Below are 57671 nucleotides of genomic sequence, written 5' to 3' on the forward strand. Positions count from 1 at the left end.
GTCATCAGGGACAAGATCATCGGACACTCCGCAGACCCTGCCGATGAAGATCATTGACTGCCAGCCGACACGCCGATCTCATTCTGAAACGATCAGTAACAGGCTGTCTTGGCGCGCCAACCCTACGGCTCGCTGACGCCGAAGCCTTCGAATATCGCGTGCCTGCAATGACGTTCCCGGCCGGTCGGTGCCTCACTGTGGAGCGCGGCGCAGCGCCAGGCCTACGCCAACGACCTTGGACGAGCCCCGGGCACTGGTTGGCGGTGACCGCGCGCAGCAACCGGTCCAAGTCGGCCGAGTGGCTGCCACCGTACGCGGCCGCGCGCTGCCGATATCTGGTCGACTGGGTGACCGTGAAGACGCGCTGGCACCTGGCGGTCGACGAGATCGAACGCGAAGCGCTGGTACGCGAAGCCTCAGCGTGCCCGGACGTACCGATCGTCAGCACAATCGCGGACACCCCGCTGTCGAACTGACCCTCACAGCGCAGGGCTGGCTCATCTTCCGGCCCAACGCCCGGTCGGGCTCTTGCAGCGCGGCGGCGCCCGCTACTGATGCCCGACATGGGCCGAGCACAGCAGGCCGGTCCAGTGGGCGTTCACGATGCCGGCCGATCGGGCGCGATGACGACGCTGCGATCCTCAGGGTAGGGGTAGTAGACGGTGGTCTCGGCGGCTTCCGGGTGCTCGCGGGACAGCAGGATCTCCAGGGCGCTGCGCGCCTCGTCCAGCGCCCGCAGGGCGGCACCCACCTTCTTGTGGGGTACACCCTCCGGCCCACTACTCGGGTACACCGCATCGAGCTGGACTGCCCGGTGAGCGAGCTCATCACGGACGCCGGCAAGAACACGGCCCATCTCAAGGTGCTCATCCAAGGTGAGACGGGGCTTCCTTGGCACGCGGGCTCCGCTCGGCCGATAGCTGCGACGCCATGCTCAACGACTGACGAGCGCGCGGGTCCCCGCAGACCGCCCCCCTCCGGGGTCATGAATGGGGCACGCGCGGGCTGGTAGCCGACCGTTACTTGGGCGGACCAGTATCCTGGCGGCGGGGCGGGATCCACGCTGCAGCCCTGCCGGCTCCCGCGCATCGTCCAAAGCATCGTGCGTCGGCGGAACAAGGCAGTTGGCAGTCCTGCCCTCTCAGGCTGTTGCCGTTCGTACGGCTTAGAGGTCGTCTCATTTGGTGAGTCTGCGATAGCAGATGAGGGTGCAGGCGATGCTGGTGAAGGCCAGGAAGTGGTCGGCTGAGCGTTCGTAGCGGCGGTGGAGCCGGCGGCATCCGGCGAGCCAGGCCATGGTCCGTTCGATCTTCCAGCGATGCTGTCCCAGGCGTGCGGATGACTCGATGCCCCTGCGGGCGATGCGGTGGGCGATGCCTCGTTGCCGTAACCATCGTCGCAGGTGAGCGTAGTCGTAGGCTTTGTCCGCGTAGAGTTTTGCGGGCTTGCGCCGACGCGGTCCGCGGCGGGAGCGGATCGGCGGTATGCCGCGGATCAGGGGAATCAGGGCCTGGCTGTTATGCGTGTTCGCTCCTGAGATCCCGATGGCGATGGGCAGACCGGAGCCTTCGGTGATCAAGTGGATCTTCGACCCGTTCTTGCCCCGGTCGACAGGATTCGGGCCTGTCAGGTCCCCCCTTTCAGGGCCCGCATGTTCACCGAGTCGATCGCGCATCGGCTCCAGTCCAGCTCGCCGCGTGAGCCGAGCTCGTCGAGCACCAGGCGGTGCAGCTTCGCCCACACCCGGGCCTTCGTCCACTCTGTGAACCGGCGATGCGCAGTCGCTCCTGACGGCCCGAACGACGGAGCCGGCAACTGCTGCCACGTGCACCCCGACGTCGCCACGAACACGATGGCCGCCAGCACTTCCCGATCCCCGTGCCGTCGCCGGCCACCGCCTTGCGGCCTGGTCGGTGCAGGCGGTACCACCCGCTGGAACAGGGCCCACAACTCATCCGGCACCAGCCGCTCAACGATCCCCACGCCCGCAGACTACCGAACCAGCCAATTGAGATGACTTCTTAAGCTGCCGCCAGTCGTCCGCGGGCGTGGTGGACGTGGACGCGGACGTATGGGGCTGATGCCCAGCCGTTTGCCAATGGCTGGGCATGCTCCCCCGTGAGCAGCAGCGCCGTCAGGTCGGCCCAGACCTCGTTCATGCGGGATGTGTTCGACGGCCAGGGAACGCGGCTACGTTTCGGTTGCGCGGGTGACGTGGTCCCGGACGGGACCTACCTGAACGTCCGAGCCGCCAGATGCGGCGACATAGTGATCAGCGAAGCCCACTTCCGCACAGAGAACTGGGAAGATCACGGCTGACTCCCAGCGGCCGAACCACCTTGCGCCGGTGGCACGACTTCCGGAACCTCGACCACGCGCTCCAGGCGTAGTCAGGGTGTGATGGCGGGCCGGGGTTCCTCGCCGGCCGATAGGGAACCCCGGCCGCCATCTTCCGGGAGGGTCGGGTCAGCCCTCCCAGCTCGCGGTGAAGGGGCGCGAGTCGAAGAAGTACTCCCGCGACCAGCGGATCCTTCCGTCCTCGATGCCGAACATCGCCATCATGTCGATGGAGAGCAGGACGTCACCCTCCCTGTCCATGATGCTGTCGGTCCTGTGAACCATGACGACGTCGGTGTCCGCTTCGATGTGATGCACATCCACACGGAAGCGTTCCGCTCCCATCACCTCGCGACCGCGCTGCAGGTTCTTCAGCAGTGCGTCCAGGCTCTCGACCGGGTGGTTGATGCTGCTGACGGACTGCCAACTGATGTCGGGGTGTGCCAGTCGCTTGAACATGGCGACGGCGTCGTCGTAGGTCGGTCCGAAATTGGTGCAGAAATCTCGAACGACTTCCAGAGGTGTTGCGTTATTCATGTATCACCTTCACGTGTAATTATTATCCGGCAGCGACAACTTGACGAGTCAAGAATATTCCTGAATCGGTCGACCACACCGGATACTGCATGCGGAACTTCTGTTTTTCCGGATCCTAGTTCCGGCCGCTTCTCCGCAATTCAGCCGCGACTAGCGCAGGAGCCCCCGGATCACGGTATCCGCGAGGGAATTGGTCAACCGTTCCCATTCGACGGTCGACGGGTCTTCCGATTTACGGATGTGACGTTGCAACTGCTGTTGGCTCAGGATCACCGCTGGCCCCGTCAGAGCGCTGAGGAAAACGTCCATCGTAATTTTCGGCATCCGTCCTGCGGCCATGAGCCGGTTCGCCAACGGCTCGACTCCGGCCAGGAACCTGGAAGTATAGGCGCTATACAGATAGTCCAGACGATCCGAGTCGAAAACCGACTCGTCTGAGATGATTCGGTTCAGGTGGGGTCTGTTCGCCGCGATGACATAGAACTCCCGCACGAAGGCCTGAAATTTCTCGGCGTCGTCCATGTCGCGTTCCAGAATTGCCTCGAGTCTTTCAAAGGGTTCTGCGAGTGCGTTGTCCATCACGGCGCGCCAGAAGTTGTCCTTCGAGCCGAATCGGTCATGGATGAAATTATGGCTGACCGCCAATCGCTTGGCTAGTTCGCGCACTGAAGCCCCTGAGTAGCCGAGCTCGGCGAATGCCTCTAGTCCTTGCCAGAGGATTTCGGCGTCGGTGAGTTCGATCTGGGGTGGCCTTGTCCGCGGGGCTCGCTCCTGCATGCGGCGACTGCCGTCGCTCTCTACCATCGAAACCTCACCTAATTGCGGAGCCCTGCCGTTCTGGTGCCGACGCCGTCCGGGACTGGCTGGAACCTGGGCAAGCCTGCGTCGGGTATGAAAACGACCTTGGCTCTAAAGGTTAGCTTCGGACTTCGCACGGCGGCCCCTTCGGCCGCCCGCGGTCGCGGTCAGAGCTGGAGCAGCTTCTGCAGCCAGCGAAGGCGTGCCGCGCGGGCGGCCATGCCCAGAGCGGACTGGGGCGCGAATTCGTCGAAACCGTGGAACGCGCCGGGCCAGACGTGGAGTTCCGCGGTGCCGCCGGCCTGCCAGATGCGGGAGGCGTACGTGACGACTTCATCGCGAAGGGTCTCGGCGGAACCGACGTCGAGGAACGCCGGGGGCAGTCCGGAGAGGTCCTCCGCACGGGCCGGTGCGGCATACCCGGGTACGTCCGGGCCTCCGCGCTTGTCCCCGAGCAGGGCGGTCCAGCCGGTCTCGTTGGATGTGCGGTCCCACACGCCCAGGCCGGCCATCTGGTGGGCGGACGGAGTGTCGTTGCGGTCGTCGAGCATGGGGCACACGAGGAGCTGCCCTATGGGCTGTGGGCCCTTGCGGTCCCGCAGGAGCAGTGCGAGCGCTGCCGTCAGGCCGCCGCCCGCGCTCGGGCCTGTGATGACGATGCGCTCGGCGTCGCCGCCGATTTCCTGGGCGTGCTGGGCCGTCCACAGCAGACCGGCGTACACGTCTTCGATCGGTGCGGGGTGCGGGTGCTCGGGCGCCAGCCGGTACTCCACCGAGACCACGATGGCATCCAGCTCGAGCGCCAAGTCCAGGGCGTTGGCGAAGCCTCCTCTGTTGTCGCCCATGATCATGCCGCCGCCGTGGGTGAAGTACAGCACAGGAGAGGGGCGGGTGCGTCCAGTGCTGGCGGGTCGGCCGATCAGCAGGGATATATCGGGCGCGCCTTGCGGGCCACGCACTTGGCGCTCTTCGATCTCGAAGAGTCCGTTGCGGCTCAGTTCCTCGTCGGTGGGCCGGGGGAATACCCCGTCACGGCGCATTTCGGCGAGGACGTCGCGCGTGATGGAAGCGGGAACGGTCTTGCTCACGACAGCCAGGGTGGCGGCGAGCTCGGGATCGAAGGGCGGTGGAGGTGCAATGGACATGGGTCCTCTTCAGGTAGCGGGCGCTTCGGCGGGGCACCCTGGTTTTTAGGCGTCCGGCGGATTACCTGCCGACTCAGATGTCGGTCGGGAAGTCACCGGGCAGCACTTCCGTGCCGAAACGCACCATGAGTTCCGGGGTGTGCGGCACGGTGCTTGCCGCCGGGTCCGGAGGGGTGACGCCGGGGACGGCCTTCTCGGTGTTCTCGAAGAGAAGTTCCTCGATTCCTCCCGGAAGGAACATGAAGATCATCTTCGTGGAATGCACACCCTTGTTGACGAAGCGATGCCGCGTGCTGCGCGGGACGTAGTAGAAACTGCCGGGGCCTGCGGTGATCGTCTGGTCCCCGTTCAGGAACTCGAGTTCACCCGAGATGATGTAGAAGGCTTCGTCGTGCTGGTGGTGCAGGTGCGGATATGCACCTGCCCCCGGGGGAACGGTGGCTTCCACAAAGGTGAGCGCGCCGTTGGTCTCCTGCGCGCCGGCCTTGAGCGTGTACGTGTCCCCGCTTACCCACCGGGTGTCCCCTTCACCCGGCGGCACAAAGATGCCGTTTCTGCGCGTGTAACGGGGATCGTCGTCGCCCGGGACGAATATGCTCATTGACGCTTCCTCTATCAGTCCATGCTTTTCCGACGCCCGAAAGGGTGATCCCCAAGAAAGGGTGATCACCACTCGCGAAGCGCGATCTGACAGCCGTCAGACTAGCATCTGACAGCCGTCAGGCAAGCGGGGCCCCTCGACCTTCGCCTCGGAACTGGGGGCCCGGGTGCAGGCTGTCCCGCTACCGCAGGTGCACTTGCGAATGCCACAGACCATGATCTTTCTGCTCCGACGAACCATGCGGCGCCTCCTCTTCCATCACGTGCCTCCTCGCAGATCGGGGTCCATGGAGGGGGGACCCGATCTGCGAGGTCGGTAGCCGAATGCGCGCTACCGGGCGCGCCGGCGCGGGGGCGGCGGTGTCACACGGCAGTCGGCAACGTTCGGCCGCGATGGTGGGTCGTCACGGTCTGCGGTGACGCCAGCGCCTGCGACCGGCACCGCCCTGTTGGGCGCTGCTCGACCGCACGGCCAGCAGGTGACGTGATCGATGTCCCGGGGAGCGGTGCGAAATTGTGCGTCTCTCGCCTCTGAGCTGCAGGAGAAGTGACTTGACCCGTTTCGACAAACCTCCGCGATCGCAGGAGCCCTGACTCTGGGCCATCGCTGGGCAGCGCTGTAGAGCTTCGCGGGGTTCGATTGCCGTCCCCCGTCCCTCGATCCCGTCGAGGGGTAGCCACTGACTCTCCTGACAGCTGTCAGCTGGTAGCCTGACAGCTGTCAGAGCGCGGGCCCCTGAAGCCATCCGACGGCGCTTGAGCCGTCCCTCGATAGCCGACCGGTCGCCTACGGCGGCTCGCGCCAACCCTCATGAGATCGACGTAATCGGAGAAGACGTGTTCAGTAAGCCGAAGATGTTCAAGCTGGCACCCCCGGCCCTGCTGGCGGCAGCTGCAGCCGTTGTCGCCGTGGCGGGCCCGGCATTCGCTGACCTTCCTGGCGCAGGTGACGGATGGCATCCGACGACCTTCTCGGGCGGGCAGGTCCAGAGCAGGTCCACCGAAGGCGAGGCGCGCGACAGTCTGAGCAACATCCTCCATGCGTGGCGCGGCGCGGACAACGACACCATCTGGGTCTCACTGAACAACGGGCCCGCATACGCGCTGCCGGCGACGGCTGGGTCGCCCGACCACGCGCAGACCCAGGCCGCCCCGACGGTGATCTGGACCGCCGACGGGGGTCGCGGCAATTTCCGGATCTTCCATACCGGCACAGACGGCCACGTCTACCAGCACCGCATACAGCTCAACGCGAGCTACCAGCTGCCGGCCACTCTGCCGTACGCGACGCAGGTCCCCAACGACGCCCGCACGAACACCAATCAGCCGGTGGCGGCCGCGGCGCTTCCGGGCAACTCCTACATGCTTGCCTGGAACAGCCAGACCTCGGACGACATCTACACGATGTACTACGACGCCGCCAAGACGACGTTCTACCCTGCCCAGGCGGTTCCGAACGCCCGGAGTCAGGACGCGCCGTCACTCGCCGCCCAGGTGGATGACGGTAACGATCCCGCCCCGTGGAACCAGGTCGTGCTCGCCTTCGAGGGGACCGACTACAACATGTACATGGCGCGCCAGCAGTACGGGACCTCCACCTGGACGAACCCGAAGAAGGTCGGGCCCTACACGACTTTCACCCCGTCTGTTGCGCTCACCGACAACGGCTACGGCGCGATTACCTACCGCGATTATGACGGCACCATCGGCAACTACCAGATCAACCGGCACGGTGATGTCACGGGCAGCTCCAAGGACTCGAGCTACGGCTTCACGAACAGCTCCCCGCTGGCCGTGAGCAGCGGTCCCCTGGTCTACAACATCATCACCGGCGCCGGCGGTGGCACCAACGGAGTGGTGTGGAAGCAGGCCGCCGACTTCCGCGGCCAGCCCACGCCCCCGGCTCCTCAGTGGTGACACCGGACACAGCTCCGGGCCCGGAACGTCGGCACCGCCCGACGACAAGCACTCTGGCTCTGGCCACCCGCCCATGCAGGGACGGCACCTGAGACTGCAGCCTCCACCGCGGGCCACCGGCGAGCCGTCCTGATTTTTACGGCCGCCGTGTCCGGCTGACGCAAGGTCCCTGGCTGCCGCGCGCTCCCTCCGGTCCTGACACCGAGACCTCTCGGTGTCAGGACCGGTCTCGTACTCAGGTGAGGCGCGGGCTGCCGACAGCGCACGAGGGGCTCTTGGTTCCGGCAACGGACCAACGATGCGGGCCTGCCCTCCTCCAGCCATTGCCGCCATTCACACCACACGATGACGCAGAAACGAGCTCACATGAGACATTTTCGACCATTGGCCGCTTTGTTGTCCGGCCTACTCCTGTCCGGCGCACTGCCGGCGCTTGCCGCAAGCACGGCGGCGGCCGCCCCTGCGAAGGCCGCCACGGCGACGGCCGGCCCCGGAGCCGACGGACCGGACCTCTCCGGCGCCAACCGTTCCACCGCGCCTCCAGGCATGCCGGACTGGTCACGTGTGGGATACCGGGGCGGCGCGCCGTTGCCCGGCGACGGAGAGGTGACAGGCGATGCCTCGTGCCGTATCACTCCGGGACAGATGTCCTCCAAATACGGAGTGACCGCGGACGATGGGGCCGATGACACCAGCGGCCTGCAGAAGGCGATCGACGACATCAAGAGCGTGTGTTCACCGTCGGCCAGCTACGACCGGCTCTCGCTGATCGAGCTGCCGTCCGGGCGCCTCGACCTGACCCGCCAGGTCTACGTTGACGCCAGCTTCCTGGTCGTGCGCGGGCAGGGGTCCGGTGACGGCGGTACCAAGCTGGTGTTCCGGCCCGACGTCAACACCCGCTACGACACTCTGGTCAACGGCCGCTGGGACCAGGACAGCATGAAGGCCGGCAGCGGCAGCGACGTCGGCACCGGCGGCTGGATGTGGCCCGGGCGCGGCATGTTCCGGGTGCAGACCCGGGACGTCGCCGACCGGTACAAGGACGACTGGGCGGCGGCCCCGGCCAACCGCAAGGACATCTTCGAAGGCTCGGTCAACCAGCACTGGGCTTCCGGCATCAAGGTGGCCGCGACGGCCGACGACCCGGGATACTCCGCCCGACAGGGAAGCACGACCGTCCAACTGGTTTCGACCGCTGCCATGTCGAAGTTCACACCCGGCGGCTACGTCTGGGTGGGCGCGGCCAACAGCGTCAAGTTCTACGCGCAGCAGGACGTCTCCGACCGGAGCATGATGGAAGACCTCCACATGCGCCAGCAGATGTTCCGGGTCCTCGACGTCGACGCCGATGCGAAGACGATCCGGCTCGACCGTCCGCTGGAGTGGGACCTGCCCGTGGATTCCACCTCGGACGGCTCAGAGGCGCTGGGTGACAAGCCGTACGCCAGCAAGGTCACCCCCCTGAAAATTGTCGAAGGTGTGGGGTTCGAGAACTTCGCGTTCACCCAGGACATGGACGGCCTGCCCAAACTGGGCGGCGGCACCTACCAGCTGACCCCTGACCAGGCCGTCCACAACTACGGAAACATGGCACCCGAGTATGCGATGCACGGCATCGTGTACAAGTGGGCCGCCAACAGCTGGGCGCGCGGGCTCAAGGCGACGATGACCGGTTCGCACCCGATTGTCACGGAGAACGCCCTCAACCTGCAGATCGAGCGCAACAGCTTCGACGGCGCGTGGAACAAGGGCAAGGGCGGCAACGGCTACCTGCGCGGCAGCCGCGTGTGGAATTCGCTGTGGGCCTACAACCTCAGCCGTAATCTTCGCCACTTCACCTTCCAGTGGTCGGCCAGTGGCAATGTCGCCTTCCGTAACGACCTCGACTCCGACCTGAACCTGCACGGTGGCTGGGAACACAACAACCTGTTCGAGCAGAACACCGTCCGAGTCCCGTACGAGCACCGCTCCGCCAGCTGCGAAGCCAACTGCGGCGGTGAAGGCGGCGAGATCGACGAGGGCACCTGGTACCCCATCTGGTGGGCGGCCGGCCCCAAGGCGGTCAAGTGGTCCGGCTCCTCGGGCCCGCAGAACGTCTTCTACAACAACACACTCATCAAGCAAGCCACTCCCGGTGGGCCGTTCGAACCGTACACGCCGTACTCGAACGGCAGCACCGGCAATCAGGCTGGCACCGCCTACCAGTTCGGCTCCAACGACAACGCTCCGCAGCAATTCGAGGCACTTGCCCAGGGCGGTCAGGCAATCCCCGACTGGACCGGTCGCGAGACTTTGGACTACACGGGCCAGGGAGTCGCAACGGTCGACGTAGGCAAGCGGTCGTCTCTGTTCCTGAGCAACACCGGCGGTGAACTCGACCCCCGCACCGGAATCGACCGTGCCATCGTCAACTGGAACATGCAGGGCGCACAGACGTCCACGGAGTATGGGCAGTACAATAAATACAGAGATCTGGATGCGCTAATGACGGATGAGTCACCTCGAGACGCTCGCGTAATACTCATTCAAGAAGCCGGGGCCGTTCCAGAAAACAGGAGGATCGAACACATACGAGACCTCCCTCAGCGCGTCTGGCGACACCCGAGCGGCACGTATCCCCCCATCCGGGAGTACCGTTTTAGAGGCAGTGAATCTCGGACGGACGGATATATTTACTGGCTGCAAACGAACTCCAACTCCGACATAGGCAACATCGGTCGGGTCAACCTCGCCATCGCCAGCCGAACGGAGGTCGCTCCGGAGGATATTCATGTCATTGATGCAGCGGACAGGTATTCCCGGCCTGCGCTCGGTGTCACCGTCGGCGGCGTCGCCTACTTCACAATTCATGCGCGTGCGTCCAACGGCGGCCAAGACGCTCCCCAATTGCTGAGCAACATCAGATACGCGATGGAACATACGGGCCCCGGTGGCGATGAGTCACGCCCTTGGATCGCCGCCGGCGACTACAACCGCGACCCGGACAATCTGATGGTCGATCTCCCTTCGAACACGTACCGCATGGGTGTCACAGCGGCTCCGACACATCCCACCAGTGGTCCAACCACACCCCACGTTCTCGATTACGCGGTCACTCCCGTAACCGACGGTGTCCAAATCGCCGGATCTGCACGGCTTGACGACTACACCTTCTCGGACCACTATCCCGTCTGGCACTACCTCACAGACCTGCCGGAAGATGCCCCGCCGCCGTCGACCGTGCCACCGCTTCCCCACAACAACATCGTTGTGATGAGCGCCCACACCGTGAACGTGGCAGGATTCGCCAGCGCCGACAGCAACGTGATCGGTGACGTGCCGTTCGACTACAAGAACCCCGGCTCGAACTTGAAGTTCGAACTAAAGGAGTCCTCCGAACATCCCGGCTACCTCAACCTGCTCTCCAAGGACCCGAAGTACTACAACCACTATCTGGGACAAGAAGGCGGCAAACCTGACGGGAAGATAGTGCTCTGGAAAACCCCGGCGCTCGATCAGCTCTGGAAGCCGCACTACCAAGGTGACGGCACCTGGAACCTGGAGAACTACCAGACCAAGCAGTACCTCACGGCGGACAACAAGGGTGGCGCGCTCCTCGCCCACGACGCCGTAGATCAGGCCGCCAATCAGCGCTGGTTCCTTCGGGACGCCGACGAGGCAAGCACTCGCAACGAGGTGCTGCTGAGGTCGAAGGACGGGCAACCTTGGATCCTCAACGCCTGGAGCGACGCCATCAACGGGGTCCCGGTGGTTCTGGACGAGGACGACGATGCGCCCGAGGAGCGGTTCACCACGATCCCTGCGGGGCGGTCCGGGTCGGACGAATGCTTCTACCTGGCCAACGCAGGGCGCTACATGACATCGTCGAGCAGCGCAGAAGTTCCTGTAAATGGCAGTCAGGTATCGATGAGTGAATTCGTCCCCAACGCCGACAGCTACCTATGGTGCTTGCAGCCCGGCCAGTACGGGTTCGCGGTGCGTAACCACACAGGCCACGATGAAAGCGACCACCCCTTGTACCTCACGGGTGCCGCCTTGCATGGACAGGTGACGGTCAGGGACCGTCCGGATTACGCTGCGGACGTATGGGACTTCAGTCCCGTCACCGAATGATCAACACTGCCCGACGAGCTCCGCACCCGGTCCGATAAGCACCAGGCCAAAATTGGGCACGACCGCCGCGCGCAGCAACCGCGGCGGCCGGGTTTCATCGGGCGCCGCGGTTCAGGCGGCAACCCTCGTTCGGCCTCGACCTTCAGTGACGGCCCGTCGATACCCCTCGGCGGGCCGTTCGCCGTGTCCGCGACTCCCGCGCCCCGGCCCCCGCGCGGCCGACCGCCTGGCCCGCGGACGAGCCCGTCCTCGCCCTCACCAGGAGGCTCGGCCTGCGCGGCGCCCCCGCCGCCACACCCGTGTGGCTGACCCCGCCGCGGCCCGCGTCCTGGCCGCCCTCAGCAACGCGCTGGCGGCCGAACACCGCCGCCGCTCCCCCCGCCAGGTCGGCCAACGCCGCCGCCTAGAACGTCCGGCGCGGTTACTAGTGCTCTGACCGCGTAGGTTCGCCGGGATGGGTCAGGCTGCGATTGCCCGTGCTCGTCCGCCCCAGCGGATGCCTTTCTCGCTGCGGATGCGGGCTCGTTCTCGGCGTTGGGCGGCGAGGACGTCGGGGTGGCGGGCGTTGGTGTTGCGCCAGCGCAGGTAGGCGTGCGGGGCCCTGGTCTGGACCGTGTGGTTGGGGTGGTTCGAGTTGGCCAGGGTGAACTGCCGAAGCGGTCCGAAGTGGGCCTCGATGGGGTTGGCCCACGAGGCGTAGGTCGGGGTGAAGCACAGCTCGACCTTGTGCTTGCTCGCCCAACGGCGGATCTTCGTGCCGGTGTGGGCGGACAGGTTGTCCAAGATGATGTAAATCGGGGCGCCGTCGGGCCGGGCCGCGTGGATCGACTTCAGCGCGGCGAGGGTGTTGGCGGCGCCCTTCTTGCGCCGGTTGACGCCCCACAAAGTGTCGTCGCCGACGGAGTAGCAGCCGCGGAAGTAGGTGACGCCGTGGGTGCGGTGGTAGGTCGCCGGCAACCGGTCGGGTTTGCCTTGTTGGGCCCAGCAGGAGCCGGCGGTGGGCCGGATTCCGAGGGGGCCGAACTCGTCGAAAGCGAAGACCCGATCGGGGAAGCGGCCTGTGACGTGCTCGATCCGGTCGAGTTTGGCCTCACGGTCGGGGTCGGGTGATTCCTTCCAGGTCTTGGTGCGCTGGAAGGTGATGCCACGACGCCGGAGAAGGCACCGTAAAGCTTCGCGGCCGATCGGTATGACGCGGCCATGGACGCGGTGCAGGTAGGCGGCGAGTTTGCGGATGGACCAGCGGGTGAAGGGCTGGCCGAGTGTGGTGGGGCGGGTGGTGGCCGTCTGGATGACGAAGTCCTCATCGTCAGCGTTGAGCAGGCGGGGACGGCCTCCCGCCCAGCGAGGGTCCAGGCAGGCCAAGCCGATCTCGTTGAACCGGTGGATCACCTCTCGCACCGTGTCCTCGTCGGCCTGGACCAGCTGGGCGATCACCGGGACCCGGTTCCCACCGGCCGAGGCCAGCAGCATCATCGCCCGTCGGTAACGCACCGAGCTGGTGCTGCCCCGGCGGACGATCTGCTGCAGCTTCTGCCCTTCTTGGTCGGTCAGTCTGCGCACCCGCACAGGCTCGGCCACCACACCTCCCGGCAGTCGAAAACACGTCGCCGCCCATCCAACCGCCCCGAGCCCCGACACCGCGAACCTATGCGGTCACAGCACTAGACATCAGCGGGACGGCTGCGCTCACACCGGGTCGTCGATCGCGCTCACTGGGTACGGGTGCCGGCCCGGCGGCTCGTCGATGGCTGTTGACGACGTAGAGTCGGCAGTTGTAGCGCGCCAGCGTCGCGGGCAATTCGAGAGGCTCACCGGTGACGCGGTGCGTCACCGTGCCCGTACGCAAGCCGGTGTCGCACTCGGCAATGCCGCCGCGTTCTACCGGTGTGCAGGCCCAGCGTGCTCGGCCAGTGGCGTCGGGGCTTGAACCGCAGCCTGGCCGAACGCGCCGACGTCCTGCTCGACCTGGTGCCGCGCGACGGCCACCTGCCCGACTTCCTGCTCCGGCCCGCCGCGGGAGACCTCGCCACCGCTGTCGATCTGGTCGGGGGCGCCCCCCTGCCGACCGTCTCGCCGCCGACCTGCGCGTCCTGCCGGGCCTCGGCCGGAAGGGCGGGCCCAGCCGCTGGACGGAGGATGATCATGCGGTTTGCCGTCCCCAGCCCGTGCTAATGGGCCCCGGCGCGTGCTGGTGTGCACGGACGATGGTGGAGTCGACCGAGACGACCCAATCCAGATCTTCCGCCGCGCTAACGTGGGCGAGTAGGGCACAAAAACGCGTTTCCGCGTGTCATCGGTCGCCCACATCGGCACCCGACCGTAAGCGGCTCGAACTGCACCGCCAGCTCGCGCTCCCGTGGGTCGGTCCCGCCGTCTTCAGGAGACCGCGACGACGCCCACCGCCGCCGAGCCGGTCTCGGCGCGCAGGAGGACGTCGTAGAGGTACCGGTCGCCGGCCCGCGGTGACAGAACCGCCCGGGCCCCGGTCGGCAAGGCGCGGGACACGGTCTTGTGTCGCTCCCCCGGCGCCGACCCGCTGACCGCCACGAGCCGCACCGAGGTCCTGCCGATGTTCTCGAACGTCACGGAACGGGTCCTGGGGCAGGGCCCGTCGTGCTCAGCCGTGCAGTGGAAGCGGACGTCGCCTAGGCCCACTAGTCCGCAGGAGACGTCGGTGGCGAAGGTGAAGTGGGAGGAGCAGACGGCCCCCACCCGCAGTACCTGCGCGGGCGCCTCGACAGTCGTGTCACCAGTGCGTGGCGTACCCGCGCAGGAGACGGCAGAGACACCGAGGGCGGCGGTAACGAGTACTGCGGGCAGGAGTGCTTTGCGCACCTGTGGCTCCAGAAATGGTGCAATCGGTGAGTCGGCCTCACCGGGTTGCCGGGACCGTTCGCCGGCGGGGGTCGGGTGGGGGCAGGACCGCGGTCCCACACGCGGGTGGGGCCCGGGCCGTGGCTCACGGGCCCCACCCTCAGCTCCCCGTACGGGCGCTGACGACCGGCTCAGTGGCCGTGGTGGTTGTGCGCGGGGCGCTGCTTGGCGATGACGTCGTTCGCGTAGACCAGCGCGGTGCGGTGGTTGTACTGGATCGTGTACATCTTCTTGGCGCCGAAGACGACCTTGCCGTCGGCCTTGAAGTAGTCGTCGGTCAGGGCCGGGGCCGCGGTGGCGACGTAGGCCTGGCCGGACGGGATGGAGTACATGCTCAGCGGGGCCTGGGTGGAGGCGCCGTAGCCGGCCGGGTACTCCGCGGCGTCCGGGTAGCTGGAGCCGTAGACCTTCACCGGCGGGGTGTCGGTGGTCTTGCCGCTCTTGACGATGGTCACGCCGTGGGCGGGGACGGTGTTCTGGCCCTTCGGGTTGTGGAACCACACCTTGCTGCCGCTGAACCAGATTGCGGTCCAGGGGCCCTTGTTGTCGGCGACCACGAACTGCTGGCCGGCCTGGATGGTGTTGCCCCAGTCGTTGATCCGGTCGGTGCCGTTGCCACCGGGGTGGATCGCCGGGTCCCCGAAGAGGGGCGCGGTGGCGCTGGGGGCGGTGCGCACGAACAGGGAGTTCGACGGCTGCGTCACCTTGGTGCACTCGGGGGTGGCGCCGGTCGGGTCGTCGGACGGGCAGATCTCGACGGTCTGCTTGTTGTGCTTGAACCCGGGGGCGATGGTGACCACCGAGCCGACGTCGCCGACCTTGTGCGTGCCCTCGGTGGGCGCGCCGAGGAGGGCCATGAAGTGCTCCCAGTTCCAGGACGGGCCCGGGTCCCAGTGCATGCCGGACACGGTCGCCGACGACGGGCCGACAACGTTGTCGTGGCCCACGATGTGCTGCCGGTCCAGCGGGATGCCGAAGCGCTCGGCCAGGTACTTCACCAGCTCCGCGGTCGCCTCGTACTGCGCCTCGGTGTACCAGTCGGCGCCGTGCGCGGCGAAGCCCTCGTGCTCGATGCCGATGGAGTGCATGTTGGTGGAGTAGTTGCCCGCGTGGAAGGCGATGTCCTTGGTGGGCATCATCTGCGTCACGGCGCCGTCCGAGGACCGCATCACGTAGTGCGAGGCGGCCGAGCTGCCCGGGGTCTGGAAGGTCGCGATCGCGGACTCGTACGAGCCCTCGATGTCGTGGATGACGATCGAGTCGATCCGGATCCCGTTGCCGGGACGGCTGGAGACCTGACCGTTGCTCGACGCCGCCGGCACGAAGGTGCAGTCCACGGTCGCCGGGCACTCGGTGTCCGCGGTCGCCGCGACCTTCAGACGCAGCTTGGCCAACTGGCTCGTGGCGGGCTTGACCTGGGGTATGGCGGCGAGGGTGACCCGCTGTCCGTCCGCGGTGGTGCGGTGGGCGCCCTGGGTCAGGGTGGCAAAGACGCGGTTGGCGAAGGCCTTGGCGCCCTGCTGCTGCGTGGACTGGCTGTAGCGGGCGACCGCCCCGTACCAGTCGCCGGGCTCGCCGGAGGGCAAACCGCCGGTGGCCTTCTGGTACGACGCGAGGAGCGCCGCGCCGCCGCGGATGTTGGCGGCCGGGTTGCTGCGCAGTTCCTGCGTGGACAGGCCGGTGAGCTTCGCCGCGGCCTGCAGGGTGTGCTGCGCCGGGTCGGCGACGAAGGACGCGATGTCGCTGCGGCCGGACGCTCCGGCGGCGCCGCCGGCCACCATCTCGGTGGTGACGTCGGTGAGGTGCATCGGGCCGTAGCCGCCCGCGGCGCTGTGTCCGCCGGCGTGCCCGTCCCAGGCGGACTCCTGGTACGCCACGGCCAGCAGTACCTGCTCGGGTACGTGGTACTCCTCGGCCGCCGCGGCGAAGTCGCGCTGCCGGGCGGTGTCCGCCGGCGCGGAGCCGGTGGCCTGTGCCGTCAGCGGCACGGCCACCGAACCCGCGACCACCAGCGCGCCGGCCGCGGCCAGCAGGCCGGGCCGGCGCCGTTTGGCATGCCGGCGGGTGGGTGTCTCTGAAGTCATGAACGATCCCAAATCTTGAACGAACGAGGCCAGTTCTTCTGGCAGTCGGCAGATGTGACGTGCCATCGGCCCATGGAAGGCCCACATATTCCACCCACAAGGGGAACCGGGAGGAATGGGAGGACACAGTCCGCATCTGCGGGTGTCGCCCGGTGCATCGCAGTCGCACGACGCGCCGGTGCGGTACCGCTCCTACGGTGGAGGCTCACGAAGATCCCTCTGCTTGTCCGGATGCACATGTGGACGCGGAGGCTCTTCACCTCCGCGATCTGACAGCCGTCAGACTAGCATCTGACAGCTGTCAGGGAAGCGGGGGGCCTCGCTCGCACTACATCCGGGAGATCGCCCTACGGCGCGAGGTGAACACTCCGTGGACGCGAGAACGCCGGAAGGAAGTCGAGGGTCCCCGGCCATCCTGACAGGTGTCAGATGATAGTCTGACGGCTGTCAGGGCACGCGGGCTGTGGTGCCTCGCCATGCCCGGATCATGGGCGATTAACCCCTTGGCGCCTTCTTCTGAACGCGAGAGGCGCATCTCCTGACTCGCGCCGCAGCCACCTCAATGGCGAGGGGTTGAGTGCGTCACACAGTGCAGCGCTGCATTCACTGACGGTCGGCTGCCGTGCGACGGGTCGTACCACTTACAAGAACGAACGGAAGCTTCATGTCATCAGAACTGAGCAGGCGGAACATCCTGGGTATGGCCGGCGCCGGAGCGGCTGCGGTCGCCGTGGCGAGCACCGGCATCCTCAGGGGCGGCGTCTTCCAGGATGAGGCTCAGGCAGCCGAAGGACTCGGAGGTGTCCAAGAGCCCACGTTCACCACGCTGGCACCTTTCCGGGACCCGCTGCGCGTCCCGCCGACGCTACGCCCCAAGAGCCACGGGATCACGGAGATCGACATGGTCGAGTCCCAGGTCCGGCTGCACTCCCAGATGCCTGCCACCCGGCTGTGGACATACGCCGGCCACTTCCCCGGCCCGACCCTGGAGGTCCGCAGCGGGGAGCGCGTCCGCATCGCCTGGAACAACAAGCTCAAGGGCCGCATACCTATCAAAGCCGTGTGGGTAAGCCCTGAGGGCCCCGGCCCCGGAACGCTGCCCTACAACCGTCCCGGCTCCGAGGGCGCGCCCCCGCGCCCCGAGATCGAGCGGCTCACCGCCTGGACCACCGTCCACGTGCACGGCGGCCACCAGAACGCGCTGAGCGACGGCGCCGCGGAGTTCGGAGTCACGGCCGGGAACGGCCAGTTGGGCGAGTACGCCAATGACCAGGCGGCGACCCACCTCTTCTACCACGACCACGCCATGTCGGTGACCTCGCTCAACGTACAGTCGGGCCTGGTCGGCAACTACTTGGTGCGCGACGCGGAGGAGGACCGGCTGGGCCTGCCGCGCGGCGAGTACGAGATCCCGCTGACCATCCAGGAGGTGAACTTCGACACCGACGCCCAGGGCCGGCTCACCGGCCAGGTCCTCGCCAAGCGGATCGTGGGCGGCGGCGCGATGCCGATGCCGGGCACCATCCCGCCCGCCCTGGGGAGCCTGGCCCCGTTCACCATGGTCAACGGCGTGGTGTGGCCGTACCTGGACGTCCAGGCCCGCGCCTACCGCTTCCGCCTGGTCAACATCTCCGGTGCCCGCGTCTACCGCCTGGTCGTCGTCGACGCGGAGACCGGCAAGGTCGTACGCGGCGCGATGAAGCTCATCGGCACCGACATGGGGCTGCTCGGCAAGCCGCAGACCATCGACGAGGCGATCTCCCTCTCGCCCGCGGAACGCGCCGACGTCGTCGTCGACTTCGCGGCCTTCCCCGGCAAGAAGCTCAAGCTCGTCAACACCATCCCGGGCCAGACCCCCGGAGTGGCCCTGCCCGACTTCCTCATCCCGTTCCCCGACGTCATGCAGTTCCGCGTCGAGAAGAAGCGCCGCGCGCTGCACCCGCTGCCGGCAACGTTGTCGAAGTCGTTCCGCAGGCTCACCCTCGCCGATGTGCCCAAGGACGCCACCGAGCGGTTCGTCCTGCTGAGCTTCGACAAGACCGGCGCCATGCCCCAGATCTGGGAGATGGAGCAGGTCCCGTCCGGCACGGCAGCCGGCACCGGCATCGTCACCGTCGACATGCCCGGCGGCACCGTCACGCTGCGCCGCACGGGAACCATGTTCGAGGACACCACCACCTTCTTCGCCGCCTCCGGCACCTGGGAGAAGTGGCACTTCATCAGCGCCGCCCCCGAGGGCGTGCCCATCTACCACCCCATGCACATCCACCTGATGAACTTCCAGGTCGTCGACCGGCGGGCCGTCGACGCCTCCGGCCTGGACTTCGCCACGGCGCAGACCAAGAAGCCCATCACCCTGGGAGCGCCGGTCCCGGTCGCCCCCGAGGAGTCCGGCTGGAAGGACACCATCACCGTCAACGCCAACACCCTGGTCACCGTGGCGGGACGTCTCGCCGACCAGACCGGCAAGGTGATGTACCACTGCCACATCCTCGACCACGAGGACGAGGGCATGATGCGGCCCTTCGTCGTCATGCCGTCGCCAGTCCACGACATCCACCGGATGCTGATGGACATGGGCCGAGGCATGGACGCGCACGACATGAAGCACATGAAGAGCGGCATGAAGATGTAGCCCGCCGCCGTGTGGGCGCAGGCGCTGTCCACACGATCAAGGTCTCTGGCGCGCGGACCCGCACTGGACTGGCGCTATTGAGGCCACGACCGGATGGTGGATGGGTCGTCGTACCACCGGGACCAGGAGGAGACGCTCTATATCCTCCTCGGGAACGGGAGTTCCTGACGGCGGCCACGTCTTCACCGTGGTCGCAAACACCTTCATCCCCATTCCCGCGGGAGCACTTCCGCAGGTGACAAACAAGGCCAGCCACGCCGCGCGGATGATCTCCATCTTCACGACTTCCGGCCTGGAACGGATCACCGTCGTCTGACTATCCCGCCAAGCCCCGAAGAGGCGCACCGGCGTAGACCGACGCAGATCTGCTCGCACGGTTCGACGCCATGACCGGGCTGGGGAAGTCGCTCCTGCCCGAGCCTTCCTGCACTCGGTACCGCCTCTCGGCCCGATCCGGAGTGGGCAAACCAGGGCCCGAGGTGATCGTCAGGTATGGGGACATCCGCCGGCGGGCCGGCGCCGACATGGTCATGGCCCGGATTCGGGCGCGTGACCGTCATCGCATACAGGAGAACCAAGCATGCTCGAAGGATTCGAACACAGGCAGGCTGAGGTGAACGGCACTCGGCTGCACTACGTCATCGGGGGTGAGGGCGAGCCGCTCGTCCTGATGGACGGGTGGCCGCGCACCGTCCATGCCCTGCGTGGGATCCTCCGCCCGCTGGCGAAGCGCTTTCGCGTCATCGCCGTGGACTACCGGGGGCAGGGCGAGTCGGACAAGCCTGCCGGCGGTTACGACAAGAAGAACATGGCCAAGGACGTGTACGAGCTGGTGCGCGGCCTGGGCTACGTGCGAGTCAACATCGCAGGTGGAGACATCGGGGCGATGGTGGCGTATAGCTTCGCCGCGAACTATCCGCACGCCACCAAAAAGCTCGCGCTCTGGGAGGGAGGACCCTTCTCCCAGTTCTTCCTCGATATCATCAGTCCCTTCCCCTCCCCGGAGGAGCCCAACGCCTGGTGGTATCCACTGAGTCAGGTCGACGGCCTGCCCGTCAAGCTCCTCGCGGGCCGCTTCCGGCACGTCATCGACTGGACCACCGACCATCTGGCACTCCACCCGGAGCGAATCAGCGAGGAGAGCCGGGCCCTGTATGCCGCGGCGTACGACGCACCCGAAGCGGTCGCGGCGGCTTTTGGCGTGTACCGGACCTTCCACCAGGACCTGGCCGACAATAACTCCTACCCACCGCTGACCATGCCGGTCCTGGGAATCGGCGGCCGGCACGTCGCCGTGGTGCAGGCGATGATGCAAGGCAAGGCCACCGACATCCGGTACGCCACTATCGCGGACAGCGGCCACTACATCGCGGAGGAGCAGCCGGAGGCGCTCACCGCCGAACTGGAAAAGTTCTTCGGCTGACGACCACCCACCCGGCAGGCCGGCCCCGCGGCATCACGCGGGGCCGGCCTGCGGAGGCCGCCGAGCCGTTCGCCGGGGGCCGCGACGACCATCGCTGGCAGCGCGGGACCCGCTGGCGCCGGCAGAGAATGGGCCGCCAGGCTCCGCTCGCCCTCGCCCACTTGGGGTGCGGGCGCATTTAACGCACAGCTCGCTTGGGACTTTACCCCGCACGGGCGTCGATGGAGGGCCTCGCCCCCGCGCTGTCCACGACATCAAGGCAGCCCGCAAACAAGGCCGACCAGTCCCGGAACCGCAAGAATCGCGGCTCCTCTGACGGCCGGCGCCGAAGTTCGGACCAATCGACTACTGCGAACGGCAGGCGGTCGAGTGCGGCATAACTCGTCTGTGTGGCCGCGCGATGCGACAAGCTCGCAGTTCGCTACGAGGCGACCGTACTGGTCGCGACCATCGACGAGTGCCTGTGGCCCAGCGGCTCAAGATGCGAAGCACGCCCCGCATGCGTTGTCGTTCACCATGTCGGTCGCCGCCTCGCGCACTCATGCCGGGGCATGGAACGCCACACTCAACCCGACGGATGCGAAAAGCGGCAGGTCGGAGCGGCTGTCTCCGATGCCCCCGCACGAACGGAAGGCCAGCCCCAGCTCTCGTGCCTGTGTGAGGGCAAATTTTCGTACTGGTCGAAGTGATGGGCGACCAGGCCCGTGAATTGGCCGTCGGCAGCTCCAGCCGAGGTCTGCTGACGCATGGAAGCCCGGTCAGTCCGGTAGCTGACATCCAGGTCAGTACCTCGAGAGTCTCAGCCACCGGCATCACCCCCAACACCGCCCAGCTGGCTACGCCGCAACCACACGCAGCGGGCATTGGCCCTAGGGGGCGGCTGGGAAGTCGGTAGACGCTCCCAACTCGGCCCACGTAGCTAGATCATCGGCCAGTTGGCGCTGCCCCTGTTCCACCAGGCGCCGGGCGTCGGTACCCAGGACCAGGTGGACCGGCGGATTGTCACTGTCCACGACCGTGAGGAGTGCACGAGCGGCCGCCGCGGGGTCGCCGATCTGGTTACCGCTTTTGGCCTGTCGTGCGGCGCGGATGGGGTCGAACAGCGCGTCGTAGTCAGGGGTGGTGCGCGGGGCACGGATCATCGAGCGGCCGGCCCAGTCTGTGCGGAAAGATCCCAAAGCGAGGGACGTGACATGAACGTTGAAGGCGGCTACCTCCTGCGCCAGTGAGGCGGCGATTCCTTCCATCGCGAATTTGCTGGCACCGTAGAAGGCCACGCCGGGCAACGCCGTCAGCCCGGCCATGGATGACACCGTCACGATGTGGCCGCCGCGTCGCTTGCGCATCCACGGCAGTACCGCCTTGATAGCGGCCACGCTACCGAACACGTTCACGTCGAACTGGCGCCGCAAGTCGTCCATGCCGGACTCTTCGACGGTTCCCTCGAAGCCGTATCCCGCGTTACTGATCAGCACGTCGACCGGGCCTACAAACCGTTCCGCGTCATCTACCACCTTCTTGACGGCGTCGTCATCGGTGACGTCGAGCAGCCTGCCGAACGCGCGGCCCGGAGCGAGCGCCTCGAACTCCTCGACCTGACCAGGCCTACGGACGGTACCGACGACACGGTTGCCAGCCTGTAGCGCCCCCTCGGCGAAGGCGCGCCCCATGCCGCTGCTGACACCGGTGATGAGAAACGTTTTGGGCACAGTGATCTCCGGTAGGACGTGGAGGGTGACGCGATGACGCGGCGCGGCACCTCACTCACGGTGCTGCCGGCCACGCTCCCGCGCTACTTTGCAGACGCTCCAAATTAGTCGACCGGTCTATTATGTCACACGGGTCGGTCACCCAGGTAAAGGGCGGGCGGCTTGATGCGCCTGCCATCCTGGAGGTCACACGGGCCGGGCTGGCCGCAAGGCGAGCCCCGAGGTGGGTCTGCGCGCGTGGCAGCACGTCGGCTGGTGCCCGCACCCGCGCGGGGCGGGCACCAGCCGTTTGGCTATCGCAGGATGTAAGCCCGGGTGATGGTCTGCTTCACGCGGTTGCCAGCGTTGTCAACGGCGCTGGCGCGGAGATCGGCGTAGCCGCCGGCATGGCCGCCGCCAGGCACGGTCACGGTCCAGGTGCCGGATGCCGCGCGCTTCGTCGTCGCCTTCTGCCAGGTCCTGCCGTTGTCGTAGGACACCTCCACGCGCGCCGAACGAACCCTGGTCGTGGCCGGCGCCCCGGGCTGGGACCGGACCGTGACCTTGCCCGTGAGGGCCGTCCCCGCGGGGGTGGCGTTGTGCCCGTCCAGCGGCAGGACGAACCCGAGGTCGAACATGCTCAGCGGGGTGCGTACAGCGTCGTCGGTGTGGCCGGTGGTGAAGGTCCACTCCGACGTCACCTTCGGGGACAGGACGGACCGACGTGATGCGGTCGACACCAGTCGGTAGGTGCCAGTCTCCGCGGGCACGGCGAAGTCGGCCACGCCCGGTGCGTCACTGGAGTCCACGAGCGTGCCCTGACGGAACAGCCGGGTGGTGCCGTGCTGCAGGATCTCGGGGTCCTGGGCTGCGAGGTTGGTGTGGTGCGGGTCGATGTCGTTGAACATCGGTATGCCGGTGACCAGCCGGTCACCCTGGCGGTACGCCACCAGCACCGGCTTGCCATCCTGAGAACTGCGCAGCGGATACGGCAGCCGCGGGGCGAAGGGTGCAGTGCCCCAAGCGGTAGAGGCGATCTGGCCCTGGTGGAAGGTGGCAGGGGCGGTCATCTCGGGGGCGGTGAGCGACCAGTCCTTGGTCACGCCTTGGTCCATCATGCGGGTCCAGGAGACTTCTGGTGTGAAGTACTCCACGCGGGTCTGCGGCTGTACGAGCGACTGCTCCACGGAACCGGACAGTCCCGTGGCGGGGTCTGTGAACTCCATTATCTGATCGTTGACGTGCCGGGTGCCTACCGCCGGATTGCGGTAGGTGGAGTTGACGCGGGCGAGCCGGGACTTCTCGAAGTGCCATGCCTGACCGGACGGCAGGCCGGAGCCGACCGCGTCGAACAAGCCGTACAGGCTGGGGCTTGCCGGGCGTCCGACGACGTGTACCTGCGTCGACCCGTCGGCGAGCCGGGCTCGCAGGCCCTGGATGTCCTCGGGCCGGATGAGGTGCAGTGCCGGCAGGGCGACGGGTTCCTCGAAGTAGTCGTAGGTGACCACCAGCCGCGCGCCCTTGGCCTTCAACCCGGCGAGCAGCGCCGCCCACTGTGCCTGGGTGGGAGGGTCGGCAGGGTCGGTGTAGAGGTCGTCGGGCGCGATCAGGACCACCTTGCCGGACACGTCGCCGACCTGGTCGGGATCGGTCTGCTCGTGGATGTCGACCAGTTGGGCCGTGACGTCGCCCTGGTAACCCGCAGAGTCGAAGCTGCGCGCGTAGCGGACCTCGTACGGATCCGCGCCCGACGTGGTGACCCGGTTCTGCGGGGGAGCCCAGGCGGCGCTGTAGGAGTAGGTGACCCCGGGGATGTCCTCGGGAGAGAACACGAACTGGCGCTCGAAGTTGCTGTTCACCGCGAGATCGTTCCTGCCGTCGGTGCCGTCGACCACCGAACGCAAGGTGACGTAGGCGGAGAACACCTCGGGGCGCGATGCCGGGTCGTCGAGCGAGACTGTGGTGGGCTTCGCCTTGCGAAGGTCGACGGTGAGCGTGCGGTCGCCGGTGACTTGGAGGCCGTCCAGGGCGAAGTCCGTCGCCGACCATCCGAGGTCCTCGGGCAGGATGCCGATGCCGAGCAGCCGGTACGTGCCCTCGGGTACCTCGGCCTGGACGCCGAGGCCGTCGTCCGTGGCGGTGGGGAAGTAGAACGTGCCCGTGGTGTCGTTCTGCAGGGCCGCCAGCGTGTCGTCGCCGCCCAGCGCAGTGCCGGAACGGTCGAGCGCCTTCACAGTCACGGTGTGGGTGTGCTCCGCCACCTGGGCGGCGACCGGGGTCACGAGCCGGGTCTGCCCCGCGGTGGCGACCAGTCGGCCCTCGTAGGACCCGGTCGAGTCCGGACCGGCCGTGACGCGGATCGTCGTGCCGGCGGTCGAATGGGCGGGCACGGTCAGGGTGGCGTCAGCGGAGAAGAGCCCGGCCGGGGCGGGCGCGCCACCGGTGGTGGTGACGGACAGAGCCAGCTGCAAAGTGACTGTGAAGTCACCGTCGTTGGCGTATCGGACCTCCGCAGTGGCGGGCAGGGCAGGGTCGTGCGGCCAGGGCAGCCGGCCGAAGCCTGCGGCGGGCGTCAGCGCGCGGACGGTCTGGGTGGTCGCCCGATCCACGTCGAGGCGACCGGCGCCGTTGCTGAAGACGTCGATCCCCTCGAGGACCTTGGCCGATCCGGTGAGCGCGGCCTTGACCTGCGCGCCGGTCCAGTCGGGGTGTTCACCGGCAAGGATGGCGGCGGCCCCCGCGACGTGCGGGGTGGCCATCGACGTGCCCGAGAGCGTCACATACTGTGCGTCGCCCGGATCCTGCGGGAACGCGCCGGGCGCACGGGCGGCGGTGATGTCCTCGCCGGGCGCGGAAATCTCCGGCTTCAGCCCGAAGTCGCCGGCACGCGGGCCCCGGCTGGAGAACGAACTCAGGGTGTCCTGTTTGGTGGTGCTGGCCACGGTCAACGCGGCATCGGCGGTGCCGGGCGCCGAGACCGTGCCCGTACCCCCTTCGTTGCCGGCCGCGACCACGAACAGCGTCCCCGAGGCGGTCGACAGTTCGTTGATCTTGGTCGACAGCAGGTCGGTGCCGTCGCTGGGCCCGCTGCCCAGGCTCATGTTGACGACCTTCGCGCCCTGCTGGACGGCCCATTCCATGCCGGCCAGGATGGAGGAATCCCAGCCGCGTCCGTTGTCGTCCAGGACCTTGCCGTTCAGCAGCCGCACGCCGGGGGCGACACCCCGGTACCGGCCGCCGGAAGCGGCGCCGCTGCCGGTGATCGTGGACGCCACATGGGTGCCGTGGCCCGCGTGGTCGTCGGCGTCCGCCGCCTCACTGAAGTTCTCGGACGCTTCGACCTTTCCGGCAAGATCGGGGTGGGTGGAGGAAATGCCGGTGTCCAGGACCGCGACCTTCACACCCTGACCGGTGTTGCCCCGCTCCCAGGCGGCTGGCGCCCCGACCAGGGGCACGCTCTTGTCCAGCGTGGAGTTCACGGCACCGTCGAGCCAGATCTTCGTACCGGCGGCCGGACGGACGCGCTGTCCGTGCGCCGAACCACCGTTCTCACCCGTCAAGGTCCTCCACAAGTCCGCCGCGTGCGTCTTGTCGGTGCTCAGCGCCCGCATGCCGAGGCGGGGCAGCGTCTGCGTCGTCTTCGCCGTCGACGGCACCGCCGGTTTCGGGGCGGCGCCCGGCTTACCCGTGACGATCACACGTATACGGTCGGTGTGCCGGTCGTCGAGTTCCTGGGCAACCAGCGCGGTGATGTCGAACAGTTCCCGGTCGACCTGGCCGCGCGTCAGCGCGCCCCAGGCGTCATTTGGGACGACGTACTGATGGCCGTTCTGGGTGAAACGGACGAACGCCGCCTGACGCGGGTGCTCACCGGTCGTGGTGCCGGTCACCTGAACGGAGCCGCCGGACTGCCGGTAAGAAACCTTGTCACCTGTGATCAATGTGACGGAGCCGGTGGGCGCGGCCGCAGCCGGCGCCTGCCCGGTGGCCGGGACGGCTGTGGTCGCGCGCGCGGGAACCGCGACCAGCGTTGCCGCGGTCCCCACTCCCAGGAGCAGCGCCGCTGCTTTTTGATGACTCATGGTGCCTTCCTGCCGCTGACAGACGAAGTCGGTGAACGTCCCGCTGCCGGCGAGAGCAGTGGGATCCACGAACTCCGGTCACACCGGCGAAGGACGCCGAACACCACTGTGGATCACGCTTTTAAGGAAGTTGTGAGGACCGCGCACCGCTTAGCACGGCGTCGCGGTCCGCCCTCTGCGCACGTTCGAGACAGCGTTGTGCGCACAGGGGTCACGAGACTGCGGTCGGACGATACAGACGACATCGGTGCGGCGGCAGATGCCGTCCCGGCACCAGGTGGTGCACCCGCCGTTGGGCGCCTGTGTGACGGTGACGCCCTTCAGCGGGCGTTCTCGGCGGCCTGTTCAATCAAGCGTGCGACCGCTTCCGGCTGGGAAACGGAGACGGCGTGGGAGGCGTCGACCTCGACGGTGTGGGCCTGGGCACGTTCGGACATGAAGCGCTGTGCGGCCGGGGGGATGTTGCGGTCCGCGGTGGCGACCAGGCTCCAGGAGGGGATCGCCCGCCACGCGGCCGCGATGGCTTCCTCCTCCAGGGCCACCGCGGCGATGGGGCGCTGGGTGGCCGCCATCAGGTCAGTCACGTCCTGCGGCACGTCGGCGGCGAACTGGTCATGGAAGGCCTCGCCCTTTATGTACAGGTCGGTGCCGGCCCCGGCGTTGGTCAGGGGGAAGGGCACCTCGCCGTCGGTCAGGGGGAACGGCAGCGCGTCGAGGTTTGGGCCGAGGGTGCTCCCTGGGTACTTGTTCGACAGCTCCAGGGCGCTCTCGCCCTTGTCGGGGATGAACGCGGCGACGTACACCAGCGCCTTGACCTTGGTCTCTCCGGCGGCCGCTTCGCTGATCACGGCGCCGCCGTACGAGTGCCCCGCCAGGACCACGGGGCCTTCCACGCCCTTGATCACGCTCGCGACGTAAGCGGCGTCACCGGCCAAACTCCGCAGTGGGTTGGCGGCCGCGACAACCGGATATCCGGCCTGCTTCAAGTGCGTGATGACGCCGTTCCAACTGGAGGAGTCCGCGAACGCGCCGTGCACCAGCACGACGGTGGGCTTGGTCTGAGCGGGGCGCGGGGTCGCATTGGCGTTCATGTGAGGCCCTTCCTGACGGACATGATGAGAGGGGTTCGGCTGCCGCGCCATCGGGCACTGCAGGCATAAGAAACATAGCCTGCAATTAACTTGTGCACAACTCTCTCGTGCGCTTGCTTCGCTCGGGATGCTGAGCGCAGGGCGTCCACCGGCTCCATCCGCGTCTGCCACGCCTGGGTTAGGTTCCCTTCGGGGGAAGTACCGGGCGAGCTCGACAGCGTCGGCCTCAACGCCACGGCGCAGCCCATCCCGGTCCCGCGCACTTGGCCAGCGCCTCCAACACCCGCCGAGCTCGGAACGCACGTCATACGGATGAGTTGCACGGTTCCTCCGCCATCCGCCTCGGGTGGTGTGAGCCACCAGCGGTTGCGGGTGCCCCGACGGCGCTGTCGACAAGACCACGCCGAAAAGTGCGAGTGCGTTGTCAGGGGGCGACCAGCCTGGCCTGACGTCGCCGTCGTATAGAGCAGCGACGGCCTGGCAAGCCGCGAGTGCTTGAGGGAGCGGACCCATCGTGACGTGCCGATATGAGGAAGTTGTCAGGGTGAGAGAAGCGCCTCACGCCTTCCTGGACAGCGGCTGCGCTCGTTTAGGGTCGGCGGCGTGTGCGCACATATTCTGATCGCCGAGGACGACCCCATGCAGGCCGAGTTGATACGCCGCCTGCTGTTGCAGGAGGGCCACACCCCCGTCGTGGTCCACGACGGACGCGCCGCGATCGACGAGGCGAAGGGCCGCAGACCCGACCTGGTCGTCCTGGACCTGATGCTGCCAAAGATGGACGGGCTCGACGTGTGCCGGTTGCTGCGTCAGGACGGGGACATCCCCGTCCTCATGCTCACTGCCCGCTCCACCGAGGACGACCTGCTGCTCGGCCTGGAATTGGGTGCGGACGACTACATGACCAAGCCGTACAGCCCCCGGGAGTTGCTGGCACGCATCCGCACAGTGCTGCGCCGCACCCTCCGCTCCGCCGAGGAGAGCCCCGTGCTCCGGGTGGGCGGTATCACCGTCAACCGGGCCCGGCACGAGGTCACCTGCGACGAGGTACTGGTCCCCTGCACCCCCGGGGAATTCGACATCCTCCACGCCATGGCCGCGGAACCCGACCGGGTCTTCTCGCGCCGTCAGCTGCTGCAGCTCACCCAAGGCCACGCCACCACCGAACGGGCCGTCGACGTCCACATCATGAACCTGCGCAAGAAGATCGAGCCGGACCCGCGCAGACCCGTGCGACTGCTGACGGTCTTCGGCATCGGCTACAAGCTCACCGCGCGGACGTCGTGACGGCCAGTCCCCGCATACCCTGGCGCAAGAGCCTGCTGGTTCGGCTCCTGCTCACCTCTGTCGCCATCGCCGTCGTCTCCGTGGGTGCCACCGCGTGGCTGGCCGTCCAGATCACCACCCGGGCCATCCAGGAGGACCGCGGGCAGGTGCTCTCCGATGACACCGACGTCCTGCGGCAGCTCAGCGGCTACGCCGCGACGCACGCCGGATGGGATGGCGTCCACTCCTCGGTGGACACGCTCTCCCGAGCCGTGGGACGGCGCGTCGCCCTGACGACCGAGGGCGGACGCGTCATCGCCGACTCGGCCGCCCCGGGCACGCCTCTGCCCGCCCGCGCCTCGGCCACCGTCGACCCGCTGACCACCGATACGTACACCGAACGAGGGGCCCAGCTCGCCGGAATCGACCCGCGGGCGGCTGGACCCTTCCGGCTCCCCGCGACCGAGCGGACACAGCTGAAGGCGGCCGCTAAGAGGCGACTGTCCTGCATGCACCGGAATTTCGTCGAAGGCCGGCTTCGCCAACTGCCCAGCGGCCGCACGATGGCCATCGCTGACGAAGGACAGCTGCCCGTGTCGGCTGATTGCTTCGACGAGGCGTACGACCGCCCTTCTGCCACCGAGCAGCAGGCGCTGGACGAACTCACCACTCTTGCCAGGCCCTGCCCCGTCGACGGGCGCCACTACCTGTCGATCAAGTCAGCCGACCTGGTTCCCGGCGCGGAGCCGGTGGAAGCGATGCGCCGATTCGGCATCGACCAGCAGACACAGAACTGCGTGGAGACCGCGCGTCGCACACAGCTGGACCCGTACGTCGCCCCCAGGGCCAGACTCTTCCTGGGAAGCCTGGACCAGAGGTCCGAGGGGTTCAACCTGTCCCCCACGAACAAGGCCAAGATTCTCGGCGTGACGGGGCTGGTGCTGGCCGTCACCGTCGCCACGACCACCATGGTGGCGATCCGTCTCGTCCGCCCGCTGCGTGCCCTGACAGTCGCAGCCCAGCAGCCCGTGGGGCAGCATGCGCGTGTTGCCGTCACCACCAAGGACGAGACCGGGTACCTGGCGGCCGCGTTCAACGACCTCACCGCGCGCCGCGAGCAACTGGAGACCCAGCGTAAGGCCATGGTCAGCGACATCGCCCATGAGTTGCGGACCCCGCTGACGAACATCCGCGGCTGGCTGGAGGTCACCCGGGACGGTCTGCTGGATCCCGATCCGGAGCTCCTCGCCGCCCTGCACGACGAGGCGCTGCTCCTGCAGCGCATCATCGACGATCTGAGCGATCTCGCCGCGGCTGACGCCGGGACCCTGAAACTGCGCCGCGAACCGCTCCCTGTGGACGAACTCGTCGCCCAGACGGTCGCGGCCCACAGCGCACGCGCGGAGAGTTCGGGCATCCGTCTGCACGCGCAGGTGGCGGCCGGCCTCTGGCTGGACGCCGACCCGGTCAGGCTGCGCCAAGTGCTGGGGAACCTCGTCTCCAACGCTCTTCGCTACACGCCCGCCGGAGGTAGTGTCACACTCACCGCCCGGCACGCCGGCGATCTGGCCGCCATCTCCGTGGAGGACACCGGTAGCGGTATCGCGGCCGAGGACCTGCCCTACGTCTTCGAACGCTTCTGGCGAGCGGACCCGTCGCGCAGCAAACAGACTGGCGGCAGCGGACTGGGCTTGTCGATCGTGCGCCAGCTCGTCGAGGCCCACGACGGGACCATCAGCGCCAACAGCACGCCCAGCAATGGGGCGGCATTCCTCATCTGGCTACCGCGCACCGGCAATCCGACAGCTGCTCGGCGGGGTGAGGCTGACGGCGCCGCTGAGCCGGGGTCCCACCAGGTACAGGCCGCCGGGGACGGTCAGCGCAGAACCTGCAGACGGTCGGTCCAGAGCTGCTGAGGGCAGTAGCCGACGCATATGCCGATGACGACGCCTACAACAGCTAAGCCGTGTCCGATGAATCGAGTGACGCGTCATCCCGCTTGGTGTGGAACGCGCTGATCTTGTCGATTCGCGGTAGGGGTCGACGAGGCCGGCGCGGTATTTGGGGACACGGAGCATCCGCTCGGGCCGGTCGGCTCGTGCGTAGCGTTTGATGGTGTTCAGGGCCAGCTGCAGCCGGCGGGCGCATTCGAGGAAGCCCACGCCCTGGTCGAGCAGGTCGTGGATCTGGTGCCAGCGTTGAAGGGTGGTTTGGGCGCGTGGCCCGTCGTAGATGGGTGTGTCCAGTACGGTGGCCCAGCAGCTGCTGTGCGCCTTCACCTCGCTGAGGGCGGCTTCGCACAGGTTGTGCCACAGATGCCACCTGTCGGCGACCTGCACCGCGTCGGGCAGGGCGCGGCGGATGGCCTCGGCATAGGTCGTGGAGCCGTCACGACACACGACTTCGACGCCCGGGTGCTCGCGCAGCCACGCTTCGAGCGTGCCAGCCGTGCGGTCCGGCAGAACGTCGATCCGCCAGACCCTGCACGTCGTCGCCGGCGTCGCCCTGGTCGGCACCCCGGGATGTTCGTGGCAGCCGTTGCTTACGTCATCGTCACTCCATCCCACGTACCGGTAAACGGACTACGCGTCACGGCGAGGGCTCCAGGCGCCTTTCGCGGCGCAGGATCCGGTCGGTGAGTAGCGTCGGGCGGGGCGGTACAGAGGGAACCGTCGCCACATCAGTTCCGGCACAGGGGCGGTGACCTGTGCGTCCAGCGTCGTTCGATGCGTGGTGCGGGAGACACTCAGTACGCGGCGCTGTCGCTGCGCAGGAGGGCTTCTCCGAGGGGACTGAGCGCATGCAGGACGGCACTGCCGGTACGGGTGGTGGTGAGCAGGCCAGCATTGCGCAAAACGGTGGCGTGCTGGCTCGCTGACGGCAGGGAGACACATGCGCGTTCAGCAATGGTCGTGGTGTTGGCGGGCTGACGTACGGCGGCAAGTACCGCCGCGCGGGTACGGCCCAGGAGGGGACCTAGCGTGTCCGCGCTCCGGGTAGCTGCTTCTCCGGCATGCATGGGGTAGATCAGCACGGTGGGATCCTCGGGCCGGTACATCAGCGCCGGACCTCCGAAGTACGAGGGCACCAGTATCAGGCCCCGTCCGCACAGGGGTACCTCGACGTCGTTCAGGCCGGACCAGGGGATATGCAGGAACGGCGGCTCCCAGCGCCAGCGATCCCCGAGGGTGGCAAGCAGGCCGTCGATGCCGCCGCGTAGGAGAGTCTCTGCCCGCAGCGCTCGGTCGGCGGCGCCATGGGCTTGGATCTGCGGCCACACGTCGACCAGGCAGGAGTCGAAGTAGCGCCTTAGATCCCTGGCCAGACCCTGACGCGCATGGGATGTGCCCTCCGCCAGATCCCGCAGCCGACGTTGAGTACGCACGGCAGCGGGCAGTTGGTCGATGTCCGCTGCCAGTTGCTCAGCGGGCGTCTGCGCAGCCAGGTCAACACCGGTAACGAGATCGTCGGCCAGCGGCAACAGGAAGTCGGGAAGAAACCCTTCGCGCGGGACCAGGTCGAGAAGGATCCCAGCCCGCGCTGCGGCACGGGTGCGATGACGCCGATGCCACTGGGCCAAACCCGGCCGAATGCGTTGGACGCCGACTGGTCCGATCCGCAGACGCCGGACGCTGAACGCGGTCTCCTCCAGCGCCCGGGGCGCGGTGACAGTGAGGTTGCGCAGGTCTGCCGCGGTGAACTCTAAGCGCATCATGCCGACCGATCCTGGCCTGGACCTGGGTCTTTTGACCAGACCTGAAAGGCATGGCTCCTTGATCCGTCGCACAACAGACTCTCTGTCGGCAGCCTGCACAGAGCCGGTCGCCCCCGGGGCCCAGCCCCCGGGCCCCGTTTTGGAGGAACCTCGCGCGCCCGCCACCCAGGGGTGGGGCAGACAAGGATGGGACATGCGAACGATACGACGGGCAAAGCTGGCAGCACTGGCAGTCGGCGTGCTCGCCCTGCCGGCCGCGCTGGTGGCCGGAACCGCGGGAACCGCGTCCGCGAACGCCTCCTGCGGCAAGACCGGTCCGAACCTCGACACCACCATCGTCAGCATGACGGCCGGCGTCTCCGCGAACATGCGCAGCGGCTCCAGCACCGGCTGCGGCGTCAAGGGCTGGGCCGACAACAGGGACAGCCTGGACTACTACTGCTACACCTGGGACCCGAACTGGGAGAGCTGGACCTACCTGTACAACCGGCACGACGGGACCTACGGATGGGTGAAGGACTCCCTCCTGCCGAACAACGGCTCCACCAAGGGCTGCGGCTTCTGACCCCGGCCACCCGTCGACTTTCCCCCTAGAAAGCAAGGGGAACAAGCGGGGTACACAGGCCATGCGCCGTGGCAGTTCTCCTGATGCCTGGCAACCACCGCCCGAGCGGCCCTGCATCTGCACGTTGTACAGGGCACCACATCCGCCTGTACCAGCCCAGGCCGCCTGGAGGGCCACTTCGGTTGGGACCACCCTGGGCCCGAGCACTACGTAGCGTGTCGAGCAGCGCCGGCGGGACGCTCGCCGGCGCTGTCTCCGTGACCCGCGGTTCCGCAGGGGAACGATGCTCATCGTGGATGGCATCTGGATGCCCGGACCCGTAACCACGCTGTCGCCTCGCCCTCAATGGGCCTGACGTGGATCGATGGCCGTTCCGACGGAGCATTCCAGCGGTCATTTCCCTGGCCGACCGATGATCTAGCTACCGGTGCGAACGCTCCCCCGAAGCTGGTGCTGCGGAAGGTGACGTTTCTGGGAGGCGACGGCTTCCCCGTCGTGTACTGGCGCACGATGGGTGAACCCGGACGCGATCTGCCGCCGCCCCGCGCCGGGGCCGCGCACCACACCCGCGGACGACGCGCTCCCGGGCGGCGAGGGGAAGGGCCCGCGGCTGCTCGTACGGTTCGCTGCTGATCACCCGGGAGGTGGTGCGGCTCCGCCCAAGGTGGAGGTGGGCGAAGCCGCGTCCCGTTTCTACCTCGTTCACGACGGTGTCAATCGCGCTGGTTCACAGGCTGGCCATGACCCGAGCGGCGGCTTTGTCGCTGGCGTGCCCTTCCAGGGCGGCCCACTCGGCGACGTCGAAGGGCCAGCGCGTGTCGGCATAGGCGATGACGACGTGGCGGCCGTCCTGCCGGACGGTGTGCTGCCGGTCGCCTGGCTCGGTCCCGGCGGCCACGACCGCCGCAGCCGAAGAAGCGTTGCGGCACTTCAGGCGGGTCTTGGGCATGGTCAGCGCTCCTGCGTTCGCTGGTCGACACGGCGGCCGATGCTGTGCGGGAGCTTAATCCGGAGGGTGATCGACCTCTTCCGGTAAGCCGCATTCGGCGCAAAATCGCTGTCACCGGCCCGGAGTAGCAGGCCGCGCGGCGAACTGCCCCGGCTTGCACGCTGTCGGTATGCGCGCGATCTGGACCGGCTACGTGAGCTTTGGCCTGGTCACCATCCCGGTCCATCTCTACTCCGCGACCGAGGAGCACGGCACAGGGTTCCACCAGGTCCACGCGAGCGACGGCGCCCGCATCAGGCACCGCAGGGTCTGTGAGCGCGAAGATGTGGAGGTTCCGCAGTCCGAGATCGCGCGTGGCTGGGAGCGGCCTGACGGCCGCACCGTCGTGCTCCTCGATGAGGACCTTGACGCGCTCCCCCTTCCGACGAAGCGCACCGTCGACGTCCTCGGCTTCGTCGACGAGCGCGACGTCGATCCGCTGCTCTATGCCAAGCCCTACTGGATCGGGGCCTCCGGCGAGCAGGGACAGCGACCGTATGCCCTCCTGGTGGAAGCGCTCGCCCGGCACGGAACGGTCGCCGTCGCCAAGGTCACCTTGCGCACCCGGGAGCGGCTGGCGGTACTGAGGCCACGACGGGGCATGCTCGTGCTGCACACGCTGCTGTGGCCGCAGGAGATCCGCGAGCCGGACGACCTCTCCAGCCCCGCGCCGGTGACCGAGCGGGAGCTGGAGCTCGCCGAGCTGCTAATGGACCAGCTCACCGGAGTCGACATCGCCGAACTCCACGACGAGTACGCAGCGGCGCTCGAGCAACTGCTGGCCGCGAAGATGACCGGAGCCGGGCTGGAGGAACCCGAAGAGCCGACGCCTGCCGTAGATCTGATGGCGGCGCTTGAAGCCAGCATCCGCGCTACGGAAAAGCGCTGAAGCAGGCCGAACTGCCGCGTGTCTGGCGGGCGATCCGTGTTGTCGGCCATGCGGCGGGCACGTCCTCTTGCCGATTCAACGGCGGCGCGAGGTATGACAACGCCAGCTGCAGCCTGTCTCACACGCTCGGAAAACCGGCCGACCACCAGCAACGCTCAATCGTTACGGCCATCGACCAGTGCGATGCGGGGATTGTTGCCCTTGTGGGACGGGCATGGCTTTCCAGCAGGTGACACGACGGGTCTGAGGGGGGCGCCGTGGCTCGCAAGAAGTCCTTGACCGCTCAGCTGTTGCAGGCCTACCAGGAAGCGAAGAAGGCCAAGGCCGCCGAGGAAAAGCGCCTGCAGCAGCAGGAGGCTCGCCGGGCCCGGGCCGCGGAGCAGGAGCGCCTGCGCAAGGAGCGGGAAGCGGCCAAGCAGGAGCGGGAGCAGGCGCAGCGGTGGGTGGCGGCGCAGCGGGAGAAGAAGCAGCAGGAGGCGGAGCGTAAGCGGAAGGTGGAGCAGGTCGAGCGGGATCTGGCGCGTCGGCAGGCGGCGCAGGAGAAGGAGGCCGAGCAGAAGGAGAAGGAGCGGGCGCGACGCGTGCAGCAGGCGGCTCGGCTGGCCAAACTGGAGGGGGTCGAGCAGTTGAAGGCCGAGGCGGTGGAGCGGACCGGCGAGGTGCAGGCGCGCGAGGCGGCGCTGAGCAGGGTGCTTGTGGACCGCTCCCCCGACCTGCGTGATCACCGTGGGGCGGTGGAGCGGGCGTTGGCTGGCGGGGCGACGGCGTTCGTGGAAGCAGTGGAGGGCGTGCTGGCCGGGTGCGGGTATCCGGCAGGGCTGCGCCAGGCGTGGCGGCTGGCGTATGCGCCAGAGTCACGTGAGTTGATGGTGGATGTGGACCTGCCCGGGCAGGACGTGATCCCGTCCGCGGTCGGCTACCGGTACAAGGCGGCCGATCCGCCGGCTGTGGTTCCGCAGCCGCGGAAGGAAGCCGAGGCCAAGGAGCTGTACAAGCAGCTCGTCGCCCGCCTCGCGCTCCGCGCCGTGGACGAGGTCCTCGCCGTGACCCCGCCCTCCGTGGTGGCCTCGGTGGCATTCAATGGGCACGTGCAGGCCAAAGACCGGGCCACCGGAAAAAGCGTGCGCCCGTGCCTGGTCAGCGTCCGCACCGAACGCAGCACCTTCGACGAACTCGTCCTGGACGAGCCCGAACTCGACCCGGTGCTGTGCCTGCGCCACCTGAACGCGATCGTCTCCCAACACCCCTACGACCTCGAACCCGTCCGGCCCGTCGTCACCTTCGACCTGAGTAAGTACACGTTCATCGACGAGATCGACATCGTCGCCGGTCTCGACAGCCGCCCCGACCTGGTCGCCCTCGACCCCACCGAGTTCGAGCACCTGGTACGCCGCCTGTTCGAGGCCATCGGGCTCAAAGCCTGGGTCACCCAGGCCTCCCGCGACGACGGCATCGACGCGGTCGCCACCAACGAAGACCCCATCATCGGCGGCCTGTGCATCATCCAGGCCAAACGCTACAAGAACGTCGTCCCCGCCGAAGCCGTCCGCGCCCTGGCCGGCGTCATGCACGACAAAGCAGCCGCCAAAGGCATCCTCGTCACCACCTCCTGGTTCGGCACCGCCAGCAAAGACTTCGCCCAACGCACCGGCCGCATGGAACTCATCGACGGCCGCGGCCTCAAAGCCCTCCTCAAAGAACACCTGGACATCGACGCCCTCATCGGCCTCCCCAAACTCCCCGCGGGCTGGCACCCCCAAGACCTCCGCTGAGGCCCTCGCGCGCGGCATACCGGCAGGCGATCAGGACTCAGCCCGCAGCGGTGACCAGGTCGTCGGTTGGCCAGGGGTGTGACGCCGGTGGGTTTCCGTCGGGGTGTTCGTTGATCCATTCCAGGCCGCCGAGGTCGAGACGGGTGCGTGCGCGGGTGACGGCGACGTAGGCGAGACGTGCGTCGGCGTCATCGATCGGGCCGGGCAGGGCGTTTCCGTGCTCGTCCTTTTCGTCGCTGTCCTTGGGCGGGTAGAAGTCGTCGGCGATCTCGACCTGGGGCCATTCGCGGCCCTTGGCTTTGTGTGCGGTGGAGATCGTCACCTGTGCGTCCTGCTCGTGGACGAGGCGGCCCACTGCGGCCAGGACGGCGTCGGTGCCGTGGTGGTCGACGAGGTCGACCAGGGGCTGCAGGTCACTGCCGGCCGGGTCGTGTTCGGCGTATTCCTGCAGCTGGCCCCAGGAGGTGAACAGCACCAGCTCCGGATGGGAAGTGCGGCGCCCGTCCTGCAATTCCCGAGCGGCCAGCGCCAGAGCACGCAGGGCCTGGCCTCCCCCGACCAGAGCGACCCTGCGGCCCTTGGCGAGGAAGCGGAAAATCTGGGCCATGGCTCCGATGTTGCTGCGGCACAGCACCGCATCCGGCCTTGTCACCGCGCCGACCTCGGTCGGGATGGTGTCGGTGCCTTCCAGGCGGATCGGGGCGCCGGCGATCGCCAGCCACCGGTTGGCCTCCAGCGCGAGGATGGGGCCGAAGCGGAAGGACTGGGTCAGGGACAGGGCGGTGCCGTCGAAGCCGGTCATGACGTCCGTCGCACCACGCCAGCCGTAGATGGCCTGCGCCGAGTCGCCGACCATGACCAGCTGGGCGTGGCCTCGCTGGGCCAGCAGGACCTGCTCGAGTACGGGGTTGGTGTCCTGTGCTTCGTCCAGGAGCACGAAGTCGGTGTGGAGTTTCGGGTCGGACAGGGCCCAGATTTTCAGGTAGTGGTCGTGTTCGAAGCGGACCGCGCCGGACTCGGGGTGCTGCAGGTCGGCCCACGCGGCGCGGGCGTAGGGCAGGATGCGGCGGGCAAGTTCGGCGTGCAGGCTTGCGGCCAGGCCGCGAAGCGGGGGCACATGGTGGTGGCCGATGACGGGGTCAGCGGACTGGCAGAACCTGGTGACGGTGCGCTGGGCCGTGGAGGCCAGCGTCGCGGGCCACACGGCGTAGTTGCCGATGCGCATGGGCTTGGTGATGCCGAGCGCGTCCGCGATGTGCCTCCCGGGCACGCGGGGGCCGTTCAGGCGGGCACGGTAGCGGTGACCGATAGCGGCGTAGGCCAAGGCGTGGGCGGTCTTGCACAGCACCGTGCCAGGGAAGCGGCCGGCGGCGTCCTGGGCGATGGACCGGTTGAACGCCACATACAAGCCCCGGCGTGAGGTGCTGGTCGCAAGCTGGGTGAGGGTGGTGGTCTTGCCAGTGCCGGCACCGGCCTGAATCACCAAGTGGTCCCCGGTGGCAAAGGCATCGACGGCCGCGATCTGTTCGTCAGTGGGCTTCAGCATCCTTGAGCTTCATCGATCCGTGAGAGCGCGGCTGAGCCACGCGAGGTTGGTCAGGTGTCGTCGTCGGTGAGGAAGCCGCGCATCGGCATCGACGGCAAACCCTCCGGGCGTGCGGCCGCGTGCCGACGCAGCGCAGCCAGGTCCCACACGATCGCCACGTAGTGCACCACCACCGGCTCCGCAGGGACCGCGGCGCGAACAAGCTTGGAGACCAGGTCCGTCGCCGCCTTTACGTGGGCGCCGGAATCGGCTTGCTGCCGGTGCTCGAGCTCAGCTGTGACGGCTGCCGGAGCAGCAGCGTCGATCGCACCGGTATGCCGGTGGCCGCACCCTCAGGCGAAGGCAGCGGTTCCTGCCCGGGCGCGGGTTAGGGATCAGGAAGCCGGTCGCGGATGTAGGGGCGATGGCGGACTGGGTTGAAGGGCTCCCACTCGGTCCGCGCATGATCCGCGGCCTCGTCATTGCCGGCGTGCGTGGAGCAGCGCTGCTTGTGCCAGCGCAGTTGCTCGGCATACGGCAGTCCGGTCAGGTCGTAGACCGCCATCACCTCCTGCACGATCGGCAGGCGGCCGCCGCCGGGGCCAAGGAGCGGATCCACCGGCTCCAAGCGCCACGTACCTGGCAGGGCACCCGGATCCTGGACCGGTAGGCCGCAGCGCCGGCGCGTGCGGGTATGGGCCACACACCGAAGGTCCTCAAGAGACCCGGGGGGAAGGAAGCGGGTGTAGAGCAGGCACACCACCGGCCGAACCGGCCGGCAAGGCAGAACAGGTAGGACGGACTCCTGGTCAGGACGAGGCATGAACAAACCGGCGTCCTGCAACCGGCGAGAGGTCAAACCCAGCGCCCGGCGCATCTCCGCCAGCAGCGGGCTCCGGTTGCCAGCCGGGCCTGCCGGGCACACGGCGTGATGCCGAACCCGGCACCAAGCGCTCCCGTCATGACCAGCGTGCGCAGCGCCGGAGGACACGTGCCAGCGCTCCCCCGCAGGGACGGTGCTGGCAGACAGTTCGTCGGGATGCAGCGGGACCGGAGTGCTGCCCGGGCGCTGGTACCACTCCACACGGTTCCCGCAGACGTCGCACCGGCCGACCTGCGCGGACCGCAGCAGCCGACTCGGGCTGTCCTCGTCGATGCGCAGCGCCCGGCGGGCCCGGTAGTTCTTGCGGCTGCCGTCCCAGGCAAAGCCGTCGTCAGCGAAGGAGTTGTTCGTTGAGCGCATGACCGCAGACGATGACGGCCGACACACGGCAACTGGGCTGACCAGGCCGCCGTGGTCACCTTCGTGGCCGCATCAGTCGTGCTGGAGTTCGCCATTTCGTGTATGTGTTCGCTGTTGGTCGCCGTTCGGGTGGCGTCTCACCTCCCGACAGCCGGGTCCTTGAGCCTTGCCCGGGGCCGTCAGGGGGCGGGCCGGGCGGGGGGTTCGTGGCCGGCGCAGAGAGTGCCGAAGAGCTGGTCGAGCGGGGCGCCGAGAGCGTGGGCAAGAGCGTGCCAGGTGGCCAGGGTGCCGATCGTGCGGCCCTGTTCGATCTCGATCAATGTACGGCGCGACAGGCCGGTTCGCCCAGCGAGCTCGTCGTAGGTCCAGCCGCGACCGGCCCGCAGTCGTGACAGCTCCTGACGGAGCGCGTCGAAGTTCGGGTCAGGCGGCGGAGTGATCGTCACCGCTCTATCGCACGGTGCAGAACCCTGCCCTGTCAGTGCAGACCTCTGCCCTATTTGCCCTCGCCAGACCGAGAGCAGCAGGGCAGAGGTCTGCACTACGGTGCCGCCACCGGTACTCCCCCAGCCTCGCGGGGGTCGGCATAACCACTCACCACCACGCAGGGAGGGCAGCTCGTCATGGGGCACGGCACGGTCTTCCGCACGGTCAGGCGCACCTGGACACTCGAGGTCCGACCCGGCCCTGGCGGACAGACCTTGGCTTGCCCGCTTTGTAGCCGCGTCCCCGTCAATCCGGGGCCCGCTGCAACGCGGGCAGTTGTCCTGAACCATCTGGCCGAACATGCCCGAGCCGAACCGCTCCCTGGCCATCTGCGGACCTGCCGGTGCGGCGAACTCGGCTGCCGCTGGCATCCGCGCCACCGCGGCTGCGACGGGACGATCCTCCTGCTCCTGAGCTGCAGCGCCGGCGGCCGCATTTGGCGCCTCACCGATGCGTGCCAGGCCTGCTTGGCCGTCACGGATCACGCCGCCGCGGTCCCCGAGCCCTGCGATTCCGCGGGAACGGCCAGCGAGACGGCGTCCCATCGCGGGGAGTCGCTCACGGTGGGAGCCCAAGAAGTCGACGCCGATTTCTACTGGCATGACGGTGCGCTGTATGAGCAGATCTAACGCCAGGGGCCGTCCGGCGCGGGTTCACGTACGAGCCAAGCTCGCCGCCCCACCGAGAACCGTCGCACACCCGGGGCAAGTCCGGACGGCCGGAGAACTACCAGCACCTCGAAGGAAGGCCCCGTGGGCTCCGAGAACAGGCCGGCATCCGGCGACCTCAACGCGTTCCTGACCGACGTGGAGCTCACTCAGGCCCATGCCATCGCCGGGGTCATCAGCCGGGCGCTGGCCCGCCAGTTCGCCAAGCGACTGCGTCGGCTGGGCAGGCAGTTCCAGGACCGTCCCCGTCAGGCCGCCGCTATGAAGCGATGGCTGGTGAAGCTTCCCCCCGACCGCCTCTCGCTCTTCGCCGAGCTTTCTGCCTTCGAGGGTGCAGCCCTCCTGATGCCGCGCGCCGATGCCGGCGAACGGGACTGGCAGACAGCGGCATCCATCATCGACGTCTATCCCGGCATCATCCCGGCCTCTCAGGACACCAGCGCGCGACAGCTGCTCAGCCTTCGGTCAACAGCCCAGCAGCGTCAGGAAATCGCCGCCCAAGGCCTACCCCTTCCTGCGGGACCGCCCCGGGCCCCTGACGCCGTCGGATCCCAGGTACGCCGCGGCAGACGTACGGTGCGGCGCCCGGCCACGACACTGCCGCCGCCCGGCCTGGAGTGACTGGGGGGAGCGAGCGCTCGCATTGCTCTGCAATGGCGCCACTGATCCGCTGACCGGACTTTGCCGTCGCCCGAATCACGCGACCTCGCGCGCGGACCACAACACGAATTCGGCCGCGGCCTCGCCGGCACTCTTCCCCGCGCACGTGCGGCGCTTTACGGTCAATCGCATGGCCAACGGGGTTTTCCATACCAAGTACGGCATAAAGATCAATCTGACTCGCGATGATCTGGGCCACCCGGAACGGCCCGGGCTACTCGAGGAAATCACGCAGTCAGTCGGGCAACGATCCCGGGATCTTCTGCAGTGCCTGAGGGATTACGACGGCGGCCAATGCCAGTGCGCACTGGCTGACAAGACGCCTTGGATGTTCGTACGCCGGCAGCGCCGCGGCGGCACCGTGGCGTGGGTGGCGGCCCACCTGCCGCTCACCCATGTCGCTACGCCACAGGAGAGCGAGAAGCACAAGGCGATGAAGGAGCGGATCGCTCGCACCGCGTCCCGGCACGGGCTCCAGGTGCAGACCGAGGCCCGGTCCGAAGACGGCAAGGTGATCACCGACGTACTGGTGACCGGAGCGGGCGGAAGTGTCGGATGGGAAGCGCAGTACTCCCCCGTCAGCGCCAGCACCGTACGTCGCCGCTCCGCCAACGCCAGAGCCCTCAACATCGCTCCGCTGTGGGTGACCGGGGACGAGACCTCCGCCCTGATCGACCGAGTGCCCTGGACCCGAGTGGACAACGTGCCCTGGCAACGCATTGCCTCCCCCCTGACCATGATGATCCGTGGCGGCGTGCGGCACCTGCAGATCTGGAAGTGCACCCCCGTCAGCGAGCGCACCTGCCCAGAAGCCGGGCACGCCTGCGGCAGATGGCACAGCGGCTGGTTCCTGCCCGCCCTGTGCATCCCACAGGAACGCGCCACCTCCCTGGACGAACTCGTCGTCACCAGCGCAGACGGCGAACACCTCGCCGTGCGCGCCCGAAACCGGCACGACCCCAAGCGGATCTCTTACCTGTGGGCCCTCGCCCGAGATGTACGGCAGTGGCAGGAGCTCACCGGCGAGAGCGACAGCCCGCCCGAGTCCGGCCCGGACGACGAGCCGGTCACCTACGCCGAGCAGGACCTCGACAGTTCCTGCCGCTACGGTGAGGAGCGACACGGGACCAGCGATCCTCGTCCCCGGCGCGAGATGGCCTCAGCCATCGGCCTGCACACCTTCGACGAGGCCCACGACGCCACCCACCGCCAGCCGAGCCGCCCCATTCAGCTCCGGCTGACTCCTCGCGAGCGCTCAGTGGTTGCCACCCAGCTGAAGTGTCCACCCTGGGAGATCGGCCCATGCATGCTGTGTGCCGCCCCCATCCATCGCTATGGACCACGCAGTCCCCTCGTCTGCACACCCTGCCGCTCCGGCTCCCCGCTTCCCTAGCAGACGGACTCCGATCGGTCGATTCCTGCAGAGGCATCTAGGTCCCCCTAGCCTCCGGCTGATCGGTCGGCTGTATGCCAAGAGCTGCAGCGTTTCCCCGGCCTGATCCCTACCGCGGGGTGACAGCAGGCTGACTACGTGGATCCTGTCGAGATCGCTACCAAGGACTGTGACCTTGTGGATCTGCCTGCCAGCGGTGGCTGCGAGGACAAGGCTGGACGCGCAACGTGCATTCATCCTTCTGGGGGATCAGGTCGATGTCGCCCTGTGCGCTGCGGAGATCGTCGACAGGCTGTCTGCAGTGGCGTACGCCCTGGTCCTGCTCCTAATTCCCTGGGCTGCGGCTCATGAGTTCCTGGGCTGGAACGCTCTCAGGCTTATCTGCGGTGCAGCAAGTGAGGGAGGAGCTGGGATTGTTGATCGAAGGGCGGCCGGACGGACGTGCTGGCGGTGGCGGCGGAGGTGATGCACAGCCAAGACTGCCTGAGAGCGGGTTCGAGCGGATTCGGCGCGCAGTACGACGTCAGAACGTGGCGGAGGCGTACTGGGGGCGTCGATTTTGCCTTGCCCGCACGGGAGCCCGACGGCAGTTCCCCGGACCGGCATGCGCGCCTCAAGCCGTTTCTGGCCGGCCAGGGGTAAGGGAGGCGCGATGAGGCAGGATTTCTCCGCGGTGGCGCCGGGGCAGGCGCAGGCGATACTGGCCGTAGTGGAGCGGCGTCACCCGGGCCGACTCGATGCCTTGCGGACGAATACTTTGGTAGAGCTGCGCGCATGGAAGGCGGAGATCCAGCTATGGATGCATCCTCCGCACAGCGGGTGGGGACCTTGCTCGGTGGACGGCGAGTACAACAACGAGACCCTCCCTCCCTCCGTACACGTCGGTGGGGCGTCGCCGCGCGAGCAAGCATTCGCCGCCCTGCACGAACTGGGGCACCATCTGCAGCAGTCCGACTACGGTCTGAGGGCTCCCCTGTCCGACTGGAGTTGGAACGAGTCCAAAGCCCTCTCCGGTCTGGGGGCTCCCCTGTCCGACTGGAGTTGGAACGAGTCCAAAGCCCTGGAGGAAGAGGCGTGCGATGCCTTCGCCGCCCGTGTCCTGCTCCCCGAGCCTCATCTTCCCGACACTCTGCGGAAAACAGGGCCGACGGCTGCCGACGTAGTCGCACTGCTTAGCAGCTCGCATGCCTCGCGGGAGGCCTGTTGTGTGCGCGCCTCGGAGTTCTTCCCCAGCAGCGGTCTCGTGGTGCTTCTCGACGCGGAAGGCAGAGTTGTCTTCGCGGCCCGCCACGGCATGATGCCGCCCCAGCGCGGTTCCGACCAAGCGGCCACCCCGCTGATCCGTGCCGCGTTGAGGAGCCGAGGCAGCGCCCAGGTGGACCGGACCCACCTCGTCCTTTGCGACGGGCATCCCAGTGAGGATCTGTACGGTCAGGCCGCGTGGCTGGACGAGAATTACCTGGTGGCGGTGCTCGGTGTCGATCAGGTGGCCTGGCGCCGGTTCAATCCGCCCGGGTCCGGCAGCAGTACGAGCCGATTCCTCTCAGGGAGGCTCTGCGAGACCTGCGGCGAGGAGGTCTCGGTGTCGGAGACCTGCGAGATGTGCTGGCAACCGAAATTTCCGCATGGGCAATGCGGCTGCGCTGCCGCCTGGCCTGCCGCGTATCGGTGGTGCCCCTTCTGCATCCAGAGGAAGTTCACGGCGCAGTTCCCGAAGCCGGGTCAAACTGCCTGCCGGGACTGCGATTAGCGGCTCCGCAGCCCGCCCTCACCAGTTGCTTGCCGAGGGCCCGTACGATTCGCACGGTGCGACGTGAAGCATCGGTGGACGCCACTGGTGGCGTCCCGCCGCCGGCCCGCGGGGGCTGGCTGTGCCTGGGGCACGGCCGCCCAGGGCACTGCGGGGCGGCTTCGCCCTGGCCGTCTACATCCTTAACCCTGATCTGCCCGAGCAGACAATGACCATCGCCTTTGGGCTCGGGCGACTGGACACACCTACGTCTTCTTCAACGGCTCATGGCAGTCCCCCACCAGTACAGTGACGGCCCCTTGTGTATGTGGTCTTCGGGTGATCCCCCCAAACAGCGTTGGAACCGGCGGCGCGACGGGCCAGCCGTACTCCACGGGCTATGAGGCCCTGCCCGGCGGATCACGGCGTCGTAGTCTGCAGCACATGCACAGCACATTGACCGAGCACGCCCGTTGTCTTTACGGAGACGAATACCGTCCGACACCGGCATGCGGTCAGGAGCACCGCGAGCGCTACTTCGTCGAGGAACTGACCTTCGCTGATGCGGACGCGATCCTCTCGATGCTTCGGGAGCTCAGCCCGAACCTGGTCGACGGCCAGCTCCCGGTCTGGATCCGCAACCTCGCCTATCGGCTCGTGCTCCTGCAGAGGCCGGACGAGCCTGCGCTTCTGCGGGAGGCCGCGCAGAACCTGTGGCTGCACGGCCCGGATTGGGACGACATCGCGGCGCAACTCGAGCGGCGGGCCGAAGAGCTGGAAGCCCGCTGACGGAACTGGCGGAGGTCACCTTCGGTCATAGGCGGATCGAGGTCACGGTGAAGACGTAGCGTCCGCTGCCCCTTGCCGGGGGGCTTTGACGGATACCGCCGGACTGCGGGCCGACCCTTCGCGGGAGCCGGTGTCCTCAACGGCGCTTGCAGGTCTCCTGTCCAGACTGCCGTCACGTCGCGACGAAGCCCAGAACGGCGCTGGCGTCGTGATCACCTCGGCTTCGCCCGCTTGGCGCGGTCGTCACAGCGCCTCGGCTGGGCGTCCACGGCACGTTCCTTGGTTCAGCGGTTCGTCCAAGGTCGTCCGGAACCTGACGCCGTCACCGTTGCCGCGAACAGGCGTTGTGCTAGGAGGTTCGCAGGGCGTCCTTCGGACGGTGCGGCCCGTCGACAGAAAGAGGGTCTGCATGGCGCGGGAGTTACTGGTCGTGTATCAGGGTCCGAACGGGATCCGGCGTACGCTGCCGGCGGAGCAGATCGCCGGGGTTTCCCTCGCCGAGCTGCGTGAGGTATGGAAGCCCTCGCGGCATCCGACCCAGCGCAGCATCGTCACCTATTGGTGGGCGGCGACCACCCGGCGTCATGTGGGCTGCCGGTCACTGGATCGGCTCGCGACCGCCATGCTGCTGGACTTCCACCCCGGGGTGGTCGCTTTCAGCGCCTGGTCGGCGCAGCTGGTCTGGCGGGAGCGTGGCCGCGAGTACCGCATGGTTCCGGATTTTTTCGTCCGTACCGCGGCGGGGACCACGATAGTCGTCCTCTGCCCGCCGAAGACGGGGCCGAGCGAGCGCTTCGAGCGACAGTTGCAGGTCCTGCGCGAGGCCTGCGCGGACGCGGGGTGGCAGCCGGCAGCCCCGCGGCTGCCAGGGACAACGGCCCTGGCGAACTTGCGGTGGATCTCCCGGCGGAGGCATCCGCGTTTTGGTGACGCGGAGGTCGAGGCGTCGCTGGTACGGGCGTTCGCAGCACCACGGCCTTTGATGGACGGCGTGGAGACCTGCGGGGTACCGCGGATGCTGGCCCTGCCGCGGCTGCATCACATGCTGTGGCACCGGCGGCTGGGGGTGGACTGGAATCTCCCACTGGGCCCGGAGTCGCTGGTAGGTCCGCTGGGTGAGGGCGAGCCGGAAGCGCTGCGGGCCCCGCTTTCCGTGGAGCGCCGGTGACCGGGGACGAGGCGAACGAGCGGGCGGCGCTGACGGTGCGGACAGCGCCTCGTGGAGTGCTGGCGCGCGGGGACCAGGTGCGTTGGCGTGGCGGAGAGTACGTCGTCGCTGGTGTCGACGGCGTGCGGGTCTTTCTGGAGCCCTCCTCCGCCAGCGGCGCCACGCCGGTGGTGGTGCTGTTGTCGTTGCTGGCTGCCGCATTGGACTTCACTGTGCTCGATTCCCGTGGACGGCCGCTGCTGCAGGCGGAACTCCCGGATTTCGCGATGATGGAGGGCATCCCGGCGCACGCGGCGGAGGCCGCGCGGCGCTGGGAACGGGCGATCATTGAGGTCGAGACCGGGCTGCTGCCGGGGGCGCCGCCGGGAACGCGTCCGAGGCCGGCCTACGACCCGCAGAGCACGACGCTGATCGAGCGCTACCAGGCCAAGGCCGCGGAGTTCAACGCGCTGCTGGGATGGTCGGTGTCCTGGCAGACGGTGCAGGCCAAGCGGTTGAAGTACTGCAAGGAGCGAACGGCCCTGGTGTTGGTGGACGGGCGCAGTATCAAGGCGCGCCGGCCGCACGGGCTGACCGATCCGCGGGTGGTCGATCAGTTGCTGACGTTGGTTGATCGGCAGCGTCAGCAGCTGGACGCGCCCAGCGACGCCAGGAAGTTGTTCAAGCAGTTGCGCCGGGTGGTGCGGGCCACGCACGGACAGGGGGTGAAGCTGCCGGCCGAGCCGACGTTGTACAAGCTGCTGCAGCGTCTGGGTATCGAGGCCCGCGACCTTGCCGGCTCCTGCGTACCGGGCCTGCCGCGGTCGGCCGGCGGGGCGGTGCCGCCTTTCTCGGTGACGAGAGCCACCATGCCCGGCGAGCTGGTGCAGATCGATTCGACCGATCTGGACGTGTGGGTCCTGGGCGACGACGGTCAGCCGGCACGGGCCGAACTGACCGCTGCGGTGTGTGTGGCCACGCGCAGCATCATCGCCGCGGTGCTGCGGCCCAAGCAGCCGCAGCAGCGCGGCGAGGACCGAAAGGCGGCCCAGGGTGGCCTGATCACGGGCAGGCGTGCCCGCGGGCGGGCGACGAAGGCGGTGGACGCGTGCGAGGTCCTGGCCCAGGCTCTGGTGCCGGCGCCGATGCGGCCCGGGTTCGACATGGCCGTCCACGCCAGCTCTTCAGACCTGCCGTACGAGGAGCTGGTGGCGGTCGATCCACGGTTCGCGCAGGCCGCGGCACGGCCGGTGATCATCCCGGACCTGGTGGTGATCGACCACGGCAAGGTCTTCGTGGGAAACGCGTTCCGCGATGCCTGCGAGTACCTGGGGATCTCGATCCGTCCGGCCCGTAAAAGGACCGGATCTGACAAGGCGATCATCGAGCGCACGTTCTTGTCGATCAAGTCGATGTTCAGCCAGCACGTGAACACCTACACCGGGAACCAGCCGTACCGGGTCCGCAGGACTGTGGACAGTGAGCAGTTGTGGACGCTGGCCGAACTCGACGACATGCTGCAGCAATGGATCGCGCTGGAGTGGCAGAACAAGCCGCATCCGGAGTTCGACGACCCGTACGACCCATACATGCCGGAGCTGTCGCCGAACCAGATGTACGCGGCGTGCGTCGCGGTCGAGGGCTACCTGCCGATCCCACTGAACCGGGAGGACTATCTGCGGCTGCTGCCGACGGCGTGGGTGGGCGTGAGCGAGCAGGGCATCCGGTTCAAGAACCGCACCTATGACCACCCCGCTCGCGACCCGAAGGAGGGACTGAACCCCTACCGGCGGGTGCCTTCGGGGTTGCAGGGCAGGAAGCAAAACGGCTGGGAGCTGCGGTACTCCCCCAACGACCTGTCCCGGGTGTGGCTGCGGGACCACCGCACCAACATCTGGGTGGAGGCGGTGTGGGTGCACCAGCACGTGGTCGGGGCCCCGTTCACGCAATTCCTTTGGGACATCGCTGCATCACAGCACCTTGAGCGGGGCGGCGAACTCAAAGACGATGAGGCGATCGCGCAGGTACTGGCGGAACTGCTGGACCGCGCTTCCCGCGGCCCGGACCGGTCCGGGACGGTGACCGTGCCCGACGGATACGCCCCACTGCCGGCACCCGGTCCCGGCCACGAGTTCGACCCCTATGCCGGGCACGACATGGCGGACCTCTTGGCCGCCGCCCACGCCGCGTCGTCTGCGGACGACCCGCTGGCGCTGGACGATCTCGGCTTGTACTCCCCCGGCCCTGCTCCGGGTGACGCCGGTATCGACTGGTCGCAGCCGCCGCAGCCACCGGACCCTGCCTGGGCTGCCTGGGAGCGGGACTCGACCGGGCCGGCAGATCCACCCGTCGCTGCCGGAGGTGATGACTTCGATGCCCGTTACCAGCGGACTCTGACGGAGTTTGCCCAGCGGCAGCGCGACGACGACGCCGAGTCGTGAGCACCCGCGCGACATCGGCTTGCTGCAGCCGGCTCACGAGCTGCGGCAGACAACGGCACAGAGTTTTGAGGGAGCACACGCAGATGGCGGAACTGACCCGCGAGGAATGGCTGGCGCTCAGCAACCCGACGGTGCCGGAGAAGATGCTCCTGGCACCGCCGGTCCCGATGTGGCCTCAGGACTGCCATGCCTGGCGCGCTCGGGCCGACAGGCTCGATGAAGTCCCGGAGCTCGCGGACTGCGCCCCGATGGGCACGAAGGTCACCGACAACGATCGGCGGCTGCTGTACTCCGCGCACATGCGGACTGTGCGCACGCCTGCGATCCGCAAAGGGATCCCGGTGACGGCCGAGCCGATCAAAGCGAACCGGCAGCGGATCGGAGGAAAGATCGCGATCGTTATCGAGGGACCGCGCGGCACGGGGAAGTCGACGCTCCTGGACGCGATCGCCGTGTACTGGCATCGGCGGCTGAGTCGGCTGTACGGGCCGGACGAGAACCGGATTCCGGTCGTCGCGTTGACCGTGCCGCCACCGGGTCGCGGGAACGTACGCAACTGGGCCGGCGCGTTCGCCCGCTTTCTGGGGCAGGAACGCGAGGGCGGCGACCCGACGGCTTCGGTGATCCGTACGATGCGCAACGCCCGCACCCTGCTGGTCGTCGTCGACTCCATCGAGCGGCTCCGCACCCGCACCGAAATCGAGCAGGCGTTCCAGTACCTGGATGTCATCAGCGAGGAGACCGGTGCGACGTTCATCTACTGCGGCCGCAACGCGCACCCGATCGTCGACCCGCAGACCCGCGACAACGACACCCCACTCGAGCAGGACGAGACGCCGTGGGGCGACAGCGTGGTCCTGCGCACCAGCCGGATCGGCTACAGCGACGAGGAGATGGCATCCTTCGTTTCCATCGTCGACCTGTTCGACGCAGACCTACGGCTGTTCCGGCACGAGCGCGGTGACCTGACCGCGCTGGCCCCGTACCTGCACAGGCGCAGCCGCGGCTATATGCGCACGCTGTCCCACCTGATCTGCCAGGCGGCACAAGGAGCGATCCTGAGCGGGGAGGAGCGCATCACCGAGGAGCTGCTGAAGAAGGTGTCGCTCGGGCAAACAGTGCAGTTGTGAACCGTACGGGTCTGTGCCCAGCTGTCCGGTCACGTCCCCCGTCCGTCGGGCTTCCCGGCGCGGGGGATGCGGCTACGCCGCAGGCGCAGGCCCCTTCGGCTTGCCCTCCTTCAGCTTCTTCTGCATCTTTTCCCACCGCCGGCGCTGCTCGGCGTTGAGGATATGGGGGGTGGAACGGAAGAGCCCGATCCACCAGCCCAGCGGGTTCACTCTGTCGGCAATGGCCGACCTCCGGCACTCGTAGTGCCTTTGCGGCACGTCCAGATGGCCTTCTCGTTTCAGAAACACCGCGGCGTCTTGGAGGGCGAGGTCGAACTTCGACTCCAGGTCGGAGAGCTCGCTGCTCCGGGAGTCCGCCTCCCTGGCCTGTGGCACCACAGCGAGGGACGGCTTGCTGTAGGCGGGTTCCGGATCGTCGGTTCGCGTCGCGACGGCAAGGGCGTGCTTGGTTCCGCCGTATTCGCGGCCGTCTGGCCGTGGATGGATCCCGATGGCACGCAGCAGGTCCCGCTGCTCTCGGTGGTGCAGTCGGAAGAAGTCACGCTGCTGGCGACTGACCCACTCGTCGATGGTGCCGTCGCCGCGCTGGTACGGAACGTTTGAGGTGCGGTGCCATGGTTCAGGGCCGGGTGACAAGAGCTTGGCGCGCAGGTACTTGCGGTGCCATTCCCGGGGCCAGGGCGGGTTCCAGTGTGGATCGATCGCTTCCAATGCCTGCTGGCGCTCGGCGGGCAGCCGGCCGGCAGTCGCCTTTTGCCGCTGGGCGGCGAGCCAGGCGCCCAACTTGTGGCCGCCGACCTCTTCACTGCCGGGGACTAGGAGGTGGCCGTTGTCTTCCGCCCAGGCCCGGGCGCGTTCGAGCATCGACTCGGGCGCGGACCTGCGGGCGGCCCACCGCATGCCGAGCGCGTCCAACGCCTGGTATTGCTCGGGCGGGAGGCGGTTCAGGGCGTGCCGCAGGCGAAGGTTGCTCAAGCACAGGCCAAGCGAGAAGCCATCGTCGTCGACATAGGGAGCGGGGACGTCCAGGTGTCCGTAGCGCTGGTGGTAGGCGCTGGCCGAGGCGAGTGCCTGCTCCCAGGTGCCGATGGCGGGCACAGCGATCTCCAGGCCCAGAACTTGTGCCAGTTGGGCTGCTCGCTCCGGGTGGGCGTAGAAGCTGGGCTGTACCCCCAGGCGGCCGCCGCGGGGCCGTGTGATGGGCAGAGCGATGCGGTCCATGAACGATTCGTCGTGCGCGCGCAGTGCCTGCAGCAAGGTGAACAGGGTCTCGAACGACGAGTTTTTGAACAGGTCCGTGGCCTTGGCGCCGCGGCGAGCGTAGACGGGGAAGACGAGGGTGGTTTTCTTTCCGGCGCCCGGGGGCTGCCGAAGCCCGCGGCCGATGGCCTGGATGGCGTCGATGATGCTGTAGCGGGGCTGCACGAAGACCACGGCGTCGACATCGGGCATGTCGACGCCCTCGTTGAGGACGCGGACGTTGGACAGGACCGCGCACGGCCGGTCGGGATCGCCGAAGTCGATCAGTAAGGCATGACGGTCCGCGTTCGGCTGCTTGCTGTGGATGGCCTGCGACCACAGCGCTTCGCGGCGCAGCGGCGCGCCGACTTGCAGAGCGGTCTGCGGCAGCGAACCGGCAAATGCCTCGGCGTCATCGATGCGGTTGTAGAAGACCAGGACTCGGCGCAGCCCGTGTTCCAAGATCGCACGCAAAAGGGCGACCTGGACGGCGCCGTTGCGTAACCCGTCGTGGTGGGCCGTAACGCCGGGTGCGCTGGTTGCCAGGATGGCGTGCAGGTCGGCGTCCTCGTCCTCGACGACCGGAACCACGACCTGGTAGTCGGCCAGGATGCCCATCTCGATGGCTCGCGGCATACCCAGCTGGTACACGGTCGGCCCGAAGATTTCACGGCGTTCCATGGTGGCCAGGGGAATCCGTTCCGTCAAAAGTTCGTCCGTGGCGGCTCGTCTTCTTCCCCAGACTCTGGGGGTGGCGGTCATGTACAGGCGGATCTTGGCCGGGATCGCGGCATCGTCGTGGACGGTTCCCCATCCGGTGCCGAACGCGGAGCAGGTGCGGTGGGCTTCGTCGACGACGACGAGATCCCATGGCGGGGATCCGAACTGGGCGTGGGCCTCGCGGATGTGGTGGAGTGAATCGTAGGTCGTGAACACGGTGAAGGGGCCGCCGGCTTTGGCCGCGGCTGCGATCTTCTGCGGGTGTTGGGTCATCACCACCTCGTCCGTGGACATTCCGGTGTCGCGTTGAGCCATGGAACACACCCCGAGCGCCGCTCCGTTGCGCCCGGCCTCACGCCACCGCCGGATGGTCTGCACCACCAGGGCTCTGGTCGGCATCACCACCAGGACAGGGCCGCGTCGCGCCAGGATGCGCGCCGCTGCGACGGCGACCAGCGTCTTTCCCGTGCCGCACGCGCTGACCAGTGTCATGCGCGACTCACCGGCGGCTGCCGCGACCTTGATCGCGGCAAGCGCGGCGGCCTGGTGCTCGCGTAGTTTCACCACACCTCCGGAAGATCCGTTGCGGATCGCGCGGGGAATGTATCCGCCCAAAGCACCACTCTGACGGGCCTATCGGCGACTTTCAGCCAAAGTCCTCCCTTGGTGGGTAAAGGAGGGCGAACAGCGCGCATGTGCGAGTGGGACGCCGTAAAGAGGTTGGGGGTCTGCGATCCGTTCAGGGGCGGGCTCCCCGTTGCGGCAGCCGCCGGAACTGCATCTCGGCGGTACGGAGAGGAGCCCACCAATGGCGACGACGGCCGGTCGTTCCCGCAGTGCTGGCGCGCCTGCGCGCAGGAGCAAGGCCTGGCGGCCGGCACAGCGGCTCGCTCTGTCGGTGCGGTTCATCGGCGGGGAGTCGACCGGCTCCTTCGCGCGGCGATTGGCAGACGCCAACGGCATCCCCGACCAGGAGTTCTGGGCCATGTTCGGAACGCCGGCCCGTAAGGGCGGTGCCCCGAGCGACCCCCGCTACAGCGATGGATACCTGAACGCCGCGGCTCTCGAGCGCCTGGCCGTCATGGCCGGCCGGCAGGTCAGGGAATTGCAGTTCGCTCTGCCGAACTTGCGCCCCCACCGGCTCCTGCCCGAACAAGCCGATCCGGTATGGGACTGGCCCTGGGACACGTCCGGCTGCTTCCTGGTGCGGGGGTGCGAGGTGTGCGCCCACATCAAGAACACCAGCCTGCTCTCCTACCTCGCCTCTGACACGACCTGGCAGGTGTGCTGGGATCATCGCCGCTGGCTGGACAATCGCCGCGAGCCCGGGACGGACGCCATCACCTTGGACGCCCTGCCCGAGGTCCTCGACGCGCACCAGCAGCGGGTCGTGCTGGAACGCAGGTTGGGCGCCGGCGGACGCGCGCTGTTCGCGGACGCCTACGCGATCGTCTCGTTCTGGTGGAACGTCCCCGCACTGAACGCACCCGTATGGGGGAACCGCCAGCGCCTCCTGGCCAGGGCCGGTCGGGACCACCTGCGTGTGGCGCCGCTGGTTTTCTACCCGGAAGCGGTCCAGTTGGCTCAGGCGCTCGCGGCCCGGGAGCGGCAGCGACTGCGACGCACCCTGACCCGCGAGGGCCACTATCGGTGGCTGGACAAGGTGGCTGCGGCCATGGACCGGTGGGGCATCCCGAGCGAACCAGGGCTGGACGCGGTAGGGCACTGGGCCGGCCAGCATCCGCTGCTGATGCCGCCGCGAGGCAAAACCCGGGAGCAGGTGGCACGGCCGATGCGCGGCCGGCACCGGCGGCTGCCTCTGGCCGACAACGCCCACGCGCTCAATGCGCCGCTGGGTGAGCGTTCCTGCCTGCCGTGGAAACTGGGTGAGCTTCTCACCAGCGAACTGAACCCGGCGTTCGGCGGCTGGGCCGTGCACGGCCGGGCATGATGCAGGCGTTACCGCGCACCGGCGTCCACCGCGAACGAATTCACGATGATCAACGGTGGCCATACTCGTCCCCCGCACCGCCCCTGGCAAGCAAGATCGCGATGTACGGCTGGAGTACTAGAGAGAAAGTCGACACCCGCACCTCGGCCTGAACTCCCTGCCGAAGACCCGTTGTCCGCCTTCGCGCAACCTCTCGCGCCGGTCAGGGACCTGGACGAGGTTGCCCGGCGGTATCCGGCCCGCAAGCTCAGCCTGGATCGCAAGCGTGAGCCACTCGAGTTTTACGGCAGCGGTGACAGCCGCGCTGGCGGCTTCTCCATGGACTCGCTTGAGTTCTTCTTTTTGATCTCGCAGTTTTACCGAGAAGCTCTCCCGCTGCGGATCATCCTGCTGCTCATCGCCTGCCAGCGCGCTGGCGGCCGCGTCCACCTCACGCAGGACGAGATGGCCACCGTCCTGGACGTTGCGCGGACCAAGATCAATGACTCCCTCCGCGAGATCATGAGTCACGGCATCTGCTACCGCGTGAAGCGTGGCGTCTACCAGCTCAACCCCCCGTACAGCTACCGCCTTGGTGAGTACATCCCCGGTACTGAGACCACCGGTGTCGAGTACCGGCGCGTTGACCAGCACGAGACCATCGCAGGCATCCGCGCTGACCTCACGCTGCCAGAGCTGGTCAGGTACCCGAGCCTTGACCACATGAGGCAAGCTATCGAGGAACTGCGCCGCGATCGGGCGCGGAAGCGCGCAGAACGCCGCAACGAGCACGCTCAGCAGCTGGAAGAGGGGACAGACCAGTGAGCACCTTGCGATTTGCCCCGGTCAACGCCGAAGGCCTCATCGCTGATCTGGACCCTCCGCCGGCGGCCTACCGAGTTCTGCTCAAGCTTCGCAGCCTGAGCGAGCCTGGCGGACGCATCGAGATCGACCAAGCCACCATCGCTCGGTGGCTCGACCTGAGCCGCCCCAGCGTGACCGCGGCCCTGCGCGCCCTGGACCTCGCCAAGCTCGTCAAGAAGCAGCGCAATGGGGTCTATCAGATCAACCCCATGCTCTGCGGCTACACCTCGCCCGAGGATTCGGTCGCCGCGATCAGCACCATGGACCGCTCCGACCGCCTGACCCCGGCTTCGTCGATCGCTACCGCAGTGACGTCGCCGCCTACCAGGACCAACTCGCACAGCAACGTGCGCGGAAGGCCACAAGGAGCACGGCTGGTACCAGACCAGCCGGCGCGGATCGCTACACGCGGTCAGTTGACCGCGTGTAGCGGGTGAGCTTGCGCGAGGCCTCGTGGTGGTTCCTTCAGCGCTTGCCGCGGACAGCACGGATGATGTCGGCGACAGCATGGAGTACCCCCGCCCGGTCCTCGGAGTCAGTGTTATTGAGGGCCGAGCGGGCTACAACTACGGCCGCAGCCGCCACAATGAGTGTCCCCACCAAAACAGTGAGGCCGACTGCCAGTGCCGGGTCCATAGTTTCCTCCCTAGATCCATTGCACCCGTTGGGTGCGATGGAGGGCACTCCACTATGGACGCTGGGGCGCCTTCTACGAACTCCGGACGCCTCCGGACGCCAGTTGCATTCATGCAGGTCAGCAGGGTTCTGAACTGGTCGCCCTCCGGACGCTCCGGTCGCCCTCCGGACGCGCCGGACGAGAGGAAGAGGAGAATGCCGCAGGTCTACGGGAGCACCACTCCACCTCGGAAGCTGGCCCTCGCTCGGCTCGCTGAGGAGCTGGTCAAGCTCGAAAGGCGAATCCGTAGCAAGAAGCCCTGGTCGCGCGCGGCTGCCTGCCGCGACTTGAAGCTGCCGCCCACGACAGTGGGCGAGTGGTTCACGGCGCAGAGCGCCCCCGCCGACTTCCCCCCGTTGTGGAAGCTGGTGCAGAGGATGCTGGACGAGGTTGAGGGGCCGCCGACGGATACTCGGAGTGCGGGGCGTCGAAAGCTGGCCCATGGCTTTTGGTACGCCCTGTGGAGCGCCGTCGACGAGGCCCGTCAGGTTCCTCGGCCACGCCCGGAGCAGGCAGCTACCGGGCAGGGTGCCGAGCTACGCACCGTGGTGGATCCTGTAGAGCGCCTGCAGGACCATCCGGCGATCGCCCCACCGCCTCACCAGGCCCTAACAGCCACCAGGCTGGGTACGGAGCTTCGCACGGTAGATCCAGTACGGCACCTGGAGGTGCATCCAGCGATTGCCCCACCTGATGCCGAGTCCCTCGGTCCCTTGCCGTACTACGTCATCCGCCAACACGACCATGACCTGCGTGAGGAAGTTGAGCAGGCCCGGACGGGGAACCGCCTGGTGGTGTTGATTGGCGATGCCTCCAGCGGCAAGACACGGGCCCTGTGGGAAGCCATCCAAGCCCTGGAAGGCTGGCGGGTGTGGCGCCCGGCAGACCACCACGCACTCATGCACGGGCTAGCCGAGAGCAGGAGTCTCGCCAGCACCGTCCTGTGGCTTAACGAAAGCCAACGCTTTCTCCACACCACAAACACCGCAGACGGGGAGCGTGCGGCAGCAGCACTGACTGGATTGCTGACCGACCCTGGCCGGGGGCCCGTGCTCATGGTCGGGACGCTATGGCGCAAGCAAGCACACAGCCTTATGAGTCGTCACGACGAGGAGCATCAACAGGCCCGAGCCCTGCTTGCCGGCGGCAGGGCCATCACTGTGGCTGAATCCTTCAGTGATGCAGACCTAGAGGAGTTGCGGCTTCGTGCCCCGGAGGACGCACGTCTCGCAGAAGCGCTAAAGCATGGTGCCGCCCGCATCACCCAGTACCTGGCAGGAGCACCTGAGCTGCTCCTCTTGAACGACCGCGCGACCGCCGAGGGCCGTGCCGTACTCGACGCTGCGGCTGATGCCCGCCGTCTCGGGCACAGTGCAGCTTTGTTCCCAGACTTTCTGAAGGCCGCTGCGGCCGCGAACCTGCAACCGGATCTGTGGCGCAGCGAGACCAAGGAATGGCGCACCAAGTGGTTCGAGGGTGCAATCGCCTACACCTCCCAGTCCAGCCGTGGGCTCCCCGGCCCGCTCACTTTGGAGCTACCTCCACCGGGACACGTCCCCTATGAGGACGACGCCTACCTGTTGGCGGACTACCTGCACCAACACCTAGCCAAGCTGCGCTGCTACGCGGTCCCCCCACCTGGGTTCTGGGATGCCGCAGCGACGCACATTTCTGATGCCGATGACTTGATGGCACTAAGCAAGGCCGCTTCTGACAGGTGGAGGCTGCGGATCGCAAGGCAGATTCTCCTTCGAGCCTCCGATGCCGGGCATCCTATTGCGATGCGCCAGCACGGCATCCTCAAGAGGCAGGAGGGTGATGACACGACTGCGAGACGGCTTTTCCAACAGGCTGGAGACGCCGGGGATGCCGAAGCTCTGTGGCAGATGTCGTGGCTCCTGGAGGACGTCGGCAAAGCAGCGGCCGCCAAGACGTACCACGATCGCGCCGCGCAGGCATCTAACCTTGCCGAGCTCAGCGACCGCGTCGAGCTCAGACGGGCTCTAGAGGCCCGTGAAGATGAGCCACAATCCCCCCCTGACTTGGACCAGGCGCTTGCTCTATGGCGTTCGGGGGACCTCGAAGATGCCGAAAGGCTGCTCCAGCGGACCGCGGCTGCCGGGTGGAAAGAATCCTGGCGCATGTTGGCTGACAGGGTGGCAGCAACTGGGGACGACGGCGGTACCGAGCGGCTCCTCCGGAGAGCGGTTGACGAGGGCGACAGTTGGGCTCTCAACAACTTGTCTCGCATGCGGGAGGAAAAAGGGGACTTGAAGGGCGCGGAGCGGGCTTTCTGGCAAGCCATCGATGCGGGAGATGTCGTTGCCCGCGACACGCTGATCTGGATGAAACAGCGGTCAGAGCGCCTCAGTGCCGACCCGCAGCGATTCCGACGGGCTATCGCCCTGGGCAACCTCACCTACTTCATGGGGTGGCAACCGGAGGACAACAAGGACTACGGCGAGGAGTGGGAACAGGTGTTGGAGTACGGCCTGGAGGCCGACGGCTC

41 protein-coding genes and 1 pseudogene (1 of these 42 running past the window's edge) are annotated in these 57671 nt (G+C 67.7%); 23 read left to right on the forward strand and 19 right to left on the reverse strand.

Annotated elements, in window-relative coordinates; genetic code table 11:
* Positions 1–263 precede the first annotated feature (263 nt).
* Positions 264–476 carry a hypothetical protein gene (locus PV410_RS24500; RefSeq protein WP_500327710.1) on the forward strand — a complete coding sequence of 71 codons (213 nt, stop codon included), beginning with the start codon at positions 264–266 and terminating at the stop codon, positions 474–476.
* A 122-nt stretch (positions 477–598) separates the two neighbouring features.
* Here the strand turns inward: PV410_RS24500 and PV410_RS24505 are convergent, their stop codons facing one another.
* The 6 genes from PV410_RS24505 to PV410_RS24530 all read right to left on the reverse strand — a co-directional run bounded on the left by PV410_RS24505 (position 599) and on the right by PV410_RS24530 (position 5418).
* Entirely contained in the window at positions 599–874 is a 276-nt protein-coding gene (locus tag PV410_RS24505) for a hypothetical protein (protein WP_500327711.1), read from the reverse strand.
* Positions 875–1177: 303 nt separating this feature from the next.
* Positions 1178–1977 (reverse strand): IS5 family transposase gene (locus PV410_RS24510; protein ID WP_500327883.1). Its coding sequence is split into 2 segments (ribosomal slippage): positions 1178–1636 and positions 1639–1977, totalling 798 coding nucleotides; the frame shifts between segments, so codons are not numbered across the junction.
* Positions 1978–2466: 489 nt separating this feature from the next.
* Complete coding sequence (locus tag PV410_RS24515; RefSeq protein WP_500327713.1) at positions 2467–2874, reverse strand: nuclear transport factor 2 family protein; 408 nt, start codon at positions 2872–2874, stop codon at positions 2467–2469.
* A 150-nt stretch (positions 2875–3024) separates the two neighbouring features.
* Positions 3025–3678, reverse strand: a complete 654-nt coding sequence (locus PV410_RS24520) for a TetR/AcrR family transcriptional regulator (RefSeq protein WP_500327715.1) — start codon at positions 3676–3678, stop codon at positions 3025–3027.
* Positions 3679–3839: 161 nt separating this feature from the next.
* A complete protein-coding gene (locus tag PV410_RS24525) occupies positions 3840–4817 on the reverse strand; it encodes an alpha/beta hydrolase (protein WP_500327717.1) in 978 nt (325 codons plus the stop codon).
* 73 nt (positions 4818–4890) lie between these two features.
* Positions 4891–5418 (reverse strand): cupin domain-containing protein, encoded by a 528-nt coding sequence (locus PV410_RS24530; protein WP_500327719.1) that lies wholly within the window; start codon positions 5416–5418, stop codon positions 4891–4893.
* 836 nt (positions 5419–6254) lie between these two features.
* Between PV410_RS24530 and PV410_RS24535 the strand changes: the two genes are divergently transcribed.
* Both PV410_RS24535 and PV410_RS24540 read left to right on the forward strand, forming a co-directional pair.
* The gene (locus PV410_RS24535; protein ID WP_500327720.1) at positions 6255–7334 is read left to right on the forward strand and encodes a hypothetical protein; all 1080 of its coding nucleotides are present in this window, start codon (positions 6255–6257) and stop codon (positions 7332–7334) included.
* A 366-nt stretch (positions 7335–7700) separates the two neighbouring features.
* Positions 7701–11447 (forward strand): endonuclease/exonuclease/phosphatase family protein, encoded by a 3747-nt coding sequence (locus PV410_RS24540; protein ID WP_500327722.1) that lies wholly within the window; start codon positions 7701–7703, stop codon positions 11445–11447.
* 459 nt (positions 11448–11906) lie between these two features.
* Here the strand turns inward: PV410_RS24540 and PV410_RS24545 are convergent, their stop codons facing one another.
* Entirely contained in the window at positions 11907–13028 is a 1122-nt protein-coding gene (locus PV410_RS24545) for an IS630 family transposase (RefSeq protein ID WP_500327724.1), read from the reverse strand.
* Between the two features lie 345 nt (positions 13029–13373).
* On the opposite strand from PV410_RS24545, the gene PV410_RS24550 reads away from it, so the two are divergent.
* On the forward strand, positions 13374–13622 hold the full coding sequence (locus tag PV410_RS24550) for a hypothetical protein (RefSeq protein ID WP_500327726.1): 249 nt from the start codon (positions 13374–13376) through the stop codon (positions 13620–13622).
* 204 nt (positions 13623–13826) lie between these two features.
* Here the strand turns inward: PV410_RS24550 and PV410_RS24555 are convergent, their stop codons facing one another.
* Positions 13827–14036 carry a hypothetical protein gene (locus tag PV410_RS24555; RefSeq protein WP_500327727.1) on the reverse strand — a complete coding sequence of 70 codons (210 nt, stop codon included), beginning with the start codon at positions 14034–14036 and terminating at the stop codon, positions 13827–13829.
* 419 nt (positions 14037–14455) lie between these two features.
* Positions 14456–16408 carry an N-acetylmuramoyl-L-alanine amidase gene (locus PV410_RS24560; RefSeq protein ID WP_500327729.1) on the reverse strand — a complete coding sequence of 651 codons (1953 nt, stop codon included), beginning with the start codon at positions 16406–16408 and terminating at the stop codon, positions 14456–14458.
* 664 nt (positions 16409–17072) lie between these two features.
* Here PV410_RS24560 and PV410_RS24565 point away from each other — a divergent pair.
* From PV410_RS24565 to PV410_RS24575, 3 genes are all read left to right on the forward strand, one after another.
* The gene (locus PV410_RS24565) at positions 17073–19043 is read left to right on the forward strand and encodes a multicopper oxidase family protein (protein ID WP_500327731.1); all 1971 of its coding nucleotides are present in this window, start codon (positions 17073–17075) and stop codon (positions 19041–19043) included.
* A gap of 187 nt (positions 19044–19230) precedes the next feature.
* Positions 19231–19359, forward strand: coding sequence for a hypothetical protein (locus PV410_RS24570; protein ID WP_500327732.1), 129 nt, complete (start codon positions 19231–19233; stop codon positions 19357–19359).
* 264 nt (positions 19360–19623) lie between these two features.
* Positions 19624–20466 carry an alpha/beta fold hydrolase gene (locus tag PV410_RS24575; RefSeq protein ID WP_500327734.1) on the forward strand — a complete coding sequence of 281 codons (843 nt, stop codon included), beginning with the start codon at positions 19624–19626 and terminating at the stop codon, positions 20464–20466.
* A gap of 869 nt (positions 20467–21335) precedes the next feature.
* On the opposite strand, the gene PV410_RS24580 is transcribed toward PV410_RS24575, so the two are convergent.
* The 3 genes from PV410_RS24580 to PV410_RS24590 all read right to left on the reverse strand — a co-directional run bounded on the left by PV410_RS24580 (position 21336) and on the right by PV410_RS24590 (position 27327).
* Complete coding sequence (locus PV410_RS24580; protein ID WP_500327736.1) at positions 21336–22175, reverse strand: oxidoreductase; 840 nt, start codon at positions 22173–22175, stop codon at positions 21336–21338.
* A 293-nt stretch (positions 22176–22468) separates the two neighbouring features.
* Positions 22469–26236, reverse strand: a complete 3768-nt coding sequence (locus PV410_RS24585; protein ID WP_500327738.1) for a S8 family peptidase — start codon at positions 26234–26236, stop codon at positions 22469–22471.
* 320 nt (positions 26237–26556) lie between these two features.
* Entirely contained in the window at positions 26557–27327 is a 771-nt protein-coding gene (locus tag PV410_RS24590) for an alpha/beta fold hydrolase (RefSeq protein WP_500327740.1), read from the reverse strand.
* Between the two features lie 603 nt (positions 27328–27930).
* On the opposite strand from PV410_RS24590, the gene PV410_RS24595 reads away from it, so the two are divergent.
* Both PV410_RS24595 and PV410_RS24600 read left to right on the forward strand, forming a co-directional pair.
* Complete coding sequence (locus PV410_RS24595; protein WP_500327741.1) at positions 27931–28614, forward strand: response regulator; 684 nt, start codon at positions 27931–27933, stop codon at positions 28612–28614.
* A complete protein-coding gene (locus PV410_RS24600; protein ID WP_500327742.1) occupies positions 28611–30509 on the forward strand; it encodes a sensor histidine kinase in 1899 nt (632 codons plus the stop codon). The genes PV410_RS24595 and PV410_RS24600 overlap by 4 nt, the downstream gene beginning before the upstream one ends.
* Positions 30510–30599: 90 nt before the next feature.
* Here the strand turns inward: PV410_RS24600 and PV410_RS24605 are convergent.
* Positions 30600–31067 (reverse strand): annotated as a pseudogene (locus PV410_RS24605) (transposase); the annotation flags it as partial.
* Positions 31068–31339: 272 nt separating this feature from the next.
* Positions 31340–32308, reverse strand: coding sequence for an ArsR/SmtB family transcription factor (locus PV410_RS24610; protein WP_500327743.1), 969 nt, complete (start codon positions 32306–32308; stop codon positions 31340–31342).
* A gap of 193 nt (positions 32309–32501) precedes the next feature.
* Here PV410_RS24610 and PV410_RS24615 point away from each other — a divergent pair, with 193 nt between their 5' ends.
* The gene (locus PV410_RS24615; RefSeq protein WP_026251280.1) at positions 32502–32873 is read left to right on the forward strand and encodes a hypothetical protein; all 372 of its coding nucleotides are present in this window, start codon (positions 32502–32504) and stop codon (positions 32871–32873) included.
* 727 nt (positions 32874–33600) lie between these two features.
* On the opposite strand, the gene PV410_RS24620 is transcribed toward PV410_RS24615, so the two are convergent.
* Positions 33601–33822 carry a hypothetical protein gene (locus PV410_RS24620; protein WP_500327745.1) on the reverse strand — a complete coding sequence of 74 codons (222 nt, stop codon included), beginning with the start codon at positions 33820–33822 and terminating at the stop codon, positions 33601–33603.
* 169 nt (positions 33823–33991) lie between these two features.
* On the opposite strand from PV410_RS24620, the gene ku reads away from it, so the two are divergent.
* The gene (ku, locus tag PV410_RS24625) at positions 33992–34750 is read left to right on the forward strand and encodes a non-homologous end joining protein Ku (RefSeq protein WP_500327746.1); all 759 of its coding nucleotides are present in this window, start codon (positions 33992–33994) and stop codon (positions 34748–34750) included.
* A 257-nt stretch (positions 34751–35007) separates the two neighbouring features.
* Complete coding sequence (locus PV410_RS24630) at positions 35008–36522, forward strand: restriction endonuclease (protein ID WP_500327747.1); 1515 nt, start codon at positions 35008–35010, stop codon at positions 36520–36522.
* A 37-nt stretch (positions 36523–36559) separates the two neighbouring features.
* Here PV410_RS24630 and PV410_RS24635 read toward each other — a convergent pair whose 3' ends face one another.
* The 3 genes from PV410_RS24635 to PV410_RS24645 all read right to left on the reverse strand — a co-directional run bounded on the left by PV410_RS24635 (position 36560) and on the right by PV410_RS24645 (position 39736).
* Positions 36560–38068, reverse strand: a complete 1509-nt coding sequence (locus tag PV410_RS24635) for a UvrD-helicase domain-containing protein (RefSeq protein WP_500327748.1) — start codon at positions 38066–38068, stop codon at positions 36560–36562.
* 367 nt (positions 38069–38435) lie between these two features.
* Positions 38436–39290, reverse strand: a complete 855-nt coding sequence (locus PV410_RS24640; protein ID WP_500327750.1) for a DUF6083 domain-containing protein — start codon at positions 39288–39290, stop codon at positions 38436–38438.
* Positions 39291–39469: 179 nt separating this feature from the next.
* Complete coding sequence (locus PV410_RS24645; protein WP_500327751.1) at positions 39470–39736, reverse strand: helix-turn-helix transcriptional regulator; 267 nt, start codon at positions 39734–39736, stop codon at positions 39470–39472.
* Between the two features lie 792 nt (positions 39737–40528).
* Between PV410_RS24645 and PV410_RS24650 the strand changes: the two genes are divergently transcribed.
* The 7 genes from PV410_RS24650 to PV410_RS24680 all read left to right on the forward strand — a co-directional run bounded on the left by PV410_RS24650 (position 40529) and on the right by PV410_RS24680 (position 49733).
* Complete coding sequence (locus PV410_RS24650) at positions 40529–41065, forward strand: hypothetical protein (RefSeq protein WP_500327752.1); 537 nt, start codon at positions 40529–40531, stop codon at positions 41063–41065.
* 169 nt (positions 41066–41234) lie between these two features.
* The gene (locus tag PV410_RS24655; protein WP_500327754.1) at positions 41235–42497 is read left to right on the forward strand and encodes a competence protein CoiA family protein; all 1263 of its coding nucleotides are present in this window, start codon (positions 41235–41237) and stop codon (positions 42495–42497) included.
* 652 nt (positions 42498–43149) lie between these two features.
* Positions 43150–44247 (forward strand): ImmA/IrrE family metallo-endopeptidase, encoded by a 1098-nt coding sequence (locus PV410_RS24660; RefSeq protein ID WP_500327755.1) that lies wholly within the window; start codon positions 43150–43152, stop codon positions 44245–44247.
* 423 nt (positions 44248–44670) lie between these two features.
* A complete protein-coding gene (locus PV410_RS24665; RefSeq protein WP_089229411.1) occupies positions 44671–45015 on the forward strand; it encodes a hypothetical protein in 345 nt (114 codons plus the stop codon).
* Positions 45016–45424: 409 nt separating this feature from the next.
* A complete protein-coding gene (locus PV410_RS24670) occupies positions 45425–46183 on the forward strand; it encodes a TnsA-like heteromeric transposase endonuclease subunit (protein ID WP_500327756.1) in 759 nt (252 codons plus the stop codon).
* Positions 46180–48603, forward strand: a complete 2424-nt coding sequence (locus tag PV410_RS24675) for a transposase (RefSeq protein WP_500327757.1) — start codon at positions 46180–46182, stop codon at positions 48601–48603. Before PV410_RS24670 ends, PV410_RS24675 begins: the two co-directional genes overlap by 4 nt.
* 83 nt (positions 48604–48686) lie before the next feature.
* Entirely contained in the window at positions 48687–49733 is a 1047-nt protein-coding gene (locus PV410_RS24680) for an ATP-binding protein (RefSeq protein WP_319665859.1), read from the forward strand.
* A gap of 72 nt (positions 49734–49805) precedes the next feature.
* On the opposite strand, the gene PV410_RS24685 is transcribed toward PV410_RS24680, so the two are convergent.
* On the reverse strand, positions 49806–52307 hold the full coding sequence (locus tag PV410_RS24685) for a helicase associated domain-containing protein (protein WP_500327759.1): 2502 nt from the start codon (positions 52305–52307) through the stop codon (positions 49806–49808).
* A 193-nt stretch (positions 52308–52500) separates the two neighbouring features.
* On the opposite strand from PV410_RS24685, the gene PV410_RS24690 reads away from it, so the two are divergent.
* From PV410_RS24690 to PV410_RS24705, 4 genes are all read left to right on the forward strand, one after another.
* Entirely contained in the window at positions 52501–53643 is a 1143-nt protein-coding gene (locus PV410_RS24690) for a hypothetical protein (RefSeq protein ID WP_500327761.1), read from the forward strand.
* 171 nt (positions 53644–53814) lie between these two features.
* The gene (locus tag PV410_RS24695; RefSeq protein ID WP_500327762.1) at positions 53815–54447 is read left to right on the forward strand and encodes a hypothetical protein; all 633 of its coding nucleotides are present in this window, start codon (positions 53815–53817) and stop codon (positions 54445–54447) included.
* Entirely contained in the window at positions 54444–54923 is a 480-nt protein-coding gene (locus PV410_RS24700; protein WP_500327763.1) for a MarR family transcriptional regulator, read from the forward strand. The genes PV410_RS24695 and PV410_RS24700 overlap by 4 nt, the downstream gene beginning before the upstream one ends.
* A 952-nt stretch (positions 54924–55875) precedes the next feature.
* Positions 55876–57671 carry the 5' portion of a hypothetical protein gene (locus PV410_RS24705; protein ID WP_500327765.1) on the forward strand. The gene runs 22 nt beyond the window's last position, so the window shows 1796 of its 1818 coding nt (coding positions 1–1796); its start codon is at positions 55876–55878; its stop codon lies beyond the right edge, outside the window.

The organism is Streptomyces sp. PA03-5A (assembly GCF_033792725.1).
Lineage (GTDB): Bacteria > Actinomycetota > Actinomycetes > Streptomycetales > Streptomycetaceae > Actinacidiphila.

What these genes read in the sequence shown, in the direction of transcription:
- PV410_RS24520 (WP_500327715.1), bottom strand. Translation starts at nt 3,678, where the DNA reads ATGGTAGAGAGCGACGGCAGTCGCCGCATGCAGGAGCGAGCCCCGCGG.
- PV410_RS24620 (WP_500327745.1), bottom strand. Translation starts at nt 33,822, where the DNA reads ATGCCCAAGACCCGCCTGAAGTGCCGCAACGCTTCTTCGGCTGCGGCG.
- PV410_RS24560 (WP_500327729.1), bottom strand. Translation starts at nt 16,408, where the DNA reads ATGACTTCAGAGACACCCACCCGCCGGCATGCCAAACGGCGCCGGCCC.
- PV410_RS24610 (WP_500327743.1), bottom strand. Translation starts at nt 32,308, where the DNA reads ATGATGCGCTTAGAGTTCACCGCGGCAGACCTGCGCAACCTCACTGTC.
- PV410_RS24530 (WP_500327719.1), bottom strand. Translation starts at nt 5,418, where the DNA reads ATGAGCATATTCGTCCCGGGCGACGACGATCCCCGTTACACGCGCAGA.
- PV410_RS24640 (WP_500327750.1), bottom strand. Translation starts at nt 39,290, where the DNA reads ATGCGCTCAACGAACAACTCCTTCGCTGACGACGGCTTTGCCTGGGAC.
- PV410_RS24670 (WP_500327756.1), top strand. Translation starts at nt 45,425, where the DNA reads ATGGCGCGGGAGTTACTGGTCGTGTATCAGGGTCCGAACGGGATCCGG.
- PV410_RS24660 (WP_500327755.1), top strand. Translation starts at nt 43,150, where the DNA reads ATGAGGCAGGATTTCTCCGCGGTGGCGCCGGGGCAGGCGCAGGCGATA.
- PV410_RS24565 (WP_500327731.1), top strand. Translation starts at nt 17,073, where the DNA reads ATGTCATCAGAACTGAGCAGGCGGAACATCCTGGGTATGGCCGGCGCC.
- PV410_RS24635 (WP_500327748.1), bottom strand. Translation starts at nt 38,068, where the DNA reads ATGCTGAAGCCCACTGACGAACAGATCGCGGCCGTCGATGCCTTTGCC.
- PV410_RS24540 (WP_500327722.1), top strand. Translation starts at nt 7,701, where the DNA reads ATGAGACATTTTCGACCATTGGCCGCTTTGTTGTCCGGCCTACTCCTG.
- PV410_RS24585 (WP_500327738.1), bottom strand. Translation starts at nt 26,236, where the DNA reads ATGAGTCATCAAAAAGCAGCGGCGCTGCTCCTGGGAGTGGGGACCGCG.
- ku (WP_500327746.1), top strand. Translation starts at nt 33,992, where the DNA reads ATGCGCGCGATCTGGACCGGCTACGTGAGCTTTGGCCTGGTCACCATC.
- PV410_RS24525 (WP_500327717.1), bottom strand. Translation starts at nt 4,817, where the DNA reads ATGTCCATTGCACCTCCACCGCCCTTCGATCCCGAGCTCGCCGCCACC.
- PV410_RS24575 (WP_500327734.1), top strand. Translation starts at nt 19,624, where the DNA reads ATGCTCGAAGGATTCGAACACAGGCAGGCTGAGGTGAACGGCACTCGG.
- PV410_RS24690 (WP_500327761.1), top strand. Translation starts at nt 52,501, where the DNA reads ATGGCGACGACGGCCGGTCGTTCCCGCAGTGCTGGCGCGCCTGCGCGC.
- PV410_RS24680 (WP_319665859.1), top strand. Translation starts at nt 48,687, where the DNA reads ATGGCGGAACTGACCCGCGAGGAATGGCTGGCGCTCAGCAACCCGACG.
- PV410_RS24665 (WP_089229411.1), top strand. Translation starts at nt 44,671, where the DNA reads ATGCACAGCACATTGACCGAGCACGCCCGTTGTCTTTACGGAGACGAA.
- PV410_RS24615 (WP_026251280.1), top strand. Translation starts at nt 32,502, where the DNA reads ATGCGAACGATACGACGGGCAAAGCTGGCAGCACTGGCAGTCGGCGTG.
- PV410_RS24515 (WP_500327713.1), bottom strand. Translation starts at nt 2,874, where the DNA reads ATGAATAACGCAACACCTCTGGAAGTCGTTCGAGATTTCTGCACCAAT.
- PV410_RS24655 (WP_500327754.1), top strand. Translation starts at nt 41,235, where the DNA reads ATGGCCAACGGGGTTTTCCATACCAAGTACGGCATAAAGATCAATCTG.
- PV410_RS24590 (WP_500327740.1), bottom strand. Translation starts at nt 27,327, where the DNA reads ATGAACGCCAATGCGACCCCGCGCCCCGCTCAGACCAAGCCCACCGTC.